Origin of the sequence: Amycolatopsis sp. (assembly GCF_035276945.1) — a bacterium.
Taxonomy (GTDB): domain Bacteria; phylum Actinomycetota; class Actinomycetes; order Mycobacteriales; family Pseudonocardiaceae; genus Amycolatopsis_E.
Genome location: NZ_DATELF010000160.1, coordinates 57,672 through 103,364, shown reverse-complemented (window position 1 = coordinate 103,364; position 45,693 = coordinate 57,672). Strand labels below are relative to the sequence as shown.

At 70.1% G+C, this 45,693-nt stretch carries 45 protein-coding genes and 3 pseudogenes (1 of these 48 cut by a window edge); 30 read left to right on the top strand and 18 right to left on the bottom strand.

Translation table 11 applies throughout. The features are described from left to right. Positions 1–177: 177 nt before the first annotated feature. A complete protein-coding gene (locus VJT49_RS29595) occupies positions 178–1,218 on the top strand; it encodes a GNAT family N-acetyltransferase (protein ID WP_324168253.1) in 1,041 nt (346 codons plus the stop codon). Between the two features lie 4 nt (positions 1,219–1,222). Then, on the top strand, positions 1,223–2,422 hold the full coding sequence (locus VJT49_RS29590) for a GNAT family N-acetyltransferase (protein WP_324168248.1): 1,200 nt from the start codon (positions 1,223–1,225) through the stop codon (positions 2,420–2,422). Here VJT49_RS29590 and VJT49_RS29585 read toward each other — a convergent pair whose 3' ends face one another. Genes VJT49_RS29585 through VJT49_RS29575 form a run of 3 tightly spaced genes read right to left on the bottom strand, consistent with a single transcriptional unit; the run spans position 2,423 to position 5,007 of the window. Beyond that, positions 2,423–2,848 carry a pyridoxamine 5'-phosphate oxidase family protein gene (locus VJT49_RS29585; protein WP_324168247.1) on the bottom strand — a complete coding sequence of 142 codons (426 nt, stop codon included), beginning with the start codon at positions 2,846–2,848 and terminating at the stop codon, positions 2,423–2,425. A 45-nt stretch (positions 2,849–2,893) separates the two neighbouring features. Next, positions 2,894–4,090 carry an ABC transporter permease gene (locus VJT49_RS29580; RefSeq protein WP_324168246.1) on the bottom strand — a complete coding sequence of 399 codons (1,197 nt, stop codon included), beginning with the start codon at positions 4,088–4,090 and terminating at the stop codon, positions 2,894–2,896. Continuing rightward, positions 4,087–5,007: an ABC transporter ATP-binding protein gene (locus VJT49_RS29575; RefSeq protein WP_324168245.1), complete on the bottom strand. Its 921-nt coding sequence runs from the start codon at positions 5,005–5,007 to the stop codon at positions 4,087–4,089. Before VJT49_RS29575 ends, VJT49_RS29580 begins: the two co-directional genes overlap by 4 nt. A gap of 86 nt (positions 5,008–5,093) precedes the next feature. On the opposite strand from VJT49_RS29575, the gene VJT49_RS29570 reads away from it, so the two are divergent. From VJT49_RS29570 to VJT49_RS29560, 3 genes are read left to right on the top strand one after another with little or no spacing between them, the layout of a single operon-like run. After that, positions 5,094–6,002: an SPFH domain-containing protein gene (locus VJT49_RS29570; protein WP_414636114.1), complete on the top strand. Its 909-nt coding sequence runs from the start codon at positions 5,094–5,096 to the stop codon at positions 6,000–6,002. After that, positions 6,002–6,256, top strand: a complete 255-nt coding sequence (locus tag VJT49_RS29565; RefSeq protein ID WP_324168243.1) for a hypothetical protein — start codon at positions 6,002–6,004, stop codon at positions 6,254–6,256. The genes VJT49_RS29570 and VJT49_RS29565 overlap by 1 nt, the downstream gene beginning before the upstream one ends. Next, a complete protein-coding gene (locus VJT49_RS29560) occupies positions 6,240–6,863 on the top strand; it encodes a GOLPH3/VPS74 family protein (RefSeq protein WP_324168242.1) in 624 nt (207 codons plus the stop codon). The genes VJT49_RS29565 and VJT49_RS29560 overlap by 17 nt, the downstream gene beginning before the upstream one ends. A 29-nt stretch (positions 6,864–6,892) precedes the next feature. Here VJT49_RS29560 and VJT49_RS29555 read toward each other — a convergent pair whose 3' ends face one another. Continuing rightward, the gene (locus VJT49_RS29555) at positions 6,893–7,825 is read right to left on the bottom strand and encodes a 5'-3' exonuclease (RefSeq protein WP_324168241.1); all 933 of its coding nucleotides are present in this window, start codon (positions 7,823–7,825) and stop codon (positions 6,893–6,895) included. A 53-nt stretch (positions 7,826–7,878) separates the two neighbouring features. Between VJT49_RS29555 and VJT49_RS29550 the strand changes: the two genes are divergently transcribed. From VJT49_RS29550 to VJT49_RS29535, 4 genes are all read left to right on the top strand, one after another. Beyond that, on the top strand, positions 7,879–9,018 hold the full coding sequence (locus VJT49_RS29550) for a Xaa-Pro peptidase family protein (protein WP_324168240.1): 1,140 nt from the start codon (positions 7,879–7,881) through the stop codon (positions 9,016–9,018). Continuing rightward, positions 9,015–9,467, top strand: a complete 453-nt coding sequence (locus tag VJT49_RS29545) for an Lrp/AsnC family transcriptional regulator (protein WP_324168239.1) — start codon at positions 9,015–9,017, stop codon at positions 9,465–9,467. Before VJT49_RS29550 ends, VJT49_RS29545 begins: the two co-directional genes overlap by 4 nt. A 73-nt stretch (positions 9,468–9,540) precedes the next feature. Continuing rightward, positions 9,541–9,774 carry a DUF6364 family protein gene (locus VJT49_RS29540; protein ID WP_324168238.1) on the top strand — a complete coding sequence of 78 codons (234 nt, stop codon included), beginning with the start codon at positions 9,541–9,543 and terminating at the stop codon, positions 9,772–9,774. Beyond that, entirely contained in the window at positions 9,761–10,048 is a 288-nt protein-coding gene (locus VJT49_RS29535; RefSeq protein WP_324168237.1) for a hypothetical protein, read from the top strand. Before VJT49_RS29540 ends, VJT49_RS29535 begins: the two co-directional genes overlap by 14 nt. A gap of 1 nt (position 10,049) precedes the next feature. On the opposite strand, the gene VJT49_RS29530 is transcribed toward VJT49_RS29535, so the two are convergent. Continuing rightward, on the bottom strand, positions 10,050–11,126 hold the full coding sequence (locus tag VJT49_RS29530) for a GDSL-type esterase/lipase family protein (RefSeq protein ID WP_324168236.1): 1,077 nt from the start codon (positions 11,124–11,126) through the stop codon (positions 10,050–10,052). A 43-nt stretch (positions 11,127–11,169) separates the two neighbouring features. Between VJT49_RS29530 and VJT49_RS29525 the strand changes: the two genes are divergently transcribed. The 6 genes from VJT49_RS29525 (at position 11,170) to VJT49_RS29500 (ending at position 16,676) form a co-directional block, all read left to right on the top strand. After that, positions 11,170–11,523, top strand: a complete 354-nt coding sequence (locus VJT49_RS29525; RefSeq protein WP_324168235.1) for a hypothetical protein — start codon at positions 11,170–11,172, stop codon at positions 11,521–11,523. A gap of 83 nt (positions 11,524–11,606) precedes the next feature. Further along, complete coding sequence (locus VJT49_RS29520; RefSeq protein WP_324168234.1) at positions 11,607–12,557, top strand: DMT family transporter; 951 nt, start codon at positions 11,607–11,609, stop codon at positions 12,555–12,557. Beyond that, entirely contained in the window at positions 12,508–13,629 is a 1,122-nt protein-coding gene (locus VJT49_RS29515) for an MGDG synthase family glycosyltransferase (RefSeq protein WP_324168233.1), read from the top strand. Before VJT49_RS29520 ends, VJT49_RS29515 begins: the two co-directional genes overlap by 50 nt. A gap of 36 nt (positions 13,630–13,665) precedes the next feature. Next, positions 13,666–14,289 carry an endonuclease gene (locus VJT49_RS29510; RefSeq protein ID WP_324168232.1) on the top strand — a complete coding sequence of 208 codons (624 nt, stop codon included), beginning with the start codon at positions 13,666–13,668 and terminating at the stop codon, positions 14,287–14,289. A 4-nt stretch (positions 14,290–14,293) separates the two neighbouring features. Continuing rightward, positions 14,294–16,015, top strand: a complete 1,722-nt coding sequence (gene polX / locus VJT49_RS29505; RefSeq protein WP_324168231.1) for a DNA polymerase/3'-5' exonuclease PolX — start codon at positions 14,294–14,296, stop codon at positions 16,013–16,015. Between the two features lie 67 nt (positions 16,016–16,082). Next, on the top strand, positions 16,083–16,676 hold the full coding sequence (locus tag VJT49_RS29500) for a hypothetical protein (RefSeq protein WP_324168230.1): 594 nt from the start codon (positions 16,083–16,085) through the stop codon (positions 16,674–16,676). Here VJT49_RS29500 and VJT49_RS29495 read toward each other — a convergent pair whose 3' ends face one another. Next, a complete protein-coding gene (locus tag VJT49_RS29495) occupies positions 16,677–17,021 on the bottom strand; it encodes a PASTA domain-containing protein (RefSeq protein ID WP_324168229.1) in 345 nt (114 codons plus the stop codon). Positions 17,022–17,160: 139 nt separating this feature from the next. Between VJT49_RS29495 and VJT49_RS29490 the strand changes: the two are divergent. From VJT49_RS29490 to VJT49_RS29480, 3 genes and pseudogenes are all read left to right on the top strand, one after another. Continuing rightward, positions 17,161–17,316, top strand: a pseudogene (locus tag VJT49_RS29490) (SAM-dependent methyltransferase); the annotation flags it as partial. 116 nt (positions 17,317–17,432) lie between these two features. Then, a complete protein-coding gene (locus tag VJT49_RS29485) occupies positions 17,433–17,696 on the top strand; it encodes an SAM-dependent methyltransferase (RefSeq protein ID WP_324168228.1) in 264 nt (87 codons plus the stop codon). A gap of 97 nt (positions 17,697–17,793) precedes the next feature. Continuing rightward, positions 17,794–17,997, top strand: a complete 204-nt coding sequence (locus VJT49_RS29480) for an SAM-dependent methyltransferase (RefSeq protein WP_324168252.1) — start codon at positions 17,794–17,796, stop codon at positions 17,995–17,997. Positions 17,998–18,055: 58 nt separating this feature from the next. On the opposite strand, the gene VJT49_RS29475 is transcribed toward VJT49_RS29480, so the two are convergent. Next, positions 18,056–19,423, bottom strand: a complete 1,368-nt coding sequence (locus tag VJT49_RS29475) for a lysine 2,3-aminomutase (protein WP_324168227.1) — start codon at positions 19,421–19,423, stop codon at positions 18,056–18,058. 166 nt (positions 19,424–19,589) lie between these two features. Between VJT49_RS29475 and VJT49_RS29470 the strand changes: the two genes are divergently transcribed. Genes VJT49_RS29470 through VJT49_RS29460 form a run of 3 tightly spaced genes read left to right on the top strand, consistent with a single transcriptional unit; the run spans position 19,590 to position 23,592 of the window. Next, complete coding sequence (locus VJT49_RS29470) at positions 19,590–21,194, top strand: amidohydrolase (protein WP_324168226.1); 1,605 nt, start codon at positions 19,590–19,592, stop codon at positions 21,192–21,194. 10 nt (positions 21,195–21,204) lie between these two features. Continuing rightward, positions 21,205–22,812 (top strand): apolipoprotein N-acyltransferase, encoded by a 1,608-nt coding sequence (gene lnt / locus VJT49_RS29465; protein WP_414636112.1) that lies wholly within the window; start codon positions 21,205–21,207, stop codon positions 22,810–22,812. A gap of 24 nt (positions 22,813–22,836) precedes the next feature. Further along, positions 22,837–23,592, top strand: coding sequence for a polyprenol monophosphomannose synthase (locus VJT49_RS29460; protein WP_324168225.1), 756 nt, complete (start codon positions 22,837–22,839; stop codon positions 23,590–23,592). Between the two features lie 87 nt (positions 23,593–23,679). Here VJT49_RS29460 and VJT49_RS29455 read toward each other — a convergent pair whose 3' ends face one another. From VJT49_RS29455 to VJT49_RS29445, 3 genes are all read right to left on the bottom strand, one after another. Then, a complete protein-coding gene (locus VJT49_RS29455; protein ID WP_324168224.1) occupies positions 23,680–24,027 on the bottom strand; it encodes an RNA polymerase-binding protein RbpA in 348 nt (115 codons plus the stop codon). Between the two features lie 250 nt (positions 24,028–24,277). Beyond that, a complete protein-coding gene (locus tag VJT49_RS29450; RefSeq protein ID WP_324168223.1) occupies positions 24,278–25,042 on the bottom strand; it encodes a thymidine kinase in 765 nt (254 codons plus the stop codon). Between the two features lie 221 nt (positions 25,043–25,263). Next, positions 25,264–26,199: an alpha/beta hydrolase gene (locus VJT49_RS29445; RefSeq protein WP_324168222.1), complete on the bottom strand. Its 936-nt coding sequence runs from the start codon at positions 26,197–26,199 to the stop codon at positions 25,264–25,266. 141 nt (positions 26,200–26,340) lie between these two features. On the opposite strand from VJT49_RS29445, the gene VJT49_RS29440 reads away from it, so the two are divergent. The 6 genes and pseudogenes from VJT49_RS29440 (at position 26,341) to VJT49_RS29415 (ending at position 30,929) form a co-directional block, all read left to right on the top strand. After that, positions 26,341–26,622, top strand: coding sequence for a hypothetical protein (locus VJT49_RS29440; protein WP_324168221.1), 282 nt, complete (start codon positions 26,341–26,343; stop codon positions 26,620–26,622). A 288-nt stretch (positions 26,623–26,910) separates the two neighbouring features. After that, positions 26,911–27,613, top strand: a pseudogene (locus tag VJT49_RS29435) (VWA domain-containing protein); the annotation flags it as partial. A 172-nt stretch (positions 27,614–27,785) separates the two neighbouring features. Beyond that, the gene (locus VJT49_RS29430; RefSeq protein ID WP_324168220.1) at positions 27,786–28,502 is read left to right on the top strand and encodes a CAP domain-containing protein; all 717 of its coding nucleotides are present in this window, start codon (positions 27,786–27,788) and stop codon (positions 28,500–28,502) included. A gap of 122 nt (positions 28,503–28,624) precedes the next feature. Further along, positions 28,625–28,990, top strand: a complete 366-nt coding sequence (locus tag VJT49_RS29425; protein ID WP_324168219.1) for an RNA-binding S4 domain-containing protein — start codon at positions 28,625–28,627, stop codon at positions 28,988–28,990. 693 nt (positions 28,991–29,683) lie between these two features. Further along, entirely contained in the window at positions 29,684–30,451 is a 768-nt protein-coding gene (locus tag VJT49_RS29420; RefSeq protein WP_324168218.1) for an aminotransferase class IV, read from the top strand. A gap of 10 nt (positions 30,452–30,461) precedes the next feature. Further along, positions 30,462–30,929: a carboxymuconolactone decarboxylase family protein gene (locus tag VJT49_RS29415; RefSeq protein WP_324168217.1), complete on the top strand. Its 468-nt coding sequence runs from the start codon at positions 30,462–30,464 to the stop codon at positions 30,927–30,929. Here VJT49_RS29415 and VJT49_RS29410 read toward each other — a convergent pair. The 6 genes and pseudogenes from VJT49_RS29410 to VJT49_RS35505 form a co-directional block, all read right to left on the bottom strand. Continuing rightward, on the bottom strand, positions 30,923–32,122 hold the full coding sequence (locus tag VJT49_RS29410) for an FAD-dependent monooxygenase (RefSeq protein ID WP_324168216.1): 1,200 nt from the start codon (positions 32,120–32,122) through the stop codon (positions 30,923–30,925). The genes VJT49_RS29415 and VJT49_RS29410 overlap by 7 nt on opposite strands. Continuing rightward, positions 32,115–33,647, bottom strand: coding sequence for a class I adenylate-forming enzyme family protein (locus VJT49_RS29405; RefSeq protein ID WP_324168215.1), 1,533 nt, complete (start codon positions 33,645–33,647; stop codon positions 32,115–32,117). Before VJT49_RS29405 ends, VJT49_RS29410 begins: the two co-directional genes overlap by 8 nt. A 32-nt stretch (positions 33,648–33,679) precedes the next feature. Then, on the bottom strand, positions 33,680–35,167 hold the full coding sequence (locus VJT49_RS29400; protein WP_324168214.1) for an AMP-binding protein: 1,488 nt from the start codon (positions 35,165–35,167) through the stop codon (positions 33,680–33,682). Continuing rightward, positions 35,164–37,305, bottom strand: a complete 2,142-nt coding sequence (pabB, locus tag VJT49_RS29395) for an aminodeoxychorismate synthase component I (protein ID WP_324168213.1) — start codon at positions 37,303–37,305, stop codon at positions 35,164–35,166. The genes VJT49_RS29400 and pabB overlap by 4 nt, the downstream gene beginning before the upstream one ends. 39 nt (positions 37,306–37,344) lie before the next feature. Continuing rightward, entirely contained in the window at positions 37,345–37,887 is a 543-nt protein-coding gene (locus VJT49_RS29390; protein WP_324168212.1) for a hypothetical protein, read from the bottom strand. Positions 37,888–38,136: 249 nt separating this feature from the next. Next, positions 38,137–38,352: pseudogene (locus tag VJT49_RS35505) on the bottom strand (antibiotic biosynthesis monooxygenase); the annotation flags it as partial. Between the two features lie 322 nt (positions 38,353–38,674). Here VJT49_RS35505 and VJT49_RS29385 point away from each other — a divergent pair. Further along, positions 38,675–39,835, top strand: a complete 1,161-nt coding sequence (locus VJT49_RS29385; RefSeq protein WP_324168211.1) for a 3-deoxy-7-phosphoheptulonate synthase — start codon at positions 38,675–38,677, stop codon at positions 39,833–39,835. Positions 39,836–41,128: 1,293 nt separating this feature from the next. Here the strand turns inward: VJT49_RS29385 and VJT49_RS29380 are convergent. Next, positions 41,129–41,539 carry a four-helix bundle copper-binding protein gene (locus tag VJT49_RS29380; protein ID WP_324168210.1) on the bottom strand — a complete coding sequence of 137 codons (411 nt, stop codon included), beginning with the start codon at positions 41,537–41,539 and terminating at the stop codon, positions 41,129–41,131. 266 nt (positions 41,540–41,805) lie between these two features. On the opposite strand from VJT49_RS29380, the gene VJT49_RS29375 reads away from it, so the two are divergent. Beyond that, positions 41,806–42,279, top strand: a complete 474-nt coding sequence (locus VJT49_RS29375; RefSeq protein ID WP_324168209.1) for a MarR family winged helix-turn-helix transcriptional regulator — start codon at positions 41,806–41,808, stop codon at positions 42,277–42,279. Positions 42,280–42,493: 214 nt separating this feature from the next. Here the strand turns inward: VJT49_RS29375 and VJT49_RS29370 are convergent, their stop codons facing one another. Continuing rightward, entirely contained in the window at positions 42,494–43,084 is a 591-nt protein-coding gene (locus VJT49_RS29370; RefSeq protein WP_324168208.1) for a CGNR zinc finger domain-containing protein, read from the bottom strand. 95 nt (positions 43,085–43,179) lie between these two features. Here VJT49_RS29370 and VJT49_RS29365 point away from each other — a divergent pair, with 95 nt between their 5' ends. Beyond that, a protein-coding gene (locus VJT49_RS29365) for a hypothetical protein (protein ID WP_324168207.1) crosses the window boundary here: on the top strand, positions 43,180–45,693 show its 5' portion. The gene runs 525 nt beyond the window's last position; the window shows 2,514 of its 3,039 coding nt (coding positions 1–2,514); the start codon lies at positions 43,180–43,182; its stop codon lies beyond the right edge, outside the window.

Below are 45,693 nucleotides of genomic sequence, written 5' to 3'. Positions count from 1 at the left end.
TCCGAAGGTTCGACCCCCGGACTCCGACTTGGGGGCAGGCCCCCGGACCGCTCTGCTTTCCGGGGGTTCGACCCCCGGACCCCGACTGGGGGCAGGCCCCCGGACCGCTCTGCTTTCCGGGGGTTCGACCCCCGGACCCCGACTGGGGGCAAGCCCCCAGACCCCCTTGGCGGCGAACTGATCGGGACCGCCCGGTCGTTCGACGCGGACGTGACTGTGCCCGGCGGGAACCGGGTGCCGATGGCCGCGGTCACCGGGGTGGGGGTGCGGGCGAACCGCACCCGCCGCGGAGTGCTCACCGAACTCATGCGGACGCAACTGCGCGAGCTGCATACCCGTGGCGTGCCGGTGGCCATGCTCTATGCCAGCGAAGGCCGGATCTACGGCCGCTTCGGGTACGGCATCGCGACCAGGACCCGGGACTACCGGGTCGACCGGCGGCGAGCGGTGCTGCGGCCCGAGGTGCCCACCGGGGGCGAGATCGACCTGCTCGGGGTGGACGGGATCTTCGAGCGGCTCCCGCGGATCTACGACGCGCTACCGCACACCAGGCCGGGCATGATGACCCGGCCGCCGTACTGGTGGGCCGCCTTCGAGCGGCACGCGCGCAAGGCGGAGAACCCGATCGTGGCGGCCGTCCACAACGGACCGGATGGGCCCGACGGTTTCGTGGTCTACACCACCGAGAGGTCACGTCACGGCGATCCCGGCGTGCTCGACGTCATCAGCATGCACGCCGCGAACGCGGAAACCTTCGCCGGGCTTTGGCGGTACCTGCTCGGCGTCGATCTGGTCGACGTCATCAGGCTGGAAGGCCGCCCGGCCGACGAGCCCACCGCGTTGCTGTTCACCGACGCGCGTATGTGTGCGCCGATCGCGGGCGAGGACGACGATGCCTGGCTGCGCCTGGTGGACGTTCCGGCCGCACTGGCGGCGCGCGAGTACGAGGGGGAGTCCGTGGTGATCGAGGTCGTGGATCCGGTGCTGGAGGCCAATTCCGGCCGCTACCTCGTGTCCTCCGGGCAGGTCGTCAGGACCGGCGAGCCCGCCGGATTCCGGCTCGGCGTGGACGCGCTCGCGATGCTGTACTTCGGCGCGTGGCGGGCGTCCGCGCTCGCCGACACCGGGTGGATCCAGCCGATCGATCCGTCATCGGTGGCGCGGGCGGATCGCCTGTTCAGCACCAGGGTCGCCGCCTGGTGCGGGACCCACTTCTGAAGCCATGGCCGATTTCGTGGTGCGCCCGGTGGTCGAGGGCGAGCAGCGCGCGCTGTTCGACGTGCTGGGCCGGGCGCTGCACGCTCCGCCGCTGACCGACGAGTTCTGGGAGAAGCGCCGGGAGGCGTTTCCCGCCGAGCGCAAGATCGGGGCCTTCGCCGGCGACGAGCCGATCGGCGTGGCGAGTTCCGTGGGCACGGCGATGGCGGTGCCGGGCGGCCGGGTGGTGCCTGCCGCGGCCGTCGACGGGGTCGGTGTCCGCGCCGATCACACCCGGCGCGGGGTGCTCACCGCGATGATGCGGGAGCAGCTGCGCGACCTGGTCGGCCGGGGCGAAGTCCTGGCCGCGCTGCACGCCAGCGAAACCACGATCTACGGCCGCTTCGGCTATGGCATCGCGACCCGCTGCCAGGATGTGCGGCTCATCCGGCACCGAGTGCGGTTCCGCGATCACGTGCCGGAGGGCGGCAGGGTCCGGCTGATCGAAGTGGATGAGGCGCTCGAGTTGATTCCCCGGCTGTACGAGCGGATCGGGCTCCGCCGGCCGGGCATGATCGAGCGGCGCGAGCGCTGGTGGCACTACGCCCGGCACCGGATCGTCGGAGAACATCTCACCGCCGTCCATACCGGTCCCGGCGGCGACGACGGCTTCGTGCTCTACAAGCCTATAGACCGCCATGAGGTGACGCTCCCGGGCGCGCTGTTGCGCGTGCGCGACTTGCACGCGGCGAGCGTGCCGGCGCTGGCCGGCCTGTGGCGGTTCCTCCTGAAGATCGATCTGGTGTCCGAGATCCGGGCGTCGCGCCCGGTCGACGAGCCGTTCACCGCGATGCTCGTCGACTCGAGGGCCTGCGAGGTCACCGGGGCCTGGGACGAACTGTGGGTGCGAATCCTCGACGTCCCCGCCGCGCTCGCCGCGCGCACCTATCGGGCCGGGGAGCCCGTTGTGCTGGAGGTCCGCGACACCTTGCTGCCTCAGAACGGGGGCCGCTACCGGGTGACCGCCGACGGTGCCTCGCGGACGGACGCTCGCGCGCAACTGCGGCTCGACGCCGACACCCTCGCGATGATCTATTTGGGGGAGTGGCGCGCCAGCGCGCTCGCGGCCACCGGCCGGATCGAGGCCGTGGACCCCGGCGCGCCCCACCATGCCGACGACCTGTTCCGGGTGCCGGTGTCGCCCTGGTGCGGCACGCCGTTCTGATCAGAACGAACCCAGGTCCGCAGACAACCAGTTGTCCGGTCGCATGCGGATGCCAACATGCTCGCCGAGTTGAATTCGTTCGTACTCCACGAAGTCGGCGGCCCGGTCCGGTGGCAGGTCTCGTGCGGCCATCTCCCAGGACCGCTCCGGACCGCCTGGGGCGACCCGGGTGACCGGTCCTGCCACCGATACGTCGCGCACAGTCGGTTCCGTCCGCTGCACCATCAGGCTGAATCGCCCCGCGGCTCGAATCGCCCGGGCCTCCCGCGAATCCGGCCCCGTGTGGATCCACAGTTCCCCACCTGGCGTGTAGCGGTACCAGGTCGGGACCGTCAGCGGGGCACGGTCCGACGTCCATGCCACCGCCAACGCACCGATGTGAGGTTCGGCCAGGAATCGCTCTCGGTCACGCACTGACAACGTCATGCGCTGAAGGTAGCGCCGGCCACCGGCAGCTACCGGCGACCGCTCTCAGGCGCGCAGCGCCTCCCGGAGCCTGACCTTGGCGCCCGTGCGGAGCACGGCGTTGCGGTAGATCCGGCCGGACAGCCAGATCAGTGCCGGAATGACCGCCACCACCAGCACGACGGACAGGCCGGCCTCCCAGACCGGCACCCCGCCCATCGCCAGCCGCATCGGCATCAGGGTCGGCGCGAACACCGGGATGATCGAGAGCACCTCGACCAGTGAGTTGCCGGGGTCCGACGGCAGGACCGAAATGCCGATGACGTACCCGACGACGACGAACATCAGCGCCGGGGTGACCGCTCCGCCGACATCCTCCTGCCGGGAGACCAGCGCGCCCAGCCCGCCGAAGACGATCGAGTACATCAGGAAGCCCAGCAGGAACCACACGATCACCCAGATCACCGTGCCCACCGCCGCCGACACCGAGATCGTCAGCACCCCGGTGCCCAGTGCCGCGGCGATGCCCACCGCCCCGACCAGCACCACCTGCAGCAGCCCGACCGCGCCGATGCCGAGCACCTTGCCCGCCATCAGCTGCCAGGGCCGGATCGTGGCCAGCAACAGTTCGACCACCCGGCTGGTCTTTTCCTCGACCACGCCCTGCGCCACACCCTGGCCGTTGAGCATCAGGGAAATGTAGATCAGGATCCCGGCGATGATGCCGAGCACCAGTTGCTGGCCGTTGTACTCGTGGGGTTGCTCCAGTGGCTGGACGGTCACACTCGCGTTCGCCACCGCGGCGTTCACCCGCGAGGGATCCCCGCCGAGACTCACGATCTGCTGGTTGAGCGCGAGTTGCCCGGCCACCACGTTGAGCGCGTTGCGCAGGTTCTGGTCGAGGTCCTTCTTCACCACGACCTCGACACGGGTCCCGTCGCCGATCAGCACCGCGTCGAGCGATCCGTCGCCGACCTTGGCCCGGCCCGCGGCCTCGTCGGCCACCTGCGTGGTGGTGACCTCCTGACCGATCGCCTTCGCGGTGGCCTGTAACGACGCGGCCTGGGGCGCGGTCGGTGCGACGAAACCGACGTTGGTGGTGGACGCGCTGCCGCCGATCAGCTTCATCACCACGGTGAACCCCACGATGGTGATCAGCAGCGCGAGTGTGCTGATCCGGTACGCCTTGGCGCGCAGCCGGGTGCTGATCTCACGTGAGGCGACCAGCCCGACCGGCTGCCAAATGCCCATTTCGAAGTTCATCGGCCGGCCTCCTCGTGCGTGACTACGTTGCGGAACAGTTCGGTCAGGGAGGACTGCCGCCGCGTGAACTCGTGCACCGGCCCGGTGGCCAGCGCGGCCTTCAGCACCGCCTGGTCGTCGGCGCGGTCGCCGAGTTCGAGTTCGGTCCGGGCGCCGTTTCGGCCGAGCACGGTCACCCCCGGCAGATCGTCGGCCCACCCATCCGGCGCCCCGGGCGCGTCCACGAGCAACCGGGTGGTCCCGCCGGACCGCAACTCGTCCACCGTGCCGCAGGCCTCCATCCGCCCGCTCCGGACGATGCCGACCCGGTCGCACAGCCGCTCGACCAGGTCCAGCTGGTGGCTGGAGAACACCACCGGCACGCCTTCGGCCGCCTTCTCGCGCAGGACCTGGCTCATCACGTCGACCGCGACCGGGTCGAGCCCGGAGAACGGCTCGTCGAGCACCAGGATGTCCGGTTCGTGCACCAGGGCCGCGGCGAGCTGAACCCGCTGCTGGTTGCCGAGGCTGAGTTTCTGCACCTCGTCGTCGCGGCGGGTGGCCACGCCGAGCCGTTCGGTCCATTCATCCGCGGAACGCCGGGCCTGGCCGGCCGACATCCCGTGCAGCCGGGCCAGGTACACCAACTGCTCGGCGACCTTCATCCTCGGGTAGAGGCCGCGTTCTTCCGGCATGTACCCGATCCGCCTGCGGGTCGTCAGCGTGATCGGCTTGCCGTCCCAGCGCACCTCGCCGCCGTCGGCGGCGAGTACCCCCAGCACGATCCGCATCGTCGTGGTCTTGCCGGCACCGTTGCTGCCGACGAAACCGAACAGTTCCCCGGCCCGGACGTCGAAGGCCATCTCCCGCAAGGCCACCACGTCGCCGTATCTCTTGGAGATCGCGTCGATCTCCAGCCGTCGAACCACCCCAGTCATCCCCTCTCGTCCCCAACGAATAATATGATATCACTATGCTACTAACCGGCGGGTGTCGGCAAGTGTATGGGGAAGGTCGAACCATGATGGCAGAGCAAACTCCGGAAATCCCGAAAATGCCGGTACCGCGCACGCGCGAGCGGCTCGTGCGTGCCGTTCCCGGGTTCCTGATGCTGGGGCTCGCGGTTCTGCTGGTCCTCGGCGGGATCGAGGCGCTCGTCAAGGGGATCGGCGGCCAGGTGGTCGCGCTGCTCGCCGCAGGTCCGGCGCTGCTGGTCGTGGCCGCGCTGCTGGTGGCCGGCCTCACCGCGGTCGCGCCCGGCGAGGCCAGGGTCGTGCAGTTGCTCGGCCGGTACATCGGGACACTGCGCAACGACGGCCTGCAGTGGGTCAACCCGTTCTCGGCGCGGCGTCCGGTCTCCACCCGGGTCCGGAACCACGAGACCGCCGTCACCAAGGTAAACGACGCGGACGGGAACCCGATCGAACTGGCCGCGGTGGTGGTCTGGCAGGTGCGCGACACCGCCCAGGCACTGTTCGAAGTGGACAATTTCGTCAAGTTCGTCGGCATCCAGACCGAGACCGCGGTGCGGCACATCGCCAACGCCTACCCCTACGACAGCGACGACGGCAGGCTCTCGTTGCGGGACAACGCGGACGAGATCACCGAGAAGCTGTCCGCGGAGATCGGGGCGCGCGTGGCGCCGGCCGGGGTGAGCGTGATCGAATCGCGCATCACGCATCTCGCCTACGCCCCCGAAATCGCGCAGGCGATGTTGCGGCGCCAGCAGGCCGGGGCGGTCGTCGCGGCCCGCCAGCGGATCGTCGAGGGCGCGGTCGGCATGGTCGAGATGGCGCTGAGCCGGCTCGCCGAGCACGATGTGGTGGAGCTGGACGAGGAGCGGAAGGCGGCGATGGTCAGCAACCTGCTCGTGGTGCTCGTCGGCGACCGGGACGCCCAGCCGGTCGTGAACACGGGAACGCTCTACCAGTAGTGCCTGGCGGCGGCGACACCGGGAAACGCGCCGAGCGGAAGAAGATCCTGCTGCGGCTCGATCCCGCCGTGCACGACGCGCTCGCCCGGTGGGCGGCCGACGAGCTGCGCAGCACCAACGCGCAGATCGAGTTCCTGTTGCGGAAGGCGCTTTCCGAGGGCGGCCGCCTGCCCCGCGAAGTCGGCCGGATGCGCCGTCCCGGACGGCCGCGAAAGTCCACTGAGGACGGAATAGACGATGACGAGACTACCTGAATCGCTGCCGGAGAAGGTTTTCCTGCTCGCGGTCGACCACGGCCGGCAGCGGCTGACCCAGCGCGACGAGTTGAATCTGGTGCTCCGGGCGGCCGTGCTGGCCGATCTCGTCCTGCGCGGTCATCTCCGGAACGAGGCGGGCAAGGCCGTGCCCGCCGGCCCGGCGTGGCATCTCGACCCGCTGCCGCAAGGGGTCCTGGACGAGATCACGGAGTCCCGGCCCCGTTCGTGGCGGCGGTGGATCGACCGTGACCGCCGCATCGTCCAGGTCATGGCGAACCGGCTGGCGGACGCGGGCGTGCTCGAACTCGGGCGGGCCCGGGTCCTCGGCCTGTTCCCGACGATGAAGATCACACTCCTGGCACCCGAGGACGCGCGGCGGCTCGTGTCGGACGTTCAGGACGCCGTCCTCGGCGACCAGCCCGAGTCCCGTGTCGACCCCGGTGTGGCCGCGCTTGCCGCCCTGGCCGCCGCGGCCGGGCTGCGAACTGTCCTCAACGGACGGACTCGCCGCCGCTTCAAGGCCCGGATCGCGGCACTGGGTGAGGCCATCGAGCCGATTCCGGCCGCGCTGCGCCGGGCCGTCGCCGCCCGGGGCGCGAGCTGACAGCGGAAGCTGGGAAGTCAGCGGAGAATTCACCGCCGTGCCCCGAGCGCGGCGAGGAGACGCTTCACCGAACCGCCGAGATTCCAGCGTTCCGCGAGCGCGCCGACCCGGCCGGGGTCGGCGGGCGCGGCCGGCACGGTGTCGGGGCCGGAAAGACTCACCGGCGCGTCGACGGCGGTGCGGACGACGACCGGAGCGGCCGTCAGGTACTCTTCGGCGCCGGTGAGCTTGATCCGCAGTTTCAGCGGCAGTTCGCGGCTGCCCGTTTTCGCCGCGTCGAGCAGGGCCTCGACCGAGCCGAACTGGCTGATGAGCTTGGCGGCCGTCTTCTCGCCGATCCCGGCGACCCCTGGCAGGCCGTCGGACGGGTCACCGCGCAACACCGCCATGTCGGCGTAGGCGGGACCGGCGTTGTCCCTGGGCACGCCGTACCTTTCGGCCACTTCGCCCGGCCCGAGCACCTCGGCCTTGGCCCAGCCCTTGCCGACGTAGACGACCGAGACCGGCGTCGGATCGGTGCGGACGAGCTGGAACAGGTCGCGGTCCCCGGTGATCACCTCGACCGGGTCCTGCTTCTCCCGCCCGGCGAGCGCGCCGATGACGTCGTCCGCCTCGAAACCGGCCGCCTCCGCGGTGGCCAGCCCGACGGCGTCGAGCAGGTCGAGGATGATCGGGACCTGCGGAGTGAGGGTGTCGGGCACCTCTTCGGCGTTCGCCTCCTCGTCGGCGACGCGGTGTGCCTTGTAGCTGGGCAGCAACTCGACCCGGAACCGGGGCCGCCAGTCGGCGTCCAGGCAGGCGACGAGCCGGGACGGCCGCCGGTCGGTGAGGATCCTGGCGAGCGTGTCGGCGAACCCGCGCACCGCGTTGACCGGCGTGCCGTCCGGTGCGGTCATCGACTCGGGCAGCGCGTAGAACGAGCGGAAGTACAGACTCGCGGAGTCCAGCAGGGCCAGCGTCACGAGGACAGCCTGCCACGGCCCGGGCCAGGGCGTGAGCCGATACCCTTTCCCCCATGTCAAGCCGACCGCCCCAGACCCTGGACCCGGCCATCCTTCGTACCCGCCTCGACCGCGCCCGCGGGGCGGCAGCCGACGCCGGGACCGATGCCCTGCTGATCGCGCCGGGTTCGGACCTGCGCTACCTGATCGGCGAGGCCGGGGGTTCCTTCGAGCGACTGACCACCCTCGTGCTGCCCGCGGGCGGCGGCGTGCCCGCGCTGGTCGTGCCGAAGCTGGAGGCGCCCGGATACGCGCATGTGCCGATGGGCGAGCTGGGCATCGAGGTGGTCACGTGGGTCGACGGCGACGACCCGTACCGGATCGTGGCCGGCCGGCTGGGCAAGCCGGGCCGGGTCGCGGTCAGCGACAACACCATCGCGCTGCACGTGCTCGCTTTTCGCGCGGCGCTCGGTGACGCCGAGCAGACGCTGGCCGGGCCCGTCGTGCGGGAGCTGCGGATGCGCAAGGACGCCGCGGAGATCGACGCGTTGCGGCGCGCGGGTGTCGCGATCGACCGCGTGCACGCGCGGATGGGTGAGTGGCTGCGCCCCGGCCGCACCGAGGCCGAGGTCGGCGCGGACATCGCCGCCGCGATCGTGGAAGAGGGCCACGCGCACGCCGACTTCGTGATCGTCGGCTCGGGCCCGAACGGCGCGAGCCCGCACCATGATGTTTCCGGACGGGTGATCGAGCCCGGGGATGTCGTGGTGATCGATATCGGGGGCCCGCTTCCGGAGGGCTACAACTCGGACTCGACCCGCACCTACGCCGTCGGCGAGCCCCGGGACGCCGATGTGGCCGGGACCTACGAGGTCCTCCGCCGGGCACAGCGGGCCGCGGTCGGGGCGGTGCGTCCCGGCGTGACCGCGCAGGATGTGGACGCCGCCGCCCGGCGGGTGATCGCCGAGGCCGGATTCGGCGAGTACTTCATCCACCGGACCGGCCACGGAATCGGGCTCGACGTGCACGAGGAGCCCTATATCGTCGGCGGCAACGACCTGACCCTCGAACCCGGCATGGCCTTCAGCGTCGAGCCCGGCATCTACCTTCCGGACCGCTGGGGCGCGCGGATCGAGGACATCGTGGTGGTCACCGCGGACGGCGTCGAGGCGCTCAACAACCGGCCGCACGAGCTGGTGGTGCTCGAGTCATGACCAGCCCGCTGGAGGCGCTGGACCAGGCGATCGCACGGGAGCTGGCGGAGGACGGCCGGTGCAGCTTCACCGACCTGGCCGAACGCGTGGGGTTGTCGGTTTCCGCGGTGCACCAGCGGGTCCGGCGGCTGGAGCAGCGGGGCGTGATCCGCGGTTATCACGCGAGGCTCGACGGCGAGCTGATCGGCCTGCCCCTGACCGCGCTGATCTCGCTGACGCCCAACGATCCCGCCGCGCCGGACGACTACCCGAAGCGGCTCGAGCACATCACCGAGATCGAGTCCTGCTACTCGGTGGCCGGGGACGAGTCCTACATCCTGCTGGCGCGGGTGGCCTCACCGCGGGCGCTGGAGGACCTGCTGCGCCGGATCCGCGAGGCCGCCAGGGTCTCCACGCGCACGACCGTGGTGCTGTCGACCCCGTTCGAAGGCCGCTCGCCGACCGTGTGAAGGGGGTCCGGGGGTCGTACCCCTCACCGGACACCGGACACGGCCCTTCCGTAGGAAGAGTACGATAAAAGGTATGGCAACACGTAAGGTCACCTTGTCGCTGGATGCCGCGGCGGTCGAGTTCGCGGAGCGGGCCGCCAAACAGCACGGCATCTCCCTGTCGTCCTGGTTGTCCAAGGCGGCCCGCCGGGAAGCGGTCCGCACCGGCCACCAGCGACCGGCCCGCACGGCGGACGCGGAGGAACTGGCGGCGGCCGACGAGGCCGAACGCACCGCGGCGGAAGCGGAGCTGCGTGCGGAGGGGTGAGATCTGGATCTACCAGCCGGCCCGGGAACGGACCGTGCTCGTGCTGTCCTCGGACGGCGTGAACGAGTCCGAGCGCCCCTGGTTGCTGGGCACCGAGCTGCTGGAGGACGATCCGCAGGACATTCTCGGCGTGGCGCTGGACGGTCGGCTCTGGATTTCCACCCTGAACCTCACCCGGCTCTACCGCGGCTGGTTCGCCGAGCGGGTGGCCGAGATCGACCAGGGTGTTCAGGAACGGGTCGACATCGCCCTGCGCGCCGCCCTTGATCTGTGAGTCAGCCCGGTGACGCGATGCTGACCGTCGAATGCAGGTTGCCGTCCGCGCCGGACAGGCAGGCCGACGTGGGCAGGGACGTGGCGAGGAATTCGGTCAGGCAACGGCCGATCTGCGCGTGCCCGTTCGCGTTGGGGTGAAAGGATTCCTGGAGCGAGTGGCTCGCGCGGTTGACGTCGGAGAGGTCGTTGAGCCGCAGGGTCAGCCTGCTGAACCACTCCTTGCTCGCGTCGGCCCCGCCGCTGCACGCCTCGTGTCCGGCACCGGCTCGTGAGAGGTCGAGGAACCGCGCGCCCGCTTGGCTCGCGGCCCTGGCCAAACCGGCCGACAGCACCCGCACGCCGTCGTCCCGCACCCAGTTCAGGTCCTCGGTCCGGAACGGGCAGCCGTTGAGGTTCTGCAGGTTCGGCGGCACGTCCGGGCCGATCGGTGCCGCGTAGGACTGGAGTACCAGCTGGTAGTCGCCGGTCTCGTAGCCCGCCTGGGCGAGCACCTTCTTGACGTCGCCGAGTGCCGCGGTCACCTTGGGCACCATGCTGTTCACGCGGGTGGTCCAGGCGGATTCCACCGTCGTGCTGCACGGTGGGCTGCCCGCGATGAACCAGGCCTGGAAACAGTCGTTGATCAGCTGGGAGAAATGCGGATCGTCGTTGGCGCCGAGCGCGACCACGACGATCGCCACCCGGTGTGTCTTCACCAGCCCGGCCAGTTGTCCCGCCTGTGACGGTTCGGTGTACTGCCGGACGTCGCCCAGCGCTACCTGGGCCGAAGGGGCACCGGAACAGGCGAAATTCACCTTGGCCGCGATACCGGGCACGTCTGTTTCGAATACCGTGGCATTGGGCGAGCGATGACACCAGTCGCCGTTCGCGCCGCTGGTGTCCGCCGTGTAGTCCCCGGCACCCTCACCGGAGAGCGTGCTGTCTCCCAGCGAAACGATGGTCAGCGGACCGGTGCCGGGCGGTCCCTGGCGTTTCGCCGGTGGCGTACCCGGCCCCCAGGTCAGCACGAGCACCGCTACCAGGACCGTGACGAAGAGCAGGGCTCCCGCGCCGATCCACCATCGAAACCGTCGCATCGCAACGAAGTCTACGGACTTGCCGAAGGGCCGTGATCAAGCTATGACGAACAGCCAGCCGCGCTGCCGTTTCTGCGACCGGCTCCCCGCTCCCGGCCAGCGTCGTGCGCCCGGCCCACGCGGGCCGATCTGTGCCGACTGCCTGGAGACGGGCCTGCTCCTGGTCAACGACCGGCGGGAACGGGTGAGCCCGGGCGGCACCGGGCTGGCCTTGGTGATCTCGCCCGCGGCGCAGGCCTGCGAGTTCTGCGGCCGTAGCGAACGCCGGACCTTCTTCGGTTTCCGGCGTCCGCTGGCCAGGATGAGTTGTACCCAGCAGGGCTCGGTGATCTGCGCCGACTGTCTCAACCGCGGCGGCGACCTGCTGAATTGGGTGTCCCGCCAGGGTCACCGGTGAAAATCCCGGTGATCGATCCAGAGTTTCTGTAGTGTCGGCGACGAGAAACTTCACCGCAGGCCCACACGGGAAGTGGATGTCCGATGGCCGCCTCGACCGGTGCCGCGCTTTTGCTGGCCGTTCCGGCCGCGGTGGTGGGTGCCGCCTGCATGGGGGTGGCCAGCGCGGCGCAGGCACAGGCCACCAAGGAGGTCGAGGTCAGCCGGATTCTCGACCCCGGCCTACTGCGCGGGCTTGCCCACCGCCCGCTGTGGCTGGTCGGGATGGTCGCGACCGGGGCCGGGCTCGCGCTCCAGCTGGTGGCGCTGGCGTACGCGCCGCTGCTGGTCGTGCAGCCGCTGCTGATCACGTCCCTGATCTTCGCCGGTGTCTTCTCCGCGCGCATCGAGCGCAGAAAGGCCGACAAGGTGATGATCGCCGGGTCGGTGACCTGCGCCGCCGGGCTGGCGTCGTTCCTGCTGCTGGCCCGGCCGAGCGGCAATTCCGACCGGCTGTCGTCCGGTTCGCAGGCGATCCCGCTCGCCATCGCGCTGACCGTGCTCACCCTGCTCGGGCTGCTGGTTTCCGTGACGGCGCACGGCTCGGCGAGGGTGCTCGGGCTCGCCGTGGCCACCGGCGTGCTCTACGGGATCACCGCCGGGCTGATGAAGATCGTCGCCGTGCAGGCCCGGGCCGACCTGACCGCGCCGTTCCGTAACTGGACGCTCTACGTGGTGTGCCTGGTCGGTCCGCTCGGGTTCCTGTTGAGCCAGAACACCTTCCAGCAGGGCCGGTTCCTCACCCCGGCGCTGGCCGTGATCACCGCGCTCGATCCGCTGGCCGGCGTCGCGATCGGCGTGTGGTGGATGGGCGAGACGGCCAGCACCGCACCGTCGGCGCTGTTCGGGGAGGCCGTCTCGGGCGCGGTGATCATCGTGGGGATCGTGCTGCTGTCCGGCCGGGCGACCAAGCTCGCCCGGGAGACCGGGGAAGGGAGGGAGGACAGTGAACGGCAGCGTGAAGAGGGTGCTGGTCGTCTCAGCCGAGATGGGTGAGGGGCACAACGCGACCGGGCGGGCGCTGGAGGCCGCGGTGCGGCGGCTGTGGCCGGAGGCCACGGTGCGCTGGCTGGACACGCTCGACGTGATGGGTACCGGGGTGGGCCCGCTGTTCCGGTGGATCTACGTGTCGAACGTGCAGAGCACCCCGTGGCTGTACGAGTTCTTCTATCGCTCGCTGTGGCGGTATCACTGGTTCGCCGTGGCCTCCAAACGGTTTGTGGCCGCGTGGTCCGGCAGGCGCCTGGCCCGGCCGGTGGCGGAGTTCGCGCCCGACCTCGTGCTTTCGACCTACCCGCTGGGCACGGCGGGCCTGGAATGGTTGCGGCGGCGCGGCAGGCTGCGCGCCCCCACCGGGGCATGGATTTCCGACTTCGCGCCGCACCCGTTCTGGGTGTACGGCGACATCGACCTCAACCTGGTCATGCACCGGTGCGCGGTGGATCCCGCGCTGCGCTGTGTGCCGGGCGCGCCGGTGGCGGTCTCCGCGCCGCCGGTGCGCGACGAGTTCCGGCCGGGCGACTCCGAGGCGGCACGCACCCGCCTCGGCCTTCCCTCGGGGGCGTTCATCGCGCTGGTGTCGTGTGGTTCGCTCGGTTTCGGCGACGTCGAGGACGCGGCGAAGGAACTGCTCGGCGCCCACCCCGACGTGGTTCCCGTGGTGGTGTGCGGGCGCAATGAGCGGTTGCGGCAGCGGTTGCGGCCGCTGGCCGAGCGCGAGTCCCGCCTGCGGTTGCTGGGGTGGACCGACGAGATGGCCACGTACACGATCGCCGCGGACGTCGTCGTCACCAACGCCGGCGGCGCGACCGGGCTGGAGGCGCTGGCCTGCGGCCGTCCCGTGCTGATGCACCGGCCCATCGCGGCTCACGGCAGGGCGAACGCCGCGCTGATGGCCGAAGCGGGGCTGGCCGTGGTCTGCGCGCACGACGGGGAACTGGCCGCGGCCGTCCGGGGGTTCATCGCCGATCCCGGGCAGTGCAAGACGATGGCGGAAGCCGCGAACCGGCACCGCGCGTCCACCGGCGACCTCACCGAAGGCCTGCGCGCGCTGGCCGGCGCCTCGTAGGGGTGTGGTCCCGGGTCCGCTGGGTACGCGGGGGACATGGGACGGGTCGAGCGTGTGCTGGAAGCGGCCGGCCGGACCTTCGCCGCCGAGGCGGGCATCAAGCCGGCGAACACGCCGTCGACGTTGTACCGGCTGCTCGTGCTCTCGGTGCTGATGTCGGCGCGGATCCAGGCGAAGATTGCCGTGGCGGCGGCGAAAGGGCTGTTCAAGGCGGGTATGGGAACCCCTCGCCGGATGGTCGAGGCGAGCTGGCAGGACCGTGTCGACGCGCTCGGGCGCGGACACTACGTGCGTTACGACGAGAGCACCGCCACGGCACTCGGCGACGGCGCCAGGTTGCTGCTCGACAAGTACTCCGGCGACCTCCGCAAGCTCCGGGACCGGGCGGACGGGGACCGCGCCAAGCTGCGCGAGTTGCTGCGGGAGGTCCCGCGGCTCGGTCCGGTCGGCGTGGACATCTTCTGCCGCGAGGCACAACAGGTCTGGCCGGAGCTGCGGCCGTATCTGGACGACAAGGCCCGCAAGGGCGCCGAACGTCTTGGCCTGCCGGACGATCCCGCGAAGCTGGCGGAGCTGGTGCCCGAGGACGAGCTCGCCCGGTTCGCCGCCGCGCTGGTGCGCGTCAGCCGGGACAGGAAACTCGCCGAAAGCTTACGGTAGCTCCATGAGCCGATCGAACGAGGACGTCGAGGCTCTGCTGCAGGAGTACGCCGACCTCCTGGCCATCACCGGTGGCGACGCCTTCAAGGCGCGGGCCTACGAGAAGGCGGCCCGCGCGATCGGCGGCCACCACGAGGACATCGCCGCGCTCAGCGGGCGGGAGCTGCGGCAGATTCCCAACGTGGGCAAGTCGATCGCGGACAAGATCGAGGAGTATTTCTCGACCGGGCAGGTGGCGGTGTTCGAGGAGGTGCGGGCGCGCATCCCCGCCGGTGTCCGGCAGCTGATCGCGATCCCCACGCTCGGTCCGAAGAAGGCGGCTCTGCTGCACGAGAAACTGGGCATCGCGTCGGTCGACGAACTGGTGGACGCGATCGGCTCCGAGCGGCTGCGCGACCTGAAGGGGTTCGGGCCGAAGACCGAGGAGAACATCCTCCACGGCGTCGAACTGATGCGGCAGGCGGGGGACCGGGTCCTGCTCGACGTGGCGATGGGGGTGGCCGAGGAGGTCGTGGCCGCGCTGTCCGCGATCACCGGCTGCCGTCGCTGCACCTATGCCGGCTCCCTGCGACGCTACCGGGAAACCATCGGTGACGTGGACATCCTGGCGGCGAGCGACGATTCCGGCCCGATCATGGCGGCGTTGAAGGACCTCGGTTTCGTCCGCGAGGTGATCGCGAGCGGCGAGAAGAAGACCTCGATCCGGACCACCAGGGGGCTGCAGGTGGATCTGCGGGTGGTGCCGCTCCAGGCCTGGGGCGCGGCGCTGCAGTACTTCACCGGTTCGCAGGCACACAACATCCGGACCCGCGAGCGGGCGGTGCACGCGAAGCTCAAGCTGTCCGAGTACGGCCTGTTCGACGTCGAAACCGGCGAACTCGTCGTGTCCGAGACCGAGGAGGAGGTCTACCAGCGGCTCGGCCTGGACTGGATTCCACCCACGCTGCGCGAAGATCGCGGTGAGATCGACGCGGCCGAGCGGGGCGAGCTGCCGCGGCTGGTGCGTGAGGAAGACCTCCGCGGCGACCTCCACACGCACACCGATCTGACCGACGGTGTGTCCACATTGGAGGAGATGCTGGCGGCCGCGGCGGAACGGGGTTACCAGTACTACGCGGTCACCGACCACGCGCCGAACCTGGCGATGCAGCGGATGTCCGACGAGAAGATGCTGGCGCAGCGGGACCGCGTGCGCGAACTCGACCGGAAATACCGGGGGATGCGGCTGCTGCACGGCACCGAACTGAACATCGACGGCGACGGCGAGGTCGACTGGCCCGCGGACTTCCTCGCCGGGTTCGACATCTGCGTGGCTTCGGTGCACTCGCTGTTCGGCCAGACCCGGGAGGAGATGACCCGGCGGCTGGTGCGGGCCTGCGAGAACCCGCACGTCGACATCATCGGCCATCCCACCGGCCGGCTCATCGGCCGCCGCCCCGCGGTCGACGTCGATCTCGACGAGGTGTTCCGGGCCTGCGCCCGGACCGGCACCGCGCTGGAGATCAACTCGTTCCCGGACCGGCTCGACCTGCGCGACGAGCACATCCTGTGGGCCAAGCGGTTCGGCGTGAAGTTCGCGATCGACAGCGACTCGCACTCGACCCTGCATCTGGGCGGAGTCCGCTACGGCGTCGGCACCGCGCAGCGCGGCTGGCTCACCCCGGACGACGTGATCAACACCTGGCCACTGAAAAAGCTGCGCTCCTTCCTTCGCAGACGCTCCTGAAGCCGCCAAAACGTTGGTAGCTTCCTGTCCCATGCATCCCGGGATCAGGGCAGGCATCTTGGCCGCCATGACGGTCGTCATCACCGCCTGCGGCGGAGGCGACGTTTCCCTGGGCCGTCCGGCGATCAAGGTCGACGACCTGATCAGGCGGTCAGCACCGATGGCGGGCGACGACGCGAAAGTGTGCCCCGTCCCGTACGACGTCAACGCGGCCGCGAAGGCCGCGGGGATCGGCGGGTCCGCCGCGCCGGCCGACACGACCCCGGTCACCGTGACGAACAGCGACTCGGCGGACGCGGGTTCCTTCCTGAAGTCGGTCGCGCCGGCGGTCGAGATCGAATGCTTCTACGAAATCGGCGCCACCGAGGTCAAAACGGCCCTGCTCGTGACGAGCAAGGCGAATTCGGCCTTCGACGGCTTGCTGCCGACGGTCGTGGCCTGGTCGGACTCACGGCTGAGTGAGGTCCGGGGCCTCGCCGCCGGCCAAGCGTCGGTGAAGCCGGGGGATGTCGTGACCGTGCCGAGCGGGAAGGCGGCCATCGACAAACTCGAGGTTCCCGGCGGGGACGGCGCGCTGGTCGTCGTCTTCGATCCGGCCGAGGGATTCTCCACCGCCCAGCTGACGAAACTCACCGACACGCTGGCCACGCAGGTCCGGTGATCAGGGGCAGGACTCGCGTACCTTCACCACGCCGAAGTCTATTTTCGTGTCGATGCCGATCGGTGCGCCGGCGGCGACGTTCTGCGAACAAACCTTCCAGTCGGCGTCGAGCACCTGATTACGGCCTTGGCCGCCGACGTCGTGCGATGTGGTGAAGAAGATCGCGTTGCCGGTCAGCGCCTGGAGGTTGTCCTGCGCTTGTTGCAGGCCTGCCCCGACCAGGTTCGGCATCGTCCACTGTTTCGGTTTCTCGCTGGTACGGCCCGGCGTGGATCCTGGGTTTCTCTCATCGGGTGTGCCGTTCGCGCAGCCCGTCGCGGTCAGCACCACCGCGATCGCGCACACCGCGAGCTTGGCCGGACCTTTCACCACGGACCTCCCCGGTGTCGACGGTGTCGATGGCTCGGGTGCCACCGTTCCCAGGAAACGGTAACGGTCCCGGTGAGATTGGTTGACGGTGGTTGGTCGACAGGGGACATGATCCGTGGGGGGAGCCGCACCGCCGGCACCGGAGGAAGTGGACGTGGACAAGCCATCCGCCGCTCGCATGTACGGCTGGTATCTGGGAGGTACGGACAACTACGCGGTCGACCGGGAGTTCGTCAAGCGGGTGGAAAGCGTCTTCCCGCTGATCAAGCCGCTGGCGCGGGCGAAATCGGGCGTGGCTGGGCAGGGTGGTCGGGGCGGCCGTGGACGCCGGCATCCGCCAGTTCGCCGACCTCGGTTCGGGTGTCCCGTCCGCCGGGAACGTCGATCGTGCGGGAAAGCCTCCCGGAAGGCGAACAGGCGCCGGTGGTGTACGTCGACTACGAGGACGTCGCGGCCGCGCACGCCCGCGTTCTGCTCGGGCAGGAGGGCGCGACCGGCTGGGCGGCCATGGTGCAGCGCGATCTGCGCGAAGGGCGGGAGGTGCTGACCGATCCCGGCACGCGGCGGCTTGTCGACCGCGACCGGCCGGTGTGCCTGCCGGCGGTCGCCGTGCTGCATTTCATCGGGCCAGGGACCGGTTGGCCGAGCTGATGGAGGCGTCCGCGAGCTGCTCGCGCCGGGGAGCTGGCTGGCCATCTCCCCTATCGCGTGCGACCAGACCCCGCCGGAGGCGGCGAGATGGTGACGGCTGGTCGCGGCCTACCAGTCCACCACCAATCCGGGCTGGTTGCGCTCCCGTCCGGAGGTGCAGCCGTTCTTCGGCGACTGGTCGCTGCTGGAGCCTGGTCTGGTCCACCTGCCCGACTGGCGTCCGGACGCCCGCCGGATCGGCGTGGCCGAGCGGCAGTCGCGTCCGTGCGCCTGGTGCGGGGTGGCCGTAAAACCGCGGTAGTTGTCCGGGAAATGCCCGAGGCCGCCCCCGCCGACATCCGCGTGGGCCTGTGCGGAGGCTAATGATCCGCGGCTGCCCACCACCTGCGGCCGGACTCGGGGAGGGTGGAGATCGGGTCGTAGTAGGGGTAGCGGCGATCGAGGGCTTCCGGGTCGGCGCGTTCGATGCCGGTGCGGTAGTTCTTGGTCCAGTAGGAGATGCCGCGTTCCCGGTCGTACTCGGCCACCTGGTGCACCCAGCGTTTCCCCACATAGGGCACGTCGCACACGATCCGCGGTGTCGCGTAACCGGGCAGGTAGCCCATGATCGCGTGCTGTAGTTCCTGGGCCTGGAACACCGCGACCCGCCAGTGCTCGGCGTTCGGGATCATGTCGCACATGTAGAAGTAGTACGGCAGGATGTTCGCCTCCCCTTGCAGCGCGAAGCAGAGGTCGAGCAGCGCGGCGGGCGTGGCGTTCACGCCGCGCATCAGCACGCCCTGGTTCCGGACATCCCGGACCCCGACCTCGAGCGCCGTCCTGGCCGCTTCGGCGACCAGCGGGGTGACCGACCGCACGTGGTTGACATGGGTGTGGATCGCCAGGTTCACGCCGCGCCGGTTTGCGGTTCCGGCGACCCGTGCGAGCCCTTCGACGACCCTCGGCTGCAGCCAGTGCTGGGGGAGACCGGCCAGTGCCTTGGTCGCCAGCCGCACGTCCCGCACGGTCTCGATGTCCAGTAGCCGCATCAGGAACGACTCCAACTGGTGCCAGGGCACGTTGGCCACATCGCCACCGGAGACCACCACGTCCCGGACCCCGGGCGTCCGCCGCAGATAGTCGATGATCGCGTCCTGCCGGTCCACCGGCTTGAGTGCCAGTTTGTGCTTGGCGACCTGCTCGGTGGAGTTGCCGACCAGATCCATCCGCGTGCAGTGCCCGCAGTACTGGGGGCAGGTGGACAGCAACTCGGCGAGCACCTTGGTGGGGTAGCGGTGGGTGAGGCCCTCTGTCACCCACATCTCGGCCTCGTGCAGCGAGTCCCGCGCCGAGTGCGGGTGGCTCGGCCACCGCGGGTCCCGGTCACTGCGCACCGGCAGCATGTAACGCCGGACCGGGTCGGCGTAGCAGGCTTCGGTCGAATCGAGGTTCATGGTGTTGAGCATCTGTGGCGGCAGGAGCATCGACATGGTCGCCAGTTCGCGCTGGTCGGCTTCCAGATCGGCGTAGAAACGGTCGTCGACGAGATCGCCGAGCACCGCCCGCAGCTGGCGGCTGTTGCGCAGGCAGTGCACCCGCTGCCATTGCGCGTCCCGCCACTGCGTCTGGGTGACGTCGCGCCAGCCGGGAAAGCGGCGCCAGTCCGGCTCGACCAGTTCGGTGCGGACGTACTCGTACGGCTGCTCAAGGGTGTCGGCGGGTGAGACAGTCTCCTGGATCGCAGTCATCTGTGCTCCTCGTCGGCATGATCGCGTAAAAGATTACGGCTACCAGGACAATATGCCGTAAATATTTCCGCCGCATGTCGAGTGTGGGCCAACATCGTGTCAACGCACCGGGGGTGGGGGCGATGCCCCCACAGGGCCCGGCCGGGTGTGGGGGCAAACTCGAACCGTGAACGACACGACGCTGCTGCTCGGCGGCCGCATCCACTCGCCCAGCTCACCCGACGCCACGGCGATGGCCGTCACGGGCGAAACCGTGGTCTGGGTCGGCCAGGACGGGCCGGGCCGTGCCCTGCATCCGGGCGCCCGGATCGTCGACCTCGACGGGGCCTTCGTGGCGCCGGCCTTCGTCGACGCCCACGTCCACGCGACCGCGACCGGCCTGCATCTCACCGGCCTCGACCTGACCGGCGTCCGCGACGCGGGCGAACTGCTCGCCGCGGTCGCTGCCGAGGCCCGCCCCGGTGAGGTGTTGATCGCCCACGGCTGGGACGAATCGGCCTGGTCGCATCCCCGGATCCCGAGCCGGGCCGAACTCGACGCCGTGGCCGGGGACGTACCCGTGTACCTGAGCCGGGTCGACGTGCATTCGGCGCTGGTGTCCAGTGCGCTGGTCGCACTCGCGCCGCGGGCTCGTGACGCGGACGGCTGGTCGCCCGACGGCCCTTTGACCCGCGAAGCCCACCACCTGGTGCGCACCGCCGTCCGCGGCGCGATCACCCCGGCGCGGCGGCGGAGCGCGCAGGAAGCGTTCCTCCACGCGGCCGCCGAAAACGGGATCGTCAGCGTGCATGAATGCGCCGGGCCGGACGTCTCCGGCGAACAGGATCTCGCTGATCTGCTCGCCCTGTCCGCCGGGTCCGGCCGGCCGGAGGTCGTCGGCTACTGGGGCGAGCTCGGCGCGATCGGCACCGCCCGGCGGCTCGGCCTGCCCGGGCTGGCCGGAGACCTGTTCGTCGACGGGGCGCTCGGTTCGCACACCGCGGCCCTGCACGAGCCCTACGCCGACGCGCCCGGCACGACCGGTGCCCGCTACCTGGACGCCGACACGATCGCCGAGCACCTTGCCGCGTGCACCGAGGCCGGGCTGCAGGCCGGTTTCCATGTCATCGGCGACGCGGGGGTCGCCGAAGTGGTACGCGGATTTCAGTTGGCGGAAAAGGCGGTGGGCCAGCGGGCGTTGGCCGCGCGCCGGCACCGGCTGGAACACCTGGAGATGGTCGACGCCGGCCAGGCCGCCGCGCTCGCCGGATGGGCGGTGACCGGGTCGACGCAACCCCGGTTCGACGCGGCATGGGGCGGCAAGGGCGGGATGTACGCCACCCGCCTCGGCGCCGGCCGGGCGGCCGGGCTCAACCCGTTCGCCATGCTGGCGGCCCAGGGCGTGCTGCTGGCCTTCGGTTCGGACAGCCCGGTGACCCCGCTGGACCCGTGGGCGAGCGTGCGGGCCGCCGTGCATCACCGCACGCCGGGTTCGGGGCTGTCCGCTCGAGCGGCGTTCAACGCGCACACCAGGGGAGGGCATCGTGCGGCCGGGGTGAACGACGGCGTGACCGGCAGCCTCGTCCCCGGTGCTCCCGCCCACTACACGATCTGGGACGCGGCCGAACTCGTCGTCGCGGCGTCCGACTCCCGCGTGCGGCGCTGGTCGACCGATCCGGGATCCCGCGTGCCGGGACTGCCGCCGCTCGACCCGGGCGCGCCGCTGCCGGCCTGCCTGCGGACCGTCCGGGCCGGGCAGGTCATCTACGATGTGTTCACCTCCTCCGCCTAGGGTTACCACCGTGGCGGTACCTGCTTCAGCTTCCGAAACGGAAACCCCAGAGCCGGAACCCTCGGCGTCCGGCATCCGGAAGCGACGGCGGTGGCGGCCGTGGCTGCTGCGGCTGGTGTTGACCGCGGCCTCCGGGTTCGTCTTCTACCTCAGCTTCGCGCCCCGCCCGCTGTGGTGGCTGGCGCCCCTGGCGTTCGCCGGGTTCGGGATCGCGTTGCGCGGCAGGCGGTTCTGGGGCGGGCTCGGTTACGGCTTCGCCTTCGGCATGGCCGCCTACCTCCCGATGCTGACCTGGCTGGAGGACTTCCTCGGCGTGCAGTTCGGACCCTGGCCGTGGCTGGCGCTGTCCGCCGCGCTGGCCGCCTATCTCGGTCTGGGTGGCGCCCTGTGCACCCTGGTCGCCCGGCTGCCGGGAGCGCCGGTGTGGCTGGCGCTGGTGATCATCGTGACGGAAACCCCGCGCACGTGGTGGCCGCTCGGCGGGTTCCCGTGGGGCCGCGTCGCCTTCAGCCAGGCCGAGGGCGCCTACCTGCCGCTGGCCTCGATCGGCGGCGCGCCGCTGGTCGGGTTCGCCGTCGTGCTCACCGGCTTCGCCCTGGCCGCGCTCGTGGTCCGGCGGCCGGGCCGGACCTTCGTCGTGCCCGCGGCGGCCGTGGTTGTTCCGGTCGTGACCGGGCTCGCGTTGTGGCCGACGATCGGCACCGGGGCGCAGGCGGGCAGCCTGACCGTCGCGACGGTCCAGGGCAACGCGCCCAACGTGGGGCTCGGGCTCATGTCCGAGACACCGACGCTGCGGGCGAACCACCTCATCCAGAGCGAGCGCCTCGCCACGGAAATCCAGTCCGGCGCGGTGCCCAGGCCCGACCTCGTGGTCTGGCCGGAGACGGCGACCGATCTGAGCGGCACCGACCCGGCGCTCGACCAGGCGGTCGCCGACCTCGGCGTGCCGACGCTGGTCGGTGCGCGGTACTGGCCACGAGGTGGCCGTCCGCAGAACTCCGAGTTCGTCTGGGATCCGCACACCGGGCGTGGGCAGCGCTATGCGAAACAGCAGCTCGTGCCGTTCGCGGAGTTCGTCCCGGCCCGCACGATCGCCGAATGGGTGACCCCGTTCCTCGACGACACCGGCGACATGGTGCCCGGCACGGCACCCGCCGTCCTCGACGCCGCCGGAACCAGGCTCGCCACGCCCATCTGCTACGAGATCGCCTACGACTACGTGACCCGCGACGCCGTGAACGACGGCGCTCGCCTCATCGTCCTCCCCACGAACAACGCGTGGTTCGGCGAGAGCGAGATGACCTTCCAGCAACTGGCCATCGCCCGCTTCCGTGCGGTCGAGCACAGCCGGGCCGTGGTGGTCTCCTCCACCAGCGGGGTGAGCGCGCTGGTCGAGCCCGATGGCACGGTCACCCGGTCGACCAGCCAGTTCACCGCGTCCTCACTGGTCGGGCGCGTGCCGCTCAGGGACACGACTACGCTGTCGGATCAACTTGGTGCGTGGACGGAGTACGGGCTGGTCTCGCTGGCGCTTCTGGGAGTGCTGGCCGGCTTGGTGCCGGCGTGGCGCACCCGGCGGGCAGGAGCCAGTGACAGGCGAGCAACCGTGGCGGAGTGAGCCCTCCGCCGAGGGAGGGAACGGATGGCGCAGGAACCGCGGGCGGCAGCATCGACGCTGGTGGTGATCCCGACCTACAACGAGCGCGACAACCTTCCGCCCATCCTGGCCAGACTGCACGAAAGCCTCCCGCGGGTGCACGCGCTCGTGGTCGACGACGGCAGCCCGGACGGCACCGGCGAGCTGGCGGACGAACTCGCCGCCGGGAACGAGCGGATCCACGTGCTGCACCGTCGCGAGAAGGCCGGGCTGGGTGCGGCCTACGTCGCCGGGTTCCGGTGGGGGCTCGAGCGGGACTACGCGGCCATCGTCGAAATGGACGCCGACGGCTCGCACGCGCCGGAGGACCTGCCGAGGATGCTGGAGGCGCTCGCCGAGGCCGATCTCGTGCTCGGATCGCGGTATGTGGCGGGCGGCAGCGTGGTGAACTGGCCCAAGCGCCGCGAGCTGCTTTCGCGCGTCGCCAACCTGTACTCGCGGACCGCGCTCGGTGTGAAGATCAAGGACATCACCGCCGGGTTCCGGGTCTACCGCCGTGAGGTGCTGGAGAAGCTGGACCTCGACGAGATCGCCTCCCGCGGCTACTGCTTCCAGATCGACCTCGCCTGGCGGACGGTGACCGCCGGGTTCGAGGTGGTCGAGGTGCCGATCACGTTCACCGAACGCGCGATCGGCCAGTCGAAGATGAGCGGCTCGATCATCCGCGAGGCCATCCTGAGCGTGGGCGTCTGGGGCGCCCGGCACCGCTGGAGCCAGCTGCGGCGCCTGATTCGCCGCTGATTCGCCGCTGAGGCAGGCGAAAGCCCCCGTGCCGGGAGGGGTCACGGGGGCTTCGGGCTTTTCGGGCCGGTGGGGAGCCGGTGCCAGCTACGCCGAACGCGTCGTCCGCCGGCCCTTCAGTTCGGCGAGACGCTCGTTCAAAAGATCCTCGAGTTCCGGGATGGACCGACGCTCGAGCAGCATGTCCCAGTGGGTGCGCGGAGGCTTGACCTTCTTCTGCTCGGGCTGCCCGCCATTGACGATCTCGGACTCGCTGCCGTGCAGGCGGCATTCCCACACCGAGGGGATCTCGGCGTCGTCGGAGAACGGCACCTCGAACTCGTGGTTCTTGGGGCAGGCGTAGCGCACGGTGCGGCGCGGCGCCAGATCGTGATTGCGGTCGGTCTCGTAGCTGACCGCTCCCAGCCGGCTGCCACGGAGAACACGGTCGGCCATGATGACGTCCTTTCAGTCGGCTCTCGGGTTGGAGCCAGGATGATGCTCACCCTATGCAACGACCTGGGGGTACCCACAGATTCCCCGGTTATCATGTCGTTGCTCACGATGAGCCGTATCACCCCTTGTCAACAGCTTCTACCAAAGGGAGGCGATTGGAGCCTCTCTGTGACGCGGTTTCCCTGGTCTGGTGAGGTTTATCCCCCGGTTGGGCTACCACGTGGACCGTTCAGGTCAGCGAGAACGGGGTTCAAGTCAGGCGCAACTGGCCGTGGTGACCGGCTTCCGGGCCAAGGTCGCCAAGTCGGAAATGGCGGCGGCACAGTACTTGATAACGCAGGGTAGCAAATTCGGCTTTCCCTGGTGATGATGTTTCATTTTCAACTATGCGCTCTGTGCTTGGTGGGGGTGCGGTGTCCGCGACGACGACGGTGTCGCCCTCACGGACCACCTCGCCGTCCTTCACCCGCGCGTTGAACCGGCCGGGCACCCCGCACCAGCACAGCACCTCCACCTGCACCGGCTGCAACTCGTCGGCGAGCTCGAACAGCCGTCGCGCACCGGGGAAGAGATGGCTCTGGAAGTCGGTGGCGATGCCGAAACAGTAGACGTCGACGCCCACCTCGTCGGCGAGTTCGGCAAGCTGCTCGACCTGGGTGGGGGAGAGGAACTGGGCCTCGTCGACGATCAGGTAGTCCATGTGCTGCCCGGCCACCCACCGCCGCAGGATCAGCTCGCGCAGGTCGCTGCCGGCGTCGACCTCGACGGCCTTGCGCGTGATGCCGATCCGGCTGGTGATCTGGGGCGTGCCGGACCGGTCGTGCCGGACCAGGAGCAACCCGCGGCGGCCCTGGCGCGCATGGTTGTGGTCGATCTGCAGCGCCAGGGTCGACTTGCCGCAGTCCATCGGCCCGTAACAGAACCGGAGCCGCCCGCGGGCGGGTGCGCGCCGCGGCCGGCGTGCCAACGACAACACGGACAACGCGTCGGTCGGATCTTCGTCAAGCGAGGTCACGACGGCTGACCCTATCGCCTGCCGCGGCCCGCCCCCGGGCCATGGTTCCGATAGTTCCCGCGCGCCGGATGCGGCACGCTGACGTGCACGTTCTCCAACACCGAACGCGGTCGCCATGGCCCCCGTCCGGTGGTATCGGTGAACCGCAGCAGCAGCAGCGGCGAAGCGAGGTCGAAACGTGCCGCCTTGTCCTCGGCCAGCAGCGCAGGGGGTCGGCCGCCTCAGGAGACGTCCGGAAGGGAAGCGGGCAGGAGCAGCGGCGAAAGCCATTCGTTGATCTTGTCGCTCCGCTCGAGCATCAGCGCGTGCCCGGTGTCGGGCAAGGTCACCAGTTCCGCGCCGGGCACCGCGGCGACGATCACCTCGCTGTCGCGGGGCGGGGTGATGGCGTCCTGGTCGCCGACCATGACCAGGGTGCTGACCCGTTGCAGCGCGGTGAGCGTGGTCCGCTTGTCGAGGAGGCGGAACTGGCGGAAGAGGTCCGTGGCCGCGGCGGGCTGGGTGCCCTCCAGCATCTCGACCAGCAGGTCGACCATCGTGGTGGACACCGCGGACGCGAACGCGAACCGGCGCACCAGCCGCCTGACCGCCGCCCGGTAGCCCGGCAGGCGGCGCACCAGCTCCAGCAACTGCACCAGGTCGGGTCCGATCCACTCCGCCACCCGGTGCGCCGCCAGTTGGAGGACCGCCGCGCCCGCGGGCAGCCCGAGGCTCGGATTGACCGGTCCCGCCGACGTCGCCAGCAGGGCGACGCCGGTGACGCGGTCGCCGAACAGCTCCGGGTGCTGCTCGGCCAGCGCCATGATCGTCATGCCCCCCATCGAATGCCCGGCCAGCACCACGGGCCCGGTCGGCGCGACCTGCTCGAGCACCTGGTAGAGGTCGCGGCCGAGCTGGTCGATGGCGCCACTGCCCGGTTCGCCGTACTCCGAGCGGCCGTGTCCCCGCTGGTCCCAGGCCACCACCCGGGCGCGGCCTGCCAGCGCGGCCCGCTGCAGGCACCAGGAACTCAGACTCAGTCCGTAGCCGTGGCAGAACACCACAGTCACCGGTGCGGCCGGGTTCCCGCTGACCTCGGCATGGAGCCTGATGCCGTCCTCGGTGATGACATCGAGTTCGACGGGGGCCGTGATCGACTGACATCGGCGCTCACGCATGTGGACCACCCTGGCTGCCGCGGGGGTCGGGAGGGACCGGACAACTACGTACGCGAATACGGATATCCGTACCCGCGTCGCCGGTCAGGCCGCCCGCGGCCGCGTGGGGTTGGCCGGCCCGGCACTGGGTAGCCGGGAACCATGGCACGGCAGTTCGAGGTCGAGTTCGTGACCGAGCACGAGTACGTGGTGCGCGCCGACTCCGGCGCTCAGGTCGTGGAATCATGGTTTCACATCGAGCCGGAGGTTTTACGGCAACTGGGCGTCGGCGACGCCGACGAATCACGGGTCGTCGAGCGGACGGCCGAGTTCCTCGCGGAGCGCCAGGACGTCGAAGATTTTCCCAACCTCGTGCACATCGAGGACGTCGTCGCCACCTATGACGACTATCCGGAGCGGCTGCGTCGGTCTCTGGGAGTCTGACCCCTCGCCTGCTTTCATCTGGTCGTCCCGGTTCGCGGCCCGTGTGGTGGGCAGGGCGAGTTCGGTCGCGGGGCGGGCGTGCCGTCTTCCGGTGAGTGTCCAATGAGGACTAGTCGGCTCGGTTCGCTCCGCCGCGTCAGGTTCATGGTGTGGTCTTGTCGAGGTTCAGACTCGGCCGGAAGGCGTCCGCGAGACGGATCTGGGCAGCCTCCGTGACCAAGTCGGCCGAAGCGCTCGCCGTGGACGACGACGCCGCGCTGGCCCGGCTCGGCTATCAAGTCCGAAGCGGCGGTGGACGGCTTCGGGTTCTACGGCGGGGCGGGCGCGGCAGGCGGCTGGTCGGTCCACCAGACGCTCGACCGGGCCCAGCCGCAGACGCTGGTGGCTCGGGTGCTCGCGGCTGTGCGCTCGGGACGGCTTCACCGACCGCCTGGCTCGCGACGATGTCCGGCGCCGTGTCGAACGGTTTTGGGCCAAGGTGCGGGTCGAGGCACGGCGCAGGGCCGCCGAGTCGCGGGGGCGGGAGCACGTCGCGCGGCACGCGATACCGTCCACTCCGGACCAAACCGACTTTCTCCTCCGCAAACCGCGCGCGGCTCGCGGAGTTGTGCCGAGTGGTGCGCCCGCTCGCCCGCAAGCTCGCGACCGGCTGGCCGTTCGCCGCCGCCGTGCCGCCTGCGGGCAGATCGACCTGCGCCGCACGTTGCGGCGGTCGCTGTCCACCGGCGGAGTGCCGACGCCCCGCCTGCCGCAGGCGCTGCCCAGGCAGGCCGGAGATCGTGCTGCTGTGCGATGTGTCCGGTTCTTTGGCCGGTCTCGCCGACTTCACCATGCTGCTGGTCCAGGCGCTGCGCGAGGTGTTCAGCAAGGTCAGGGTGTTCGCGTTCGTGGACAGTACGGACGAGGTCATCCAGCTGGTCGCGCCCGGTGCGGCACCGATCTCGGTGGCCGCATTCTCCGCGAGGCGAACGTGAACACGTGGGACGGGCACCTGCGCAAGATCAACTCGACGCAGTCACCGAAGAGCCCAAACGAGCCCGCTCAATGACAACGGAGCGTAAGATCATCCTGGTCTCGCTGCGCTCGTTGATCCATATGAGTTAACGTGGTTACTCCATTCGGTGGTGCGGTGCCGTTACCAATCGGTGATAATTTCTCGGCTCGTGTCCGTCGTCAACTTTCGCAACCGGCCCGCGCTCGTCGCGCTCAGCGTGCTGCTCGGGGTGGTGCTCGCGGGTGGGGGCGTGGTGCTGTCCCGGGGGGAGTCCTCCGGCAAGCCGATCAGTGCGGATCCACCGAACGACGTGGCTTACCGGGCGACCACCACTTCGGCCCCTGTCACGCCGAGTCCTGCCCCGCCAGTGGAGTCGGTTGCCGCGCCGACCCTGGCCGCCGAGAGTCCGGCTCCGCCGGCCGCTCCACCGCCCACCAAGCCGTCCGCGAAGGCGTCCGAAACGCCCGAACCGCGGCCGACGACGACTCCCGGCAAGGCATCCACCTCCGCCGCGGATTCGTCGGTTGCCGGGCAGATGCTGGCGTTGGTCAACCAGCAACGGGCCTCGGCCGGTTGTGGTGCCCTGACCCTGGACAGCCGGCTTACCGCTGCTGCCCAGGCGCACAGTGACGACATGTCGGCGCGCGGCTACTTTTCGCACACCACGCCCGAGGGTGTGACGTTCGACCAGCGCATCAAGAATGCCGGCTACCCGCGGCCGGGGGGCGAGAACATCGCCATGGGGTCGGCAACCGTCGCGCAGACGATGACGTTGTGGATGAACTCCGACGGCCACCGCCGAAACATTCTGAACTGCTCGTTCACCGCGCTCGGCGTCGGGCTGGCCACGTCCGGCTGGTACTGGACGCAGACTTTCGGTTTCTGACTGGTGCCCGGGACCGACCATGTCTCAGCCGCGCGATGGTGCGTCAGCCCGGTACGGCATCGCCGTCACCTCGGTCGCACCGGGTTTCGTCGCCACCGAGCGGCAGGCCATGATGGAGGGTTGTGGAGTCCACCCGAGTGGATCGCTGGCTGTGGGCGGTCCGGCTGACCAAGACGCGGCCCGACGCGGCCGCGGCCTGCCGAGGCGGGCACGTGCGCGTCAACGGGCGGCCCGCCAAGCCCGCGACGACCGTGTCACCCGGCGACGAAGTGCGTGCGCGCGTGGGTGACACGACTCGGATCGTCGAGGTGGTCCGCGCCATCGAGAAACGGGTCGGCGCGAACGTCGCCTCGGCGTGCTTCATCGACCGGACGCCCGCCCCTCCCCCCGAGGCGTCGGTGCCCGTCGCCCGCCGCGACCGGGGTGCCGGACGGCCCACCAAACGGGAACGCCGGGTGCTCGACAAGTTCCGCACCGGTCGAATCTGACGAATCGGCGACCCATGACGAGCCCTGGTCGTCAGCGTTTCCGGCAAACCGGTGAGGGCATACGTGCCGGCCGTGACCAGGCCGTAGGCAAGGTGTGGCACGACGTCACCGGCCCAGTCGGCGGGACGCCAGTCGCGAGGGTCGGTGACGCCGAGAACGGTCATCGGCACAGCCGAAGCGGCCATGGCGGCCGCTCCCGTGACGAGTCCTCCGGCGGTGACTGAGGGGCGCCAGCCCACGGAACGGAGAACCCCGTACCCGGCGCCCACCGCGATGCCGGTCAGGGTCCCCAGTACCGCGCCCAGCCCGGTGAGGCGGTTGCCGCGGCGCTCTTGGTCGCCTGGCACGGTTGTCCCGGCCTTGTGGGCGAGGCGGTCGACCGTCTCCTGGGGAGTGTTGCTGGCGGGCCGGCCGCGCAGCGCCATGTCCAGGTAGGTGATGGCGTTGAGGGCAGTGGTACCGGCGGCGCCGGCGAGGGCACCACGCAACAGGGAGCTCACCATGTGCCGGGGGTACCCGGGCCGTGCCTGCCCATGCCGGCCTGGTGTGATTCGCGCTCTCGTGTCCACCCCGCGTCGCCGGTGCGCGGCCCGGACGCATTGCCCGGAATTCCCGCGGAAAATTCCGTGAACCAGTCCGCCCGGCGCTACGTTTCAGGTTTGGGGAATTGTCGCGAGCGAAAGGTGGGACGGGATGAGCGGCGAATCCGGATCGTTGCTGGTGGCGGATTCCTGGCTGCTGGTCGACGGCGCGGTGCGGGCGATGGAGAAACACATCGACCGGTTCACCCGGTCCTGTCTCGAACTGGGCGTCGTCTCCGCCGGTGAACTGCGCGAGTTCTGGTCCACAGTGGTCGCCGGGCTGCCGCGGTCCGGTACCTGGTTTCCTCGTGTGGAGCTCGTCGATGCCGCGCCGGCGCTACGCCTGAGGATCCGCCCGGCGCCGGTTCTCCGCGAGAGCGTAAGGATCTGGGTCCCGGACGAACCGGACAGGCGGTCGTATCCGCATCGGAAGGGCCCGGATCTCGACCGGCTGGCCCTGCTGCGAGAGGATGCTGAACGGTACGGCGCGCACGAAGCTCTTCTGACCACATCGGACGGTTTCGTCGTGGAGGGGGCCAGTTCTTCCCTTCTGTGGTGGGAAGAAGGTGTGCTGTGCGAACCGCCCGCGGATGTTCCGGCGCTGCCGGGTACCACGGCCGCGGTCGTGCGTGAGCTGGCTTCGGCCCGGGGCATCAGGACCGCCCGGCGCGCGCGGCGGCCTGAGGAACTTGGCGGCCGTGAGGTGTGGCTGGTGAACGCGCTGCACGGCGTCCGCCTGGTCACCGGATGGACCCCGGGCGCGATCGTGGCAGGCCCCGGCGCGCGTTTCCGTCAATGGCGGGCGCTGGTGGAAAATCTGCGTGTGCCATTGAAGACATTTCCGCTGGATTGGGCGGACCGGCTGCCCGTGTTCTTATAGAATGGGTGCCATGCCAGTTCAGACAGTGGAATCGAGAGTAAACCTGAAATCGCTGACCGCCGAGGTTTCGGTGGCCATGCGCGGATTGCACACGGCGGCCGTCGAGGCCGCCGGGCGCGCGGGGGTGGATCCCGCGCTGGCGGAACTGATCCGGATCCGGGTCTCCCAGATCAACGGCTGCGTCTTCTGCCTGGATATGCACACCCGGGACGCCAGGAACGCGGGGGAGACCGAAGGCCGTATCTACGCCCTGAGCGCCTGGCAGGAGAGCCCGGCGTTCACCCCGGCGGAAAAGGCCGCGCTCGCGCTGGCCGAAGCGATCACCCTGGTGCATGACGGGCACGTGCCTGACGAGGTCTACCGTGCGGCCGCCGCCGAATTCGGCGAGGGCCAGATCGCCGCGCTGATCTGGATCAGCACGGTGATCAATGCCTACAACCGCACGGCGATCTCGACCCGGATGGTCCCCGCTCAGTAGCCGCTGAGCACCGGCGAGGACGGCCCGTAGGGCGCGCGCTCGAGCCATTCGCCGAAGCGCGGCACCAGCGGGGCGAGGCGCGCGGCCACGAACTGCCGCGTGCGGGCCACGCCGCCGGAGGGGCGCATGTGCTCCAGCGCCGCTCCGGCGGCGTGGCTGTTTTGCAGGGCCGCGGCGCGCCGCTTCGTGGCGAACTCGGCGACGGCGGCGGCCTGTTCGGCGCTGTCACGCCGCGCGGCCGTGACGGCGGTCGCCGCCGCGTCCGCGTCGGCGAAACCACTGTTCATCCCCCGCGCCCCGAACGGCGGAAACAGGTGCGCGGCCTCACCGATGAGCAGCACACGGCCGCTGGGGTGGGCGAAGGTGCCGGCGATCAACTGCCGGAACCGGTACACCGAGATCCAGGTGATCCGCTCGTCCGGGACCGCGCCGATCACCCTGGGCAGCCATGCCCGCACCATCTCCGGGGAGGCGATCGCCTCCGGATCGTCGGTCGCCCTGCACTGCAGGTCCACCTGGAATCCCCCGGTGTAGGGCACGGTCAGGACATGGCGGTCACCCATCGCCGGATGCCGGTAGTGGAACACCCGGTCCCGTCGCTGCTCCTCGGCGGTGGTGGCGATGTCGACCACCACGTGGAAGCCGTCCGCCGTCGACCCCCGCAGGTCGATCCCGGCGCTCCGCCGGACCGTCGACCGCGCGCCGTCCGCGCCGAGGAGGTGGCTCGCGCGCCAGGTGATTCCTTCGGTGGTCTTCACGGTCACGCCGTCCGCGTCGGGCGTGACGTCGACGACCTCGGAGTTCCACTGCACCGTGACACCGGCATGCACGCAGGCGTCGAGCAGGATCCGTTCGGTGTCGGCCTGGCGGAGGCTGGCGAACGGCGGCATGACATCCCTCGCCTGATAGGGCGGGTACGCCCGGGCGTACACCTGCCGCCCCTCGAACAGGGTCCGCCGCACGTTCCACAGAATGCCGCGCTCCGCCAGCCGGGTGCCGGTGCCCCGGCTCATCGATTCCAGCAGCATCAGGGAATCGTGGTGCACGTACAGCGCGCGGCTGCCGGGCCGCACCCGGCCCGGCGAGTCGGTCTCGAGCAGCACCACGGGCACGTCACGGGCACGGAGGGCCAGCGCGGCGGCCAGGCCGACCGGCCCGGCCCCCGCGACGAGCACCGGCATCGGCTCAGCCACCGGCCACCTCGGTGGCGAGCATGCCGGCCAGCACCACGCGTTTGATCTTCCAGGTCGAGGTTCTGGGCAGGTCGTCGAAGGCCCACTGCCGGGGCTCGTCCATCTCGGGCAGATCCGCGGTGGCCTCCCGCCACCGTGCCGGGTCCAACGGCGACCCGTCACGCGTGCAGACCACCGGCAACGGAGTTCCGTTCGCCCCGGGGACCAGGATGATTTCGCGCAGTTCCTCCAGGCGTGACATCAGCACGTCCTCGATGGCGAGGTTGCTGTCCACCGTGTCGATCCGGTCGATCTCGCGGTCCACCAGTTGCAGTCCGCCCCACCACGAGCGGCGGCCGAGATCGCCCATCCGCCACCAGTCCCCGTTCAGTTGCGCGGCGAACGTGCCGCGGGCGTTCTGGTAGGTCAGGATCCGGCCGCGGGTCTTCACCTCGATATGCCCGACCTCGCCCGGCGGGCACGGTCGTCCCGCGTCGTCGGTGACGCGGATCTTGGTGAAACCGGGGATGCCGACACCGACCAGGCGGCCGTTGCCCCGGTCGGCGCCGCGGCGCGTGAACCACCGGACGGCGGCAGGGCCGGTCTCGCTCTGCCCGTATAACTGGCAGAGCCAGGGGAACGGGCGCCGTGACGCGCCCAGCAGCCGTTGCACGGTACGGGGATGGATGGCGTCGAAAGTGCTCCCGTAACAGCGCACGTTCGACAGCGGCGCCCCGGGCGCGTCGGCCAGGTCCTCCCACAGGACGAAGGTGTTGGGATGAGTTTCGACGACGCCCGGCTTCCACCGCGCGAACAGCGGGCCGACCGACGCGGGGTCGTGATCCACGAGCAGGAGCAGCGGGCTGCCGCCGCTGAGGAAGACGCCCAGCGCGTGATAGAAGCGGGAGTGGACGTAGGACACGCACAGGGCCGCGGTTTCGCCACGCACCGGGAGCGCCAGGATCTTCTGCGGGGCCAGCCGGTTCCACAGTGCCTGCGGGCAGTGCACGGCGAGCTTCGGCACGTCGGTGGTTCCCGAGCTGTGGGTGATCAGCGCGGGTTCGCGCGGGGACCGCCGGACTCCGATCGCCTTGGTGCCCGCCGTCGCGGGTGCCAGCGGCACCTCGATCACCCCGCGGGTGCAACCGGCCAGGTCGGTCAACGTGGTGAGCTTGGCGTTGTCGGTGACCAGCCACGGCCGTTCCAGTCTGGTCAGCAGGATGCTCACCACGGACGCGTCCAGGCCTGGCGACAGCAGTGCCGGAACCGCGCCGATGCGGGACAGCGCGCAGGCGAGCAGGGCGATGTCGATGTTGTCCGTCTTGTGGATCGCCACCTGCTGCCCAGGCCGGACACCGGACTCCCACAACTGGTCGGTGAGGCGGTCCACGATCTCGGCGAGCGAGGTGTAGGTGTGTTCGGTGCCCAGGTCCGGCGCGACGTCCAGCGGGCGGTCCAGGATCACCGGCACGTCACCGTGCCGGGCCGCGGCACGGGAGAACATGTCACCCATGTAGAAGCCTTGGCGGGCAGGGGCCAGACGCATGTCGAACTCCGTTCTTTCGGGGTGGGGCGGGGTTACCAGGAGCCAGTGCGGACGAGATGCCTGCGCAGCTTCCCGGTCGGGGTCCGGGGAAGCTCGGAAACGACCTGCACGCTTCGGGGCACCTTGAAGGCCGGGAGCCGTGACCGGGCCCAGGCGACGAGGTCCTGCGGGAGTCCGGACGGCGAGTCGCCGCCTGAGATGCCCGCCGCCGGGACGATGAACGCGCGCAGCTTGGTCGCCTGCCGGTGATCCGGCACGGCGGCCACCGCCGCTTCGCGGACGAGGGGATGCGCAAGCAGCACTCGCTCGATCTCGATCGGCGACAGTGAGATACCGCCGACCATCTCCATGTCGTCCGTCCGGCCGGCGTGCCGGTAGACGCCGTTGTCGCAGACCGCGCGGTCGTTTGTCGCCAGCCAGCCGTCGACCAGGGTTCGCGCCGTGACCTCGGGCAAATTGAGGTAGTGCGAGAACAGCGTCGGCCCACGCGCCCACAGCTCGCCGACGGTGCCTGGTTCGACGAGGTTGCCGGCCTGGTCTCGCAGCTGTAGTTCCCATCCAGGGACCGGGTTTCCCAGGGTGCCCGGCACGTTGTCCATCACGGTGTTGGCACAGAAGGCGTGTCCGGCCTCGGTCGAGCCGATCTGCTCGATCGCGGTGAAGCCCAGGGCGTCCGGCAGCCGTTCGGCCAGCGGGCCTGGCATGGTCTCGCCCGCGGAGACGGCGGCCCGCACCGAGCCGAACTTCTTGCGCGCTTCGGTCTCGACGAGAGCGGCATACGAGGACGGCACCGAGTACAGAACGGTCACACCGTGGCGCACCACCAGCTCGGCGATTTCTTCGGCGCCCGGCCGGTGTCCGGAAAGGACGGCGGCGGACCCGGTGTAGAGCGGAAAGACCAGCGCGTTGCCGAATCCGTACGCCCAGAACATTTTGGACACCGACAGCGCGACGTCGCCGGGGCGGATCCGCAGCACCTCGTGACCCACGTCGATGGCATACCGGACGGGGTGGCCGTGGGCGTGGACCGCGCCCTTCGGGTGTCCTGTGGTGCCCGAGGTGTACTGGATGTAGAGCGGTGTGCCGGCGGCGACGTCCGCCGCGCCCGCCGGTGCCGATTCCGGCGCCCTGCGGGTGACCAGATCGTCGATGTCCACAAAGGAATGATCGGTGAACCGGCCCGCCAGCGCCGCGCTGGACAGGCACAGCCGCGGGGCGCAGTCGGCCAGCAGGCCGGCGTGGTCGGCCGCCGTCAGGTCCGGGTTCACCAGCACCGCCGTCGCGCCGAGCCGGGCGACGGCCAGGAACCCCGCCACCCAGGCGATCCCGTCCGGCGCCGCCAGCAGCACCCGGTCGCCGGAACGAACTCCGTGCCCGGCCAGCAGGTTCGCGGTCCGTGCCGCCAGGTCGTGCACCTGGCCGTGGGTCCACGGGACGTCGCCGGCCAAGTACGCCGTTCGCCCGGCCCAGCCGTGCTGTTCCGCTCTTCCGGCCAGCCGGGCCGCGAAGTTGGCGTTCACCGGCCGGCCTCGGCACGGATGTTCTGGGTCGAAGGCCGGCGAGGCCGCGGCGGCTCCTGGGGAAAGATCGCCTTGGTCGCGGCCGCCTCCCAGTGGGCTCGCATCGGGGCGGCGAGCTTCAGCAGCATTTCCTGGTACTCGTCGCCGGGATCCGAGGTCAGCACGATGGCCCCGCCCGCGCCGATCCGCACCTTGCCGTTGGCGAACACCGCCGTGCGGATCACGATGCTCAGGTCCGCGGCGCCGTTACAGCTGAGGAAACCCAGCGCGCCCGAGTACATTCCTCGCGGTCCTGGCTCGAGATCGTCGATGATCTCCATGGTGCGCTCCTTCGGCGCCCCGGTCATGGAACCCCCGGGGAAGCACGCGCGCACGCAGTCGAGCGCGTCCCGTCCCGGGGCGAGTTCGCCGCGCACGGTCGACACGAGTTGGTGCACCGTACGGTAGGTTTCGGTGCGCATCAGTCCCGGCACCTCGACCGTGCCCACCCGGCACACCCGGCCGAGGTCGTTGCGCAGCAGGTCGACGATCATGAGGTTTTCCGCCCGGGTCTTCGTGTCGCTCGCCAGGCGGTCACGCAGTGCCGCGTCTTCTTCGGGGGTGGCGCCGCGGCGGGCCGTGCCCTTGATCGGTTTCGTCTCCACCAGGCCTTCGGGAGTGATCTTCAGGAACCTCTCTGGTGACGAACTGGCCACGTCGACCTCGCCGAACCGCAGGTACGCCGAGTACGGGGCGGGGTTGACCCATCGCAGCACCCGGTAGTAGTCGGCGGAGTCGCAGAGCGCGGGCAGTTCGACCGCGGTGGTCAGGCAGATCTCGTAGCTTTCCCCGGCCCGGAGTTGCTGCTGGCATTTGTCGATGTCGGCCTGGTAGCCGCCGGAGTCGCGCAGCAACCAGCGTTCGGTCGGCACCGGAGCGTCCATTGTGGATTTTCTTGGCGGGGTGCGCGGCGGGAGCGAGCGCAGGTTCTCCAGCGTCGCGTCCAGCCAGCCGATCGCCTCCGCCTCCGCGTCGGGGAAGTCCTCGGCCAGGCACAGTGCGTAGGCGGTTTGCTCGAGCCGGTCGATCACCACGACCCGGTCGGCGAACAGCCAGCCGGCGTCCGGGGTTTCGCTGCGGTGCACGGCTTGCCCACCGAGGGCGGCTTTGAGTTCATAGCCGAAATAGCCCACATAACCGCACACGAAGTCGAAGGGCAGTGCCGGTGCGGTGAACGGGCGTTCGGCCAGGCCGCGGCGAAGGTAGGTGAAGATGTCCTCGCGGACGCGTTTCACGGGCTGTTCCGCGCGGTGCACCTCCACGACGCCGGTGTGCACGTCGAAGTCGCAGAACTCGGCCAGCGGCCCGGTGTCGTCGCCGAGGTAGGAGAAGCGGGAGAGCCCTTCGTCGCCGTCCAGCCAGAATGACCGGGACGACGTGGCGAACAGGGTGGTGAACACCTGCTCCGGAGCAATCTGTCCTCTGTGGACTGCGACGTGCAGGCGATAACGGACATCGGAGTCGGGCCGGGTGGTTGGCTCCTGGCTGGTGGGCCGGGTGTCCACCACGATGGGCCGGTCACCGTTTCCGGACAGGCGCCGGAAGTTGCCGACCAGCTCCGGCCCGCATTCGGTGAGGATCGACTCCGGGTGAAACTGCACACCCCACTGGGGCTTCTCCCGGTGCCGGATCCCCATGACCACGCCGTCCTCCGCCCAGGCCGTGGCCTCCAGATCCGTGGGCAGCGGCTCTTCGACACACAGGGAGTGGTAGCGCACCGCCGTGAAGCCCTGGGGCAGCCCGGCGAACAGCCCACGCCCGTCGTGGCGGACGATGGTCGGGTGGCCGTGGCGGGGTTCGGGCGCGGGCACGACCGGCGCACCGGCGAGGAACCCGATTCCCTGGTGGCCCAGGCAGACCCCGAGCACCGGCAGCCGGTCCTGAGCCAGGAAGCGTGTCGAACAGCCGAGGTCCCTGGCCCGGCCCGGATGTCCCGGACCCGGCGAGACGACCACGTTGTCGAACTCCTCGAAGGACACGCGTGCCAGCGCCGGGTCATCGTTGGCCAGCACCACGGGCTCGGCCCCGTTCACCGTCGCGATCAGGTGAAAGAGGTTGTAGGTGTAGGAGTCGTGGTTGTCGATCAGAAGGGTTCGCACGGATTACGCTCCCGGTCTTCGTGGATAGTGGTGTCCGATTCACCGGCGTCCGGCGCGGACCTGACGTCCCGGCGAGGTGGCGGCCCTGCGCGGTGAACCGGCCGGCTGGCGGGCAGGCGGCGGGACCGGGACCCGGTGCCGGGCGCGGGGCGGCGGTGGGGCCTTCGCCCCGCCGGCGGGTGGCACTATGCGTGTTTCGTCGTCGTTCTTCGGTTCGGGTAAGGGCTCGGGTGCCTTGTTTCCGCCGCGTAGCCACGGCGCCAGCAGTTTCATCAGCCGGGGCATGAGCACCCAGGTCATCAGCACGGTCACGACCACGCACAGCACGAACGTGCGGGGAATCAGCGACAGGCCGGTCAGCCGCGGGATGACCAGTACGTTGGTGGTGAGTACCGCCGGGAACACCGCGACCAGCGTCACCACGGCCATCTTCCAGCGCGGGGGCGGTGGTGGCGGCGCGGGCGGCGTCTTCTTCGTCGAGGTCGACGTCCGCTTGGTCGGGTCTTCCGGCGGCGTGATCTTCGTGGCGGTTTCGGGGGCTGCCCGCTCCGCCGTTGCTCGCGGCGGTGCCGCTCGCCTCACCGGGACTTCCGTCCTGGTCGGGGCATCCGCGGGCGTCTTCACCGGGAGCGGCCCGGTCGTTTTCGGTCTGACGTCCGCCGCGGTTGTCGCGGAGAAGGCGGCCGCGGCTGCCGGCGTCACAACGGGCAGCGTGGGTGAGGTAGCTCGGCCACGGCGTCCCGCCCGCCTGTCCTCGCTCTCCGGATGTGGCCCGTCGAGGCTCGGACCGGATCGTTCCAGGACGGCGGCCCACAGGGAACGCTGTGGTGAGGTCAACCATGCCTCGGCGGCTTCGGCGTTTTCGAAGCAACACACGACTTGCCACAGCGAATTGTCCGAGGCCGACCTGCGCAGGTCGCCGCCGAGATAGCCCTGTGATCGGGAGGCCGCGCCCAGCAACCGGCCCGCGGAAAGCGAAAAAGTCCTTTCTTGGTCAGCCTCAACACGATGGGTGGTGATGGCAACGACGTGTTTCTCCGCTGTCATCGATCGATTACCTCATTTCGTGTGGCCGGCCGACCGTCGCCGGGGCGTGCGACGCTGCGACACCACCCACGGCGGGGAAAGGCTCATCGGTCAATACGGACCTTCGTGCTGGATGGTTCATCGGATTGCGGCCGAACTTCCACCCGGTCGTGACCTTACGTGGAACACACACGGCCCCGGCCATCATTGGCGGCCCGCCCTGTGGGTCTCGTATTTCCCGGGGTGGCGAAATAATTATGCCGAAGCGCAGGATTCAGTTGCCGGAACTGGCAGTCTTCGACACTGGTAATCGATTCCCGGATGTATTGTGGAGTTTTCGAGAGTGAAATTGCAGGCGCCCGCGAAATGGCATCCGGCAAGCTGGCGTAGGCGGCCGGTGGCCCAGCAACCCGACTGGCCCGACCCTTGTCAGCTCTCTCGCGCCCGGGCGGTGCTGGCTGCCGCCGCGCCGCTGGTCACCGCCGCGGAGGCCCGCGGCCTGCGCCGCACACTTGCACTCGTCGCCGATCGCCGGGCGTTCGTGGTGCAGGCCGGGGATTGCGCGGAACCGTTCGGCGGGGAGGCGGTGCGTGCCGCTCGTGCCAAGAGCCTGATCCTGGCTCGCCTGTCCGACCAGTTCGGCGCGCGGCTTGGCGTGCCGGTGGTGGTGGTCGGCAGGCTCGCCGGGCAGTTCGCGAAGCCGCGCACAGCACTGTCGGAGGTCATCGACGGCCGGTTGGTGCCCACGTTCCGAGGGCTGGCCGTGAACGCGCCCGAACCACTCGTGAGCGCCCGCCGGCCGGACCCGGGGCGGATGCTGAGGGCGTACGGCACCGCGCGGGCCGTGCTGGCCGAATTACGCTCGGCGTTGTGGACCAGTCACGAAGCATTGCTTCTCGACTACGAGGAAGCGCTGGTCCGGTCCGGCCCCGGTGCGGGGGAGTGGTACCTGTCGTCCACACACTTCCCCTGGATCGGCGACCGGACCCGCCAGGTCGACGGCGCCCACGTCGCGTTCCTGTCGGGTGTAACGAATCCGGTCGCGTGCAAGATCGGCCCCGACGCGGAACCCGAGTCGGTCGTGGACCTGTGTGCCCGGCTCGACCCGCATCGGTCACCGGGCAGGCTGACCCTCATCTGCCGTCTTGGCGTGAACGCTGTCCGTCACCGCCTGCCCGAGCTGGTGGAGGCCGTGCGCGAAGCCGGTCACCCGGTGGTCTGGCTGTGCGATCCCATGCACGGCAACACCCGCCGAACCCAGCACGGTGTGAAGACCCGCTGGCTGAGTGACATCGCCGGCGAGATCACCGCCTGCCGCGAGATCCTGACCGAACGGGGGGAGTGGCTCGGCGGCCTGCACCTCGAACTGGCCGGCGACGACGTGACCGAGTGTGTGGGCGGCGACGTCACCGGCGAGGAGGACCTTTCACGTCGTTACACCTCGCTGTGCGACCCGCGGCTCAACAACAAGCAGGCGATGTCGTTGACGACGTTGCTCGGCTGAGCATGGCACCAGGAAAGCGCTTTCTCCCGCATGGCACGCCAATCGGTGCGGCAAGGCGGCTGCTAGTCCGGACCATCGAGCGAAGTTCCGCGGAAAGTGACCTCCGACCTGCACAATCGCGGTGTCAAGGACATTTTCCGCTGATCGGCACATCGATATGGCTGAGGTTCTCCAGCACCGACCTCGGCGGGTCTACTGTGGACAGATAGGTCGCCGGTGAGGGAACCAGCGATCCGGAGTTGGGGGTGGGCGGCCACCGTGGAACAACGGTCACTGAGCCCCAGCCGGCTGCTCACGTGCCACCCGCACGACGTCGGCAACCGATCACGACGGCCCGGCGACCAGCAAAGGACAAAGGAAAAGGTCAGTGCGTGCGGAAGCCAGGGCAACGCGACGTAGCCCTGCCTACCGGTGGGCGTTACGCGGGCACCGCAACAAGTCGAAGTGGTGGGTCGTCGGCCACCACTTCGGCGTGTTCCATCCGACCAGGAACGACAATGGGCCTTCGGCGACCGCAGCAGCGGCGCCTACCTGATCAAGTTCTCCTGGACACCGATCGTTCGGCACCAGATGGTCAAGGGCGGAGCATCACCTTACGATCCCGGCCTGGCCGAATACTGGAGAAAACGGGCGCGGCAAGAATCCGCCACCGCTGGGCCGATTCACCCTGCGGCTGTCGCAAGCCCAGCAGGCCCGCTGCCCGCTCTGTGGGGACTACCTTTTACCAGCATCGCCCGCCGAAGGGGAGCAGTGGCTGGAAGCCACCCGTAAAGCGATCACAAAACACGCGGTCGCCATAACGGACGGCGAGACCCTGAACGATCATCAAACTCGTCTCATGCACGCCCACTGCCAACGGGACCCCAACAGGTCCAGTGGCAGCCGCCCCAAGCAGCTTCAGCCCGCCAGTTTGCCCCCGCGGCTTGCTTGAGCCGTGTGCGGCGACGAGTCGCAAGCACGGTTCTCAGGGGGACCGCCGCGGCAACGCGGCGGTCCCACCCGACCGGAGGGTGAGACTCTCCCGGGTTACCCGACAGTGATCACGGTGAGGGCCAGAAATCCCCACGCGACTCCCCGGTCGAGCCTGTTTCTGCGATTAACATTCGCGCCCTGGCAATGCGGCACGAACGAGAACACGAACAGCGCTGCGCGAGCAGTCGCTCGAAGGGTTGATCGGCAAGGCTCGCGAGGTCGACGTGGTGCAGTTTCGTGAGGAGTTGGTCAAGCAACCGAACAAAAGGTTCTGCCCGTCCCATTGCGGAAGGGACGGGCAGAACCAGTGGCATCAGGTCGTCAGCCGAGGGCGCCGAGCAACTCCCGGCAGGCATTTTCACACTGGCGGCATGCCTCGGCGCAGATCCGGCAGTGCTCGTGCCGGGAGGCGTGGCGCTCGCATTCGTCCCCGCAGGAACGGCAAACGACAGCGCACGCATCGAGGATGGCGCGCGTGATGTTGGCGTCGTAACCCGTGTGCCGGGACAGGATCCGCTCTGTCGTGGCGCAGATGTCCGCGCAGTCCTCGTTGGAGCGGATACACTTTCGCAGCATCGGGATCTCGTCATCCGGCTCGGACATGCAGGCGTCGGCACAGGCCGTACACGCTTGTGCACAGATCATGCATTGCTCGATGCACCGGATCACCGCGTCGCGGTCCACTTCGCCCAGATCGGCCGGATAGGTCCGTACCATTTCCGTGACTGTCATCGTTCCTCCTCATGCTCGACGACGTGCTCGACGGCACGCTTCGGCTTACCCGGTCGGCACGGCGGTCAACCCCGGAGACCTCCTCATCCACCGGATCGCGATCCATGACCACCGCGACGATCTCAGTGGGGAGGCGAACCCGAGCTTGGTCAGGATTTTCGCGGCGTGGGGGTTGCCGGTGGAGATCGACAGTTCGGCGGCGAACCGGGGTGGCCGGCGCCAGGCATGTTGTGGTGACACGTCAGCATTGCGGCTACGCTGCCGTCATGGCGACCCCGCGATGGCTCGACGACCGGGAAACGCGGCTGTGGCGGGCGCATCTCGAACTGGGGCGAGAACTGCAAAAAGCTTTTGAAAGTCAGCTGTCGCGTGATGCCAGGCTGTCAGGAGCGGAATACGCGCTGCTGGTTCCGTTGTCGGAGGCCGCGGATGGTGTCGTGCGCATGCGCGACCTCTGCCGGGCGGTGGGCTGGGACCGCAGCCGTCTCTCCCACCAGGTCCGCCGGATGGAAAAGCGGGGGCTGGTGATGCGCGCGGAATGCCCTGAAGACGCCCGGGGAGCGATGGCCCGGTTGACCGAGGCGGGACGGACCGCGATCGAGGCCCGCCGCGCCAAAGCACGTCGAAACGGTGTGTCGCCACTTCTTCGATCCGTTGTCCACCAAGGATTGCGACACCCTCACCGACATCTACGAACGTTTGCTGGGAGGCTCGTCCGCGACGTCACCCCGTGGCCGTGACTTCTCAGCCGGCGGTGGACGGTCGCTGAGCACACCAAGACCAACCGGATCGGGTTCACCGCCGCCGCGGACTCCACAGTGGACGTGGAACTCGCGCGTCGCGAGAGCCGGACTCGTGGGTCACGAAGGCCGGACTCGTGGGTCGCGAAGGCCGAACTCGCGCGTTATGAGAGCCGGACTCGCGGGTCACGAAGGCTGGACTCGCGGGACGTGGTCAGGGCTGCCGGTGTTTTTCCGTGTGGCGGCGGGCCTTGGCGCGGTTGCCGCAGATGGCCATGGAGCACCAGCGGCGGCGGCCGCGCGGGTCGGTGAACAGCCACCCGCAGCCGTCGCCCGGGCAGGCCGAGATCGTGGCGAGGGGGGTCGTGGTCAGCAGGTTCGCCGCGGCCCAGGCGACGGCGAGCAGGGGGAGTTCGAGCGGATCGGGCACCGCCAGCGCCCAGGTGGCGACCGGCGCCCCCGGCCGGAGCGTGGCGTGGGCGGCGGCGCGGCGTACCTCGGCGTCGACCGTTTCCCAGTCGTCTTCCCGCGGTGCGCGGACAAACACTTGGTAGAGGGCCTGGCGGAAGACCAGCGCCCGGTCGAGGACGGCCGCCGCCGTGGCCGGGTGCCGCTCGGCTTCGGCCACCGCAGACGCGGTGACGAGTCCGTTTTCCCGTGCCCACACCGAAAGGTGCGCGTGGGTGCGGAGGTATTCCTTCGGCACCTCGTTCTCCCAGCCGGCCCGCGTATTGCAGAAGTCGAGTGCCGGGTGCCGGCCGATCGAGATGGGCAGGGTCAGCCCGTCGACGACGACCGAGGCCATCGGCACGCTCCCTCCGCGAATTTTCATGGGCCCGTTACCCGTTCCGCTCATGCTAACCTCTCACATCCGCTTTACTGGTTAGGGGAGTGGCCGCCATGCCGGTGCTCGCGTGGGCTCGTCTGCGGTACCGCCCGGCGCGGCGGCTGCTGGTGAGCCTCGGCGTCGCGGCCGCCACGCTCCTGCCCGTGCTGGCCGAGGGGAGCTCGGCGATCGCCGTGTCGCAGAGCCTGCGGCACGGCATCCAGCAGCTCGACCCCGGCGAGCGCAGCCTGGTGGTTTCGTTTTCGGGCATGGAGCTGCCCGGGAACCGGCTGGCCTTGATGGACCGCGAGACCAGGGACCAGCTGGCGGGCCTCGCGGCACAACCCGCCCGCGCCGAGTTGCTGTTCCGGCAGCTCGCCGATGCCGCCAACGGCTCGTTCTTCCTCGGCGCCGTCGACGACCTGACCGGCGCGGTCCGGATCACCTCGGGCCGGGCACCCACGTCGTGCGAGCCTCAGCGCTGCGAGGTGGTCGTGGTGGGGGATGGCACGCCCGCGCTCGACCCCGCGCTGGGACTGGTGATCGTCGGCCACGCGGTCCGGGCCGACCCGCTGCTGCTGACCGGCACCTTCAACCCGGCGAGCGACGCGCCGCTGCTGCTCGCCGACGGGGTGCGGCAGGCGGCCGCGCTGGCGTCGCTGGAAACCTTCCAGCGGTCGTACGGTTGGGTCACCCCGATCGATCTCGACCGCGTGCAAACCCTTGGCGTGACCGGTTATCTCGCGCTGAGCGCCCAGGTCGGCGACGCGCTGGGCACGGCCACCGCCGGGGGCCTGGTGCTGACCGCGCCGGACGACGTGCTCCGCGCCGAGGACGCTCGTGCCGGCCTTTCCGCGCGGCGGTTCGCCCTGCTCAGCGGCGCGGCGACGATGCTGCTGTTCGGGTTCGCCGCGATCGGCGCGATCGGCCTGCGCCGCGACCACGGGGCGGTCCTCGAACTCCTCCGGCGGCGGGGCGCCCCTTGGCGGAAAGTCCGCCTGCTGACCGCTCTCGAGTCGGCCGTCCCGGTCGCCGCCGGAACCCTGGCCGGCGTGCTCGCCGGCGGGGCCGTCGTGGCGATTCGCGCGGCAGCAGCGGGATTGCCCGCTTGGTCGTCCGCGCTGGGAGCTCTCCACGGCGCGTCGGTCACGATTCTGCTGGGCGCGGCGGCTGCCGCGGTCGTCGTCGGGGTCACCATGGCAGCAGGGTCACCGGGGTCACCGCCGTCCCGCGCGGGGGGTGGGAACGCGGCCTGGCGTGCGGTCGACGTGACGGTGGTGGCCGGGCTCGTCGCCGGGGCCCTCGCGCTCGCCCGGGGCGCGGTCACCGCGACCGCCCTCGGCGAGAGGACCGACCTGCTGCTGCTCGCCCTGCCGGTCCTCGTGGTCCTGTGCGGTGGCCTGCTGGTCGCGCGGATCTGGCCGCCGGTCACCGGGTTCGCCGCCCGGCTCGCGCCCCGCGGAGCGCTCGGTGTGCGCCTGGGCCTGCTCGGCGTGCTACGCCGCCCGCTGCGGCCGGTCGCGACCGTCGCCTTCCTCACCGCGGCCACCGGTATCGTCGTGTTCGCCGGCGCCTACCAGGCGACCTTGCGGCAGGGCGCCGCCGACCAGGCCGCGTTCGCCGTCCCGCTCGACGCGAGGATCACCACGGGAGCAAGCCTCAAACGGCCCCTGGACGTCGTCACTCCCGAGGTGCTCGCCGCGACCGGTGCCACGGCTCATCCCGTGCTCCGTACCAGCGCCACCGCGAGGGTCAACGCCGCCGAAGCACAGGCGACCGAGGTGGTGGGGGTCGATCCGACGGCGCTGGCCGGAATCCGGTCCTGGGATCACGTCGTCGGGCAGTCCTCGCCCGCCGAGGCCGCGCGCCTGATCTCGGCGGCGGTGCCACCCGAGAGCCCTGGGCTGCTCGTGCCTGCGGGCGCGCGCACCATCGCGTTCCCGGTGCCCGGAGATGCCGGGCCGCTCGATGTCGTGGCCTGGCTTCGTACGGCGGACGGGCGCGACACCGGGCTTCAACTTCGTCCCACCGACGGGAGGCTGGTGGCGGATGTGCCCGCCACCTCGTCGCCGGCCAGGTTGTTCGCGCTGACCATCGCCGAGTCGACGGACTACGCCACCCGACATCAGCACCACATCGGCGAAAGCGACAGCGACGTCTCGGTGCTGTCCGGTGTCCTTACCCTCGGCGCGCCGGAATTCCCCGACACCGCGGCGCAAACCTGGATCGGATGGGGATCCGGGGGCGCCCAGGTCACCGCGTCCGGCAGCGAGCTGAAAGTCTCGTACCAGTTCAGCGGTGCCCGTATCGTCGTGCGGGCGGACGCCGGTGCCACGCCGGCCCCCATCCCCGTCCTCGCCGATCCGGACACCGCCGCCACGGCCACCGGCGGGCTGCTGCATCTGGTGATCAACGGCGACGAACCCCTGCTCGCCCGCGTCGCCGGGATCATTCCACGCTTTCCGGCGACCGGAACGCGTTTCGTGGTCGCGGATCTGCCTGCCCTCGCCGACGCGCTCGATGCCCGCGAGCCGGGTATCGGGTCGGCGCGGGAACTGTGGCTGTCCGTCCCGGACGGCCGAGCGGCC

Bases quoted from the DNA above. Each gene is read 5' to 3' on its own strand.
- VJT49_RS29590 (WP_324168248.1), top strand. From the start codon at position 1,223: ATGGCCGATTTCGTGGTGCGCCCGGTGGTCGAGGGCGAGCAGCGCGCG.
- VJT49_RS29585 (WP_324168247.1), bottom strand. From the start codon at position 2,848: ATGACGTTGTCAGTGCGTGACCGAGAGCGATTCCTGGCCGAACCTCAC.
- VJT49_RS29580 (WP_324168246.1), bottom strand. From the start codon at position 4,090: ATGAACTTCGAAATGGGCATTTGGCAGCCGGTCGGGCTGGTCGCCTCA.
- VJT49_RS29575 (WP_324168245.1), bottom strand. From the start codon at position 5,007: ATGACTGGGGTGGTTCGACGGCTGGAGATCGACGCGATCTCCAAGAGA.
- VJT49_RS29570 (WP_414636114.1), top strand. From the start codon at position 5,094: ATGGCAGAGCAAACTCCGGAAATCCCGAAAATGCCGGTACCGCGCACG.
- VJT49_RS29560 (WP_324168242.1), top strand. From the start codon at position 6,240: ATGACGAGACTACCTGAATCGCTGCCGGAGAAGGTTTTCCTGCTCGCG.
- VJT49_RS29550 (WP_324168240.1), top strand. From the start codon at position 7,879: ATGTCAAGCCGACCGCCCCAGACCCTGGACCCGGCCATCCTTCGTACC.
- VJT49_RS29545 (WP_324168239.1), top strand. From the start codon at position 9,015: ATGACCAGCCCGCTGGAGGCGCTGGACCAGGCGATCGCACGGGAGCTG.
- VJT49_RS29540 (WP_324168238.1), top strand. From the start codon at position 9,541: ATGGCAACACGTAAGGTCACCTTGTCGCTGGATGCCGCGGCGGTCGAG.
- VJT49_RS29530 (WP_324168236.1), bottom strand. From the start codon at position 11,126: ATGCGACGGTTTCGATGGTGGATCGGCGCGGGAGCCCTGCTCTTCGTC.
- VJT49_RS29525 (WP_324168235.1), top strand. From the start codon at position 11,170: ATGACGAACAGCCAGCCGCGCTGCCGTTTCTGCGACCGGCTCCCCGCT.
- VJT49_RS29520 (WP_324168234.1), top strand. From the start codon at position 11,607: ATGGCCGCCTCGACCGGTGCCGCGCTTTTGCTGGCCGTTCCGGCCGCG.
- VJT49_RS29510 (WP_324168232.1), top strand. From the start codon at position 13,666: ATGGGACGGGTCGAGCGTGTGCTGGAAGCGGCCGGCCGGACCTTCGCC.
- polX (WP_324168231.1), top strand. From the start codon at position 14,294: ATGAGCCGATCGAACGAGGACGTCGAGGCTCTGCTGCAGGAGTACGCC.
- VJT49_RS29500 (WP_324168230.1), top strand. From the start codon at position 16,083: ATGACGGTCGTCATCACCGCCTGCGGCGGAGGCGACGTTTCCCTGGGC.
- VJT49_RS29475 (WP_324168227.1), bottom strand. From the start codon at position 19,423: ATGACTGCGATCCAGGAGACTGTCTCACCCGCCGACACCCTTGAGCAG.
- VJT49_RS29460 (WP_324168225.1), top strand. From the start codon at position 22,837: ATGGCGCAGGAACCGCGGGCGGCAGCATCGACGCTGGTGGTGATCCCG.
- VJT49_RS29455 (WP_324168224.1), bottom strand. From the start codon at position 24,027: ATGGCCGACCGTGTTCTCCGTGGCAGCCGGCTGGGAGCGGTCAGCTAC.
- VJT49_RS29445 (WP_324168222.1), bottom strand. From the start codon at position 26,199: ATGCGTGAGCGCCGATGTCAGTCGATCACGGCCCCCGTCGAACTCGAT.
- VJT49_RS29440 (WP_324168221.1), top strand. From the start codon at position 26,341: ATGGCACGGCAGTTCGAGGTCGAGTTCGTGACCGAGCACGAGTACGTG.
- VJT49_RS29420 (WP_324168218.1), top strand. From the start codon at position 29,684: ATGAGCGGCGAATCCGGATCGTTGCTGGTGGCGGATTCCTGGCTGCTG.
- VJT49_RS29415 (WP_324168217.1), top strand. From the start codon at position 30,462: ATGCCAGTTCAGACAGTGGAATCGAGAGTAAACCTGAAATCGCTGACC.
- VJT49_RS29405 (WP_324168215.1), bottom strand. From the start codon at position 33,647: ATGCGTCTGGCCCCTGCCCGCCAAGGCTTCTACATGGGTGACATGTTC.
- VJT49_RS29380 (WP_324168210.1), bottom strand. From the start codon at position 41,539: ATGACAGTCACGGAAATGGTACGGACCTATCCGGCCGATCTGGGCGAA.
- VJT49_RS29375 (WP_324168209.1), top strand. From the start codon at position 41,806: ATGGCGACCCCGCGATGGCTCGACGACCGGGAAACGCGGCTGTGGCGG.
- VJT49_RS29370 (WP_324168208.1), bottom strand. From the start codon at position 43,084: ATGGCCTCGGTCGTCGTCGACGGGCTGACCCTGCCCATCTCGATCGGC.